The organism is Shewanella sp. SP1S1-7, from assembly GCF_031932105.1.
Classification (GTDB): domain Bacteria; phylum Pseudomonadota; class Gammaproteobacteria; order Enterobacterales; family Shewanellaceae; genus Shewanella; species Shewanella baltica.
The window spans coordinates 1-56,315 of sequence record NZ_JAUOEU010000032.1 but is presented as its reverse complement, the minus strand read 5'-3'; the positions used below and the strand labels follow the sequence as shown (position 1 = coordinate 56,315).

Annotated in this window: 45 protein-coding genes; 29 read left to right on the top strand and 16 right to left on the bottom strand. The window is 46.2% G+C overall.

Going from position 1 to position 56,315, the window contains the following annotated elements:
- Window positions 1–77 precede the first annotated feature (77 nt).
- From Q4Q49_RS19130 to rluE, 6 genes are all read right to left on the bottom strand, one after another.
- Complete coding sequence (locus Q4Q49_RS19130; RefSeq protein WP_312000169.1) at window positions 78–1,217, bottom strand: cupin domain-containing protein; 1,140 nt, start codon at window positions 1,215–1,217, stop codon at window positions 78–80.
- Window positions 1,218–1,351: 134 nt separating this feature from the next.
- Window positions 1,352–2,722 (bottom strand): adenylosuccinate lyase, encoded by a 1,371-nt coding sequence (gene purB / locus Q4Q49_RS19125; RefSeq protein WP_259573830.1) that lies wholly within the window; start codon window positions 2,720–2,722, stop codon window positions 1,352–1,354.
- Window positions 2,723–2,751: 29 nt separating this feature from the next.
- Window positions 2,752–3,369: a high frequency lysogenization protein HflD gene (gene hflD, locus Q4Q49_RS19120; protein WP_312000168.1), complete on the bottom strand. Its 618-nt coding sequence runs from the start codon at window positions 3,367–3,369 to the stop codon at window positions 2,752–2,754.
- Between the two features lie 3 nt (window positions 3,370–3,372).
- Window positions 3,373–4,491 carry a tRNA 2-thiouridine(34) synthase MnmA gene (mnmA, locus tag Q4Q49_RS19115; protein WP_312000167.1) on the bottom strand — a complete coding sequence of 373 codons (1,119 nt, stop codon included), beginning with the start codon at window positions 4,489–4,491 and terminating at the stop codon, window positions 3,373–3,375.
- Between the two features lie 282 nt (window positions 4,492–4,773).
- A complete protein-coding gene (locus tag Q4Q49_RS19110) occupies window positions 4,774–5,268 on the bottom strand; it encodes an NUDIX hydrolase (RefSeq protein ID WP_312000166.1) in 495 nt (164 codons plus the stop codon).
- 69 nt (window positions 5,269–5,337) lie between these two features.
- Window positions 5,338–6,123: a 23S rRNA pseudouridine(2457) synthase RluE gene (gene rluE, locus Q4Q49_RS19105; protein WP_312000165.1), complete on the bottom strand. Its 786-nt coding sequence runs from the start codon at window positions 6,121–6,123 to the stop codon at window positions 5,338–5,340.
- A 343-nt stretch (window positions 6,124–6,466) separates the two neighbouring features.
- Here rluE and Q4Q49_RS19100 point away from each other — a divergent pair, with 343 nt between their 5' ends.
- Window positions 6,467–8,692 carry an NADP-dependent isocitrate dehydrogenase gene (locus Q4Q49_RS19100; RefSeq protein WP_312000164.1) on the top strand — a complete coding sequence of 742 codons (2,226 nt, stop codon included), beginning with the start codon at window positions 6,467–6,469 and terminating at the stop codon, window positions 8,690–8,692.
- A 322-nt stretch (window positions 8,693–9,014) separates the two neighbouring features.
- Here Q4Q49_RS19100 and cspD read toward each other — a convergent pair whose 3' ends face one another.
- Entirely contained in the window at window positions 9,015–9,221 is a 207-nt protein-coding gene (gene cspD, locus Q4Q49_RS19095) for a cold shock domain-containing protein CspD (protein ID WP_006081937.1), read from the bottom strand.
- Between the two features lie 194 nt (window positions 9,222–9,415).
- On the opposite strand from cspD, the gene clpS reads away from it, so the two are divergent.
- Both clpS and clpA read left to right on the top strand, forming a co-directional pair.
- Window positions 9,416–9,724: an ATP-dependent Clp protease adapter ClpS gene (gene clpS, locus Q4Q49_RS19090; RefSeq protein WP_006081936.1), complete on the top strand. Its 309-nt coding sequence runs from the start codon at window positions 9,416–9,418 to the stop codon at window positions 9,722–9,724.
- A gap of 43 nt (window positions 9,725–9,767) precedes the next feature.
- Window positions 9,768–12,035: an ATP-dependent Clp protease ATP-binding subunit ClpA gene (gene clpA, locus Q4Q49_RS19085; protein WP_312000163.1), complete on the top strand. Its 2,268-nt coding sequence runs from the start codon at window positions 9,768–9,770 to the stop codon at window positions 12,033–12,035.
- 116 nt (window positions 12,036–12,151) lie between these two features.
- Here the strand turns inward: clpA and infA are convergent, their stop codons facing one another.
- The 3 genes from infA to aat form a co-directional block, all read right to left on the bottom strand.
- Window positions 12,152–12,370, bottom strand: a complete 219-nt coding sequence (gene infA / locus Q4Q49_RS19080) for a translation initiation factor IF-1 (protein WP_006081934.1) — start codon at window positions 12,368–12,370, stop codon at window positions 12,152–12,154.
- A gap of 82 nt (window positions 12,371–12,452) precedes the next feature.
- The gene (locus tag Q4Q49_RS19075; RefSeq protein ID WP_006081933.1) at window positions 12,453–13,163 is read right to left on the bottom strand and encodes an arginyltransferase; all 711 of its coding nucleotides are present in this window, start codon (window positions 13,161–13,163) and stop codon (window positions 12,453–12,455) included.
- The gene (gene aat / locus Q4Q49_RS19070; protein WP_312000162.1) at window positions 13,150–13,863 is read right to left on the bottom strand and encodes a leucyl/phenylalanyl-tRNA--protein transferase; all 714 of its coding nucleotides are present in this window, start codon (window positions 13,861–13,863) and stop codon (window positions 13,150–13,152) included. Before aat ends, Q4Q49_RS19075 begins: the two co-directional genes overlap by 14 nt.
- Window positions 13,864–13,917: 54 nt before the next feature.
- Here aat and Q4Q49_RS19065 point away from each other — a divergent pair, with 54 nt between their 5' ends.
- Together Q4Q49_RS19065 and Q4Q49_RS19060 are read left to right on the top strand one after the other, a co-directional pair.
- Window positions 13,918–14,388 (top strand): glycine zipper 2TM domain-containing protein, encoded by a 471-nt coding sequence (locus Q4Q49_RS19065; protein WP_006081931.1) that lies wholly within the window; start codon window positions 13,918–13,920, stop codon window positions 14,386–14,388.
- Window positions 14,389–14,458: 70 nt separating this feature from the next.
- On the top strand, window positions 14,459–15,211 hold the full coding sequence (locus tag Q4Q49_RS19060; protein WP_107404397.1) for a Nif3-like dinuclear metal center hexameric protein: 753 nt from the start codon (window positions 14,459–14,461) through the stop codon (window positions 15,209–15,211).
- 159 nt (window positions 15,212–15,370) lie between these two features.
- Here the strand turns inward: Q4Q49_RS19060 and Q4Q49_RS19055 are convergent, their stop codons facing one another.
- On the bottom strand, window positions 15,371–16,327 hold the full coding sequence (locus tag Q4Q49_RS19055) for an AEC family transporter (protein WP_312000161.1): 957 nt from the start codon (window positions 16,325–16,327) through the stop codon (window positions 15,371–15,373).
- Window positions 16,328–16,622: 295 nt separating this feature from the next.
- On the bottom strand, window positions 16,623–18,692 hold the full coding sequence (gene metG, locus Q4Q49_RS19050; RefSeq protein WP_312000160.1) for a methionine--tRNA ligase: 2,070 nt from the start codon (window positions 18,690–18,692) through the stop codon (window positions 16,623–16,625).
- A gap of 160 nt (window positions 18,693–18,852) precedes the next feature.
- Between metG and apbC the strand changes: the two genes are divergently transcribed.
- The 9 genes from apbC to Q4Q49_RS19005 all read left to right on the top strand — a co-directional run bounded on the left by apbC (window position 18,853) and on the right by Q4Q49_RS19005 (window position 25,997).
- A complete protein-coding gene (gene apbC / locus Q4Q49_RS19045) occupies window positions 18,853–19,968 on the top strand; it encodes an iron-sulfur cluster carrier protein ApbC (protein WP_012089389.1) in 1,116 nt (371 codons plus the stop codon).
- 11 nt (window positions 19,969–19,979) lie between these two features.
- Window positions 19,980–20,618: a uridine kinase gene (gene udk, locus Q4Q49_RS19040; protein WP_006081926.1), complete on the top strand. Its 639-nt coding sequence runs from the start codon at window positions 19,980–19,982 to the stop codon at window positions 20,616–20,618.
- Between the two features lie 31 nt (window positions 20,619–20,649).
- Entirely contained in the window at window positions 20,650–21,231 is a 582-nt protein-coding gene (gene dcd, locus Q4Q49_RS19035; protein WP_006081925.1) for a dCTP deaminase, read from the top strand.
- A 5-nt stretch (window positions 21,232–21,236) separates the two neighbouring features.
- A complete protein-coding gene (pabC, locus tag Q4Q49_RS19030) occupies window positions 21,237–22,046 on the top strand; it encodes an aminodeoxychorismate lyase (RefSeq protein ID WP_312000159.1) in 810 nt (269 codons plus the stop codon).
- Window positions 22,043–23,080, top strand: coding sequence for an endolytic transglycosylase MltG (gene mltG / locus Q4Q49_RS19025; RefSeq protein ID WP_312000158.1), 1,038 nt, complete (start codon window positions 22,043–22,045; stop codon window positions 23,078–23,080). Before pabC ends, mltG begins: the two co-directional genes overlap by 4 nt.
- Window positions 23,081–23,102: 22 nt before the next feature.
- Window positions 23,103–23,729, top strand: a complete 627-nt coding sequence (gene tmk, locus Q4Q49_RS19020; RefSeq protein WP_006081922.1) for a dTMP kinase — start codon at window positions 23,103–23,105, stop codon at window positions 23,727–23,729.
- Window positions 23,723–24,679 carry a DNA polymerase III subunit delta' gene (gene holB / locus Q4Q49_RS19015; protein ID WP_312000157.1) on the top strand — a complete coding sequence of 319 codons (957 nt, stop codon included), beginning with the start codon at window positions 23,723–23,725 and terminating at the stop codon, window positions 24,677–24,679. The genes tmk and holB overlap by 7 nt, the downstream gene beginning before the upstream one ends.
- Window positions 24,680–24,685: 6 nt before the next feature.
- Entirely contained in the window at window positions 24,686–25,012 is a 327-nt protein-coding gene (locus tag Q4Q49_RS19010) for a PilZ domain-containing protein (protein ID WP_006081920.1), read from the top strand.
- Window positions 25,013–25,208: 196 nt separating this feature from the next.
- The gene (locus Q4Q49_RS19005) at window positions 25,209–25,997 is read left to right on the top strand and encodes a YchF/TatD family DNA exonuclease (RefSeq protein WP_312000156.1); all 789 of its coding nucleotides are present in this window, start codon (window positions 25,209–25,211) and stop codon (window positions 25,995–25,997) included.
- A gap of 311 nt (window positions 25,998–26,308) precedes the next feature.
- Here Q4Q49_RS19005 and rsmF read toward each other — a convergent pair whose 3' ends face one another.
- On the bottom strand, window positions 26,309–27,769 hold the full coding sequence (rsmF, locus tag Q4Q49_RS19000; protein ID WP_312000155.1) for a 16S rRNA (cytosine(1407)-C(5))-methyltransferase RsmF: 1,461 nt from the start codon (window positions 27,767–27,769) through the stop codon (window positions 26,309–26,311).
- 223 nt (window positions 27,770–27,992) lie between these two features.
- Between rsmF and Q4Q49_RS18995 the strand changes: the two genes are divergently transcribed.
- On the top strand, window positions 27,993–29,219 hold the full coding sequence (locus Q4Q49_RS18995) for a nucleoside recognition domain-containing protein (protein WP_312000154.1): 1,227 nt from the start codon (window positions 27,993–27,995) through the stop codon (window positions 29,217–29,219).
- Window positions 29,220–29,362: 143 nt separating this feature from the next.
- Here the strand turns inward: Q4Q49_RS18995 and Q4Q49_RS18990 are convergent, their stop codons facing one another.
- The 3 genes from Q4Q49_RS18990 to Q4Q49_RS18980 are packed head-to-tail and all read right to left on the bottom strand — an operon-like array spanning window position 29,363 to window position 33,240.
- Window positions 29,363–32,002, bottom strand: coding sequence for an MlaD family protein (locus Q4Q49_RS18990; RefSeq protein ID WP_312000153.1), 2,640 nt, complete (start codon window positions 32,000–32,002; stop codon window positions 29,363–29,365).
- Complete coding sequence (locus Q4Q49_RS18985; RefSeq protein WP_011846987.1) at window positions 31,989–32,606, bottom strand: paraquat-inducible protein A; 618 nt, start codon at window positions 32,604–32,606, stop codon at window positions 31,989–31,991. Before Q4Q49_RS18985 ends, Q4Q49_RS18990 begins: the two co-directional genes overlap by 14 nt.
- A 1-nt stretch (window position 32,607) precedes the next feature.
- Window positions 32,608–33,240, bottom strand: a complete 633-nt coding sequence (locus Q4Q49_RS18980; protein ID WP_312000152.1) for a paraquat-inducible protein A — start codon at window positions 33,238–33,240, stop codon at window positions 32,608–32,610.
- 207 nt (window positions 33,241–33,447) lie between these two features.
- On the opposite strand from Q4Q49_RS18980, the gene Q4Q49_RS18975 reads away from it, so the two are divergent.
- The 14 genes from Q4Q49_RS18975 to Q4Q49_RS18910 all read left to right on the top strand — a co-directional run bounded on the left by Q4Q49_RS18975 (window position 33,448) and on the right by Q4Q49_RS18910 (window position 55,743).
- Window positions 33,448–33,747 (top strand): YebG family protein, encoded by a 300-nt coding sequence (locus Q4Q49_RS18975; RefSeq protein ID WP_006081913.1) that lies wholly within the window; start codon window positions 33,448–33,450, stop codon window positions 33,745–33,747.
- A 17-nt stretch (window positions 33,748–33,764) separates the two neighbouring features.
- Window positions 33,765–34,223, top strand: a complete 459-nt coding sequence (locus Q4Q49_RS18970; RefSeq protein ID WP_006081912.1) for a GAF domain-containing protein — start codon at window positions 33,765–33,767, stop codon at window positions 34,221–34,223.
- A gap of 282 nt (window positions 34,224–34,505) precedes the next feature.
- On the top strand, window positions 34,506–35,132 hold the full coding sequence (gene proQ, locus Q4Q49_RS18965; protein WP_312000151.1) for an RNA chaperone ProQ: 627 nt from the start codon (window positions 34,506–34,508) through the stop codon (window positions 35,130–35,132).
- 28 nt (window positions 35,133–35,160) lie between these two features.
- Complete coding sequence (gene prc, locus Q4Q49_RS18960; RefSeq protein ID WP_006081910.1) at window positions 35,161–37,206, top strand: carboxy terminal-processing peptidase; 2,046 nt, start codon at window positions 35,161–35,163, stop codon at window positions 37,204–37,206.
- 84 nt (window positions 37,207–37,290) lie between these two features.
- Window positions 37,291–39,840 carry an aminopeptidase N gene (pepN, locus tag Q4Q49_RS18955; protein WP_312000150.1) on the top strand — a complete coding sequence of 850 codons (2,550 nt, stop codon included), beginning with the start codon at window positions 37,291–37,293 and terminating at the stop codon, window positions 39,838–39,840.
- Between the two features lie 43 nt (window positions 39,841–39,883).
- Complete coding sequence (locus Q4Q49_RS18950) at window positions 39,884–40,099, top strand: DUF2835 domain-containing protein (RefSeq protein WP_312000149.1); 216 nt, start codon at window positions 39,884–39,886, stop codon at window positions 40,097–40,099.
- A gap of 338 nt (window positions 40,100–40,437) precedes the next feature.
- Window positions 40,438–42,480 carry a DUF1302 domain-containing protein gene (locus Q4Q49_RS18945; RefSeq protein ID WP_311990915.1) on the top strand — a complete coding sequence of 681 codons (2,043 nt, stop codon included), beginning with the start codon at window positions 40,438–40,440 and terminating at the stop codon, window positions 42,478–42,480.
- A gap of 13 nt (window positions 42,481–42,493) precedes the next feature.
- Entirely contained in the window at window positions 42,494–43,858 is a 1,365-nt protein-coding gene (locus tag Q4Q49_RS18940) for a DUF1329 domain-containing protein (RefSeq protein WP_312000147.1), read from the top strand.
- 54 nt (window positions 43,859–43,912) lie between these two features.
- The gene (locus tag Q4Q49_RS18935) at window positions 43,913–44,929 is read left to right on the top strand and encodes a YCF48-related protein (RefSeq protein WP_312000145.1); all 1,017 of its coding nucleotides are present in this window, start codon (window positions 43,913–43,915) and stop codon (window positions 44,927–44,929) included.
- Window positions 44,930–44,961: 32 nt separating this feature from the next.
- Window positions 44,962–47,277 carry an MMPL family transporter gene (locus Q4Q49_RS18930; RefSeq protein ID WP_312000143.1) on the top strand — a complete coding sequence of 772 codons (2,316 nt, stop codon included), beginning with the start codon at window positions 44,962–44,964 and terminating at the stop codon, window positions 47,275–47,277.
- Between the two features lie 264 nt (window positions 47,278–47,541).
- Window positions 47,542–52,386, top strand: coding sequence for an NAD-glutamate dehydrogenase (locus Q4Q49_RS18925; RefSeq protein ID WP_011846980.1), 4,845 nt, complete (start codon window positions 47,542–47,544; stop codon window positions 52,384–52,386).
- 63 nt (window positions 52,387–52,449) lie between these two features.
- Window positions 52,450–53,469 (top strand): quinone-dependent dihydroorotate dehydrogenase, encoded by a 1,020-nt coding sequence (pyrD, locus tag Q4Q49_RS18920; protein ID WP_012587496.1) that lies wholly within the window; start codon window positions 52,450–52,452, stop codon window positions 53,467–53,469.
- Between the two features lie 200 nt (window positions 53,470–53,669).
- Window positions 53,670–54,203: a cell division protein ZapC gene (locus tag Q4Q49_RS18915; RefSeq protein WP_312000141.1), complete on the top strand. Its 534-nt coding sequence runs from the start codon at window positions 53,670–53,672 to the stop codon at window positions 54,201–54,203.
- A 1,192-nt stretch (window positions 54,204–55,395) separates the two neighbouring features.
- The gene (locus tag Q4Q49_RS18910) at window positions 55,396–55,743 is read left to right on the top strand and encodes a hypothetical protein (RefSeq protein ID WP_312000139.1); all 348 of its coding nucleotides are present in this window, start codon (window positions 55,396–55,398) and stop codon (window positions 55,741–55,743) included.
- Window positions 55,744–56,315: the final 572 nt, after the last annotated feature.

Below are 56,315 nucleotides of genomic sequence, written 5' to 3'. Positions count from 1 at the left end.
TGAGTGCCTTATTTATACTGGTGTATATGCAGATTTCCTCTCTTGAGAACAAGAGCATCTAGCAAAGTAGATAGGGCTTATTCTTCGCTGTCGCTTAAGTAGTAGAAACCTTGATTGATGAGTTTCAACAGTAAGGCTTGAACTTCTTCATGCTGACATATTTCAGTTGCTTCATCGGCGCTTAAGCTCACGTTATCGCTCAACTGTGCGATAACGTCCACAGGTGTTTGGGGCAATTCGTGCACATCACCATTGATGAATAATCGCGGCGTGGCGTCATTTTCAAGGCGCAGTACTTTCAAACCGCCGATACGGCTGACGCCAGCACCTTGGGCGAAGGCATCTTGCAAATCTTCAATGCTGTAAGCTTCTTCACCTTCACACAAATCAAGCTCGAAACGGTTTTGACTAAGCAACTTGCCCAACACTATTTGGTAGCTATTGGGATCTTGGCTTAGCTGACTCAAGAGTGACATTATGCCCACTTGATGATCTTGGCTGACGATACCCGCTGAACTCGGTTCAGTTTGCGACGTGAAACGCTGCTGACCTAAGTTATTGTCGAGCAGGTAATCGGCGACTTCACTGATCAGTTCTTGCTGGCTTGGTGCACGAAAACCAATTGAGTAACTCATTGCCACTGTTAGGGTTTCGCCGCAATGCGGGAAACCAGGTGGAATATAAAGCATGTCGCCTTTTTCTAGCACCACATCGATAATTGGCGTGAAGTCTTCTACCAGCGGCGAGTTGGGATTGCCACCGCGGCGTTGTTGCGGGGTATTGTCACCCACAGTCCAGCGACGCTCACCTTCGCCTTGAATGATAAACACATCGTAGTTATCGACGTGCGGACCCACACCGCCACTTGGTGTCGCAAATGAGGCCATCAAGTCATCGAAACGCCAGTCAGGTAAAAAACGCAGCGCTTCAACTAATGGTTGCGAATCGGGGTACCAATGGTTGACCGCTTGCACTAGCAATTGCCAATGGGTTTCACCATAGCTGTCGTAATCTTCAAACGGGCCTTGAACCACTTCCCAGTTATCATCTTTAGTGACGACGATACGCGAAGAGATTTCTTCTTCACAGGCAAGGCCTGCTAGTTCATCGGCGCTGATCGGATCTTCAAACTGTGGAAACGCTTTTTTGATCAGTAGGGGTTTCTTTTGCCAGTATTCACTAAGAAACTGGGCGATATCGAGATTGAGTGTATACATAGTGTTAAAAAAGGCGACCACATCGCGGAGATGTGAGTCGCCTTAATCCTTATTTCTGTTTATGAAAGAGTATTGTCCATCGCCAATTTCAGCTAATAACTAAGTTTATTTAAAAACTAAGTTAAGTTAAAAACTTACTTCAGTTCGTCGACAAACGCTTCGGCGCGACCAATGTAATTGGCTGGCGTCATTTTCTTCAGTTCAGCTTTCACTGAGTCTGGTAATTCAAGTCCGTCAATAAACACTGACAGTTGCTGGGCGTCGATACGTTTACCGCGCGTCAGTTCTTTTAATTTTTCGTATGGCTTTTCAATACCATAACGACGCATCACAGTTTGTACGGGTTCTGCTAACACTTCCCAGTTGTGATCTAACTCATCACGCAGATGCGCTTCGTTAACTTCTAACTTGCTGATGCCTTTTAAGGTCGCTTGATACGCGATCAACGCATGGGCAATACCTACGCCTAAGTTACGCAGCACAGTTGAGTCAGTTAAGTCACGTTGCCATCTTGATAACGGCAGCTTAGACGCTAAATGTTGCATCAGCGCGTTAGCGATACCTAAGTTACCCTCAGAGTTTTCAAAATCGATTGGGTTAACTTTGTGCGGCATAGTCGATGAACCGATTTCACCGGCGATAGTGCGTTGTTTGAAGTGACCTAGGGCAATGTAACCCCAAATGTCACGATCAAAGTCAATCAGCACTGTGTTGAAACGGGCAACCGCATCAAACAGTTCGGCAATATAATCGTGTGGCTCGATTTGCGTCGTGTAAGCGTTCCAGTGCAGGCCAAGGCTAGTCACAAAACGCTCAGATAGTTCATGCCAGTTAACTTCAGGATAGGCTGACAGGTGAGCATTGTAGTTACCTACGGCACCGTTCAGTTTGCCCATGATTTCAACATTGGCGATTTGTTTGATTTGACGCTCAAGACGCATTGCCACGTTCGCCATCTCTTTACCTAGTGTTGATGGTGAAGCAGGTTGGCCATGGGTGCGTGACATTAATGGCACAGAGCGATATTCAATCGCCAGCTTTTTAATCGCAGTCAGCAACTCGTTGCAATATGGCAGTAATACTTGCTCACGGGCTTCAGTCAACATTAAACCGTGGCTTAAGTTGTTGATATCTTCGGAAGTACAGGCAAAGTGAACAAACTCACCCACAGCGGCTAATTCGCTATTGCCCGCGATTTTTTCTTTGATGAAGTATTCAACCGCTTTCACATCGTGGTTAGTGGTGCTTTCGATAGCCTTAACACGCAGCGCATCTTGTTCGTTGAAATTGTCTTTAATGCCATCGAGCACAGCGATAGCAGACTCGCTTAGTGGCGGCACTTCGCTAATGTCTGGGCAGTTTGCTAACAGTTTTAACCAATTGATTTCAACCTGAACACGGTACTTGGTAAGACCGAACTCGCTGAAAATCCCTCTCAATGACGCGGTTTTACTACCATAACGACCGTCTACCGGAGAGATAGCAGTTAGTGCGGAAAGATCCATGTGAAGCTCCTTGATGAACGCTAATTTTATTATAGGGTAAGACTTTTCTTGGCTGTATCGACTATGGCTTTGCGGGCGAAGACTAAGTGTCGACGTTTACCGCCTAGTTGGCGCCATAGTACAGCGCTGCGCATGGCCGCAAGCAGCAGAGCGCGAATTTTTTGTTGTATGATAGGGCGTTGCAAACACACTGGATTACCAGAGATTTGGATTTTTGGCCCTAAATTACTGATGATGTCACTGTAAATGCTGGCAAGATTGGCAATCACTTGTTCATCGGTGATCGCAAAATGATGTAGCTGGCGATTCACTTGATTAATGCGCTCGGCCAACATGCCTAAACCGCCGTTAGAGCGAACTAATTTTCGCTCTAACGCCAACACGCCAACTAAATAGCGGGTGATTTCAACATCTTTTTGACTGCTGTCACCGAGCTGATTCAGGATCAGCTTATAGCCTTTTTGCAATACGATTTTGTCTTGGTAGACATCGGCCGTATTGTCAGGATTGGTGACAAGAATGGTGTTTAAGCTCGCCGCGAGCTCGGCATTATCTAATTCGCCATGGCGGGCTAAATGTTGAACTTGGGCAATGGCTTGCAGTATGCCCGCAAACGCCATGGTCCGATTAACTAATTGCTCGTTCACGCTTTACCCTCGGATCAATTGATCTATGATGCCGCCACCTAGGCAGACTTCACCATCATAAAATACCGCAGATTGCCCAGGCGTTACCGCCGCAACGGGTTCATAAAATATAACCCTTAGGGTGTTTTCATCGCTATACGTTAGCGTGCAGGGTACATCTTGCTGGCGATAGCGGGTTTTGACGCTAATATGACAGCCGTCAACAGGACCAACTCTATCAACCCAATGCAGTTGATTAACCGTCATGCCGGTCGACATCAAACGAGGATGGTGTCCGCCTTGCCCTACGATCAATACGTTACGCTCAAGATCTTTATCGACGACATACCAAGGATCGTCATTGCTGTTTTTCATACCGCCAATGCCTAGGCCTTTACGCTGGCCTAAGGTGTGGTACATCAGCCCTTGGTGTGTGCCTATGATTTCACCTTCTGGGGTTTCGATATTGCCAGGCTGCGCAGGTAAATAAGTGCCCAGGAATTCAGTGAACTTGCGCTCACCGATAAAGCAGATGCCGGTGCTGTCTTTTTTATCATGGGTGATTAGGCCCATTTCTTTTGCGATTTCACGTACTTGATGTTTTTCCAATTCACCGACAGGGAACAGACTTCGGGCCACTTGCTCGTGGCTAAGGGTGTAGAGGAAATAACTTTGATCTTTATTGCCATCGACGCCACGGAGCATTTGTGTGCTGCCATCGCTATTATCGCGGCGGCGCACATAGTGTCCCATGGCGATGTAATCGGCGTCGAGGATTTCGTCGGCAAATTCTAAAAATGCCTTAAATTTGATTTCTTTGTTGCACATGATATCGGGATTTGGCGTGCGGCCCGCTTTGTATTCGGCGAGGAAATACTCAAATACATTGTCCCAATATTCGGCTGCAAAGTTAACTGTGTGTAGCTTGATCCCGAGCTTGTCGCATACGGCTTGGGCATCTTTTAAATCTTCTGCGGCAGCGCAGTACTCGTTGTTGTCATCTTCTTCCCAGTTCTTCATGAAAAGGCCTTCAACCTGATAGCCTTGCTGCATAAGCAAATAGGCTGAAACAGATGAATCTACACCGCCGGACATGCCGACAATGACTTTTTTTCCTGTATGAGTGGGTTCGATTGATGTCATAGATCCTAAAAACCATTGAGTATGTGTGTTGGCTAGGTTGTTGAAGTTAAGCCGCGACATTGAGCGCGTAACAAAAAGTGCCTAACCTAGCTTAAAAAACATGGGCTAGCGTTAAATCCAAGCTAACTTAAGAGCTAACTTAAAAATCAGGGTGTAGTGCGATCGGTCAGTAAAACTCGTATTTAGGGCCTACTGTACAGTCTGCTATTTAGCCACGTAGAGGCCGATAGGCACTAGCACATGCATAAGTTTAACAAGCAGTTTATGCGGGGCGGTATTCTATCACGCCTTACTCGCTTGGGCTATCGCGAGGCGGTCACTATTGAGTAAGGAGAGGGGATAAGTTTGACCCTGTTGTGCGTTATTAAGGTAGTCTTTTAGGCAATCGAGCACTAAGGGGCTGCGCAGTATAGATGACTTAGCTTCTATCTGTGCAAAACTCAGCCAGTGCGCACTGTGGATAGCCTTGTCCTGCGGCGCAAGTGAGGGCATATCATCTAACTGTACGAAGAAGGTAAAGCGCACAAAGGCTAAGTCTTCACTGGCGCTAAATTGATAGATGCCGACGAGTCCTTGGGGGTTAAGTGATAACCCCGTTTCCTCAAACACTTCACGCTCACAGGCTTGGATTAAGCTTTCATTGGCTTCTAAGTGACCCGCTGGCTGATTAAAGCGCAGCTCGCCATCAATCCACTCTTCCACCATCAGATACTTATCCTGTGAAGTCGCATGAATAATACAAGCGACGGTCACATTGGGTTTATATCGTTGACTCATAGTGCCTCCTTTGAGTGGACATGGTGCCACTTTTTAGTGGCGTAATGAGCGCAGAAACTTGGCTGAAATTTAGACTTCATCACCGAGACGGATACATTTATGCTCGCCCGATGGCAAATTATCTAGACTCCATTGGCCTATTTTATAACGGATTAATCTTAAGGTCGGAAAACCTATATGCGCTGTCATGCGTCTGACTTGGCGGTTACGACCTTCATGAATTTGGATTTCTAACCAAGTTGTTGGGATATTTTTGCGTTCTCTCACTGGCGGATTACGTGGCCAAATATCGGGTGAATCCATGATTTTGACTTTAGCAGGCAGCGTCATTCCATCATTTAATTCAACACCTTGGCGCAGTTTTGTCAGTGCATCTTCCGTCGGCACGCCTTCTACTTGCACCCAATAGGTTTTAAAGGTTTTCTTTTTCGGTTCTGTCAGTCTTGCCTGTAATTGACCGTCATTGGTCAGCAACAACAAGCCCTCACTGTCTCTATCTAAGCGGCCTGCGGCATACACGTCAGCAATGGGGATATAGTCTTTTAGGGTTTTACGACCTTGTTCATCGGTAAACTGGCAAAGTACATCAAAAGGCTTATTAAACAGCACGATAATCGGTGCGAGCGTTTGGCTCTGCACCGGTTTTGCCGCTGCAATTGCGCGTCGATTAGGATTTTTAAAGGGTTCTTTCTTTAAACTGCCATTGGCATTACGTGCTGGCGCCACTTTGTTGTCTACGGCGGTAGAGCGGTTGGCTGGGCCTCTGCTCGCGGGCTTAGCGGGTTTAATCGTGCTCTTGGCTGGGGAACTGGCGCTGGAATTGGCACGTTTAGGTGGAAACTTGTTTTTGTTCATACTTTTGCTAACAGGAGGTTGAGACACGCTTACCTGACTTGATTGAGTCGTTAATGTGGTCATAGTGTACTTGGCATTCGCCGTTAGTGGAATTTGAATATTATTGCGAATGCTCTATGATGTCGGCCAGAAAATGTGATCTGTGCCTAAATGTTTATTAGGTTTTAATGAGTCGTTGTAACAAATTTTAGCTTGCGCGCAAAGGCAGAAGGGCATTGAGAATGTGAAAGGTTAAGGCGGATTCGATTGCCTTGATTGATATTTTCACTGTGCTCAGATTTGTTCGCCATGCTATAAAATTATTATAAAAAATATTAAATTTTACAATAATGTAGGATGTAACATGAAAGATAACTCATCAACAATTATTTACACTGAAACAGACGAAGCGCCAGCACTGGCCACCCTCTCACTCTTACCTATTATCAGAACGTTTACCGACGCCGCGGGCGTTGCGGTTGAAACCCGTGATATCTCGTTATCGGGCCGTATTATTGCCAGTTTCCCTGAGCAACTGACCGAAGCACAAAAGATTGGCGATCATCTGACTGAGCTTGGCGAGTTAGCGAATCAGCCAGAAGCGAACATTATCAAGTTACCGAATATCAGTGCTTCGATTCCACAATTAAAAGCCTGTATCCTTGAACTCCAGCAAAAAGGTTATGACATCCCTCACTATCCGGATGAGCCAAAAACCGACGCTGAAAAGTCAATTAAAACCCGTTACGACAAGATTAAAGGCAGTGCGGTAAACCCAGTATTACGTGAAGGTAACTCAGATCGCCGTGCCCCATTATCGGTGAAAAACTTCGCCAAGAAAAACCCGCATTCAATGGGTAAATGGGCTAAGGATTCTAAGTCTCACGTTGCTCATATGACTGAAGGCGATTTCTACGGCAGCGAGCAGTCTGTCACTTTATCTGATGCGGGCTGCGTGAATATCGTGCTGACGCAAAAAGATGGCCAAGAAATGGTGCTCAAATCCGGTCTTAAGCTGCTGGCTGGCGAAATTATCGATGCTGCGGTATTGAGTAAAAAAGCCTTAGTAAGCTTCTATGAGCGTGAAATCGACAACGCCAAAGCTGAAGATGTGCTGTTATCGCTGCATCTGAAAGCCACTATGATGAAAGTGTCTGATCCTATTATGTTTGGTCACGCTGTGAAGGTATTCTTCAAGCCAGTATTTGACAAACATGCGGCGCTTTTCGCTGAATTAGGTGTAGATGTTAACAACGGTTTTGGTGATGTTTATGCCAAAATCGCGACATTACCTGCCGATAGCCGCGCCGAAGTCGAAGCCGATATCGCCGCCGTTTACGCTGCACGTCCCGCATTGGCTATGGTTGATTCTGACAAAGGTATCACCAACTTACACGTGCCAAGCGACATCATTATCGATGCGTCTATGCCTGCTGCGATTCGTTCATCTGGCCAAATGTGGGGACCAGATGGTCAACTGCATGACACTAAAGCTATGATCCCAGATCGTTGCTATGCCGGTATCTATCAAGAAACAATTGCCTTCTGTAAAGAGCACGGCGCTTTTGATCCTAAAACCATGGGCAGCGTGCCAAACGTGGGCTTGATGGCGCAAAAAGCGGAAGAGTACGGCAGCCACGACAAGACCTTTGAAATGCCTGCTGACGGTGTGGTGAACGTTGTCGATGCCAGCGGTAAGGTATTGATGAGCCACAATGTGGAAGCGGGCGATATCTGGAGAATGTGCCAAGTTAAAGACGCACCTATCCGCGATTGGGTCAAACTGGCCGTGCGCCGTGCCCGTTTAAGCAATACCCCTGCGGTATTCTGGTTAGATAGCAAACGTGCCCACGATGCGCAAATCATTGCAAAAGTGCAGCAATATCTGCCAGAGCATGATACTGATGGCTTAGAGATCAGCATTATGTCTCCAGAAGAAGCGACTCGCTTCTCGTTGGCTCGCATCAAAGAAGGCAAAGATACCATTTCAGTCACGGGTAACGTTTTACGCGATTACCTGACTGACTTGTTCCCTATCCTAGAGCTAGGCACCAGTGCCAAAATGCTATCAATCGTTCCGTTAATGAACGGTGGTGGTCTATTTGAAACTGGCGCGGGCGGTAGTGCGCCTAAGCACGTGCAACAGCTTGAGAAAGAAGGTCACTTACGTTGGGATTCACTCGGTGAATTCTTGGCTCTGGCGGCGTCTCTTGAGCATTTAAGCCAAACTGTCGGTAATCCAAAAGCCCAAGTGTTAGCTGATACCTTAGATCAAGCCATTGGCCAATTCTTAGATAGCAACAAATCGCCATCAAGAAGAGTCGGTGAGTTAGACAACCGTGGCAGCCATTTCTACTTAGCCATGTACTGGGCACAAGCCTTAGCCGCGCAAACGGGCGATGAGCAGTTACAAGCTCACTTCATTCCGTTAGCGCATGCGTTGGCCGCAAATGAGCAAGTGATTGTGGCTGAATTAGCGACGGCACAAGGTGCACCAGTTGATTTAGGCGGTTACTACCGTTTAGATGCGGTTAAGGCTGAAAAAGCCATGCGCCCAAGCGAGACGTTAAACAAGCTGTTGATTGCTTAATCTCGTGAGTGTTAGCTTTTGGATGGTGTGCGCGTCAGTGTGGGCCATCAAAGTTGATGTAAAGTTGTAAGTCATTAGACTGATTTTAAAAAGGGATCTGCATGGCAGATCCCTTTTTTATGCCCTAAATTTACTGTCGAGACCGATGATTAAATCTTTTTGTGGGGATGCAATGGGTGAGCTGCGGCGATGGATCTTGAATTAAATTCATGCGTAATGCTGACAAGTGATGGAGCATTAAGTGGTGGGGATTGATAAAACACGCAGCAATAAAAAGGCAGGGACAAGTCCCTGCCTTTTAGATCATTGGCCTCACCAAACGTTATTTTGTTGGTGAAATGGCTGAAGCGTGCATCCCTTTTGGACCGGCTTCTACTTCAAATTGAACGGGTTGGCCTGCTTTTAGAGTTCGATAGCCTTCCATTTCAATGGTAGAATAGTGTGCAAAAACGTCCTCACCACCTTGATCAGGGCAAATAAACCCGAATCCTTTGGCGTTGTTGAACCATTTAACAGTTCCGCTTGCCATACTTCCACTTCCTTCTGTTGTCTACTTACCAGTAAGATAGTAAAACCTGTATAGACGGGTATTCGTTCACCGTCTGCACAACAGAATGTAAGGAGTAAAAGCGGAAGTCAAGCTAAAATTAACAAAGGGGTAACAACTGATTAATTTGAACGGATCAATTGGAAGAGGCCAACACGAGAGGCTAGTATTAAAAAATGGCAAAGATAGGAAATATTGAACACGTTGAAGAACGTGTCGAATCAGAGTTAATGCCGCCTTCGATGTACAAGGTGGTACTCAATAATGATGATTACACCCCAATGGATTTTGTGATTGAAGTTTTGCAGGTTTTCTTTCGCAAGAACGAGCAGGAAGCGACCGATATCATGTTGACGATCCATCACCAAGGAAAAGGTATTTGCGGTATTTTCCCGTTTGGGATTGCAGAAACTAAGGTGATACAAGTAAATCAATTTGCAAGACAAAACCAACATCCGTTACTGTGTTCGTTAGAGAAAGCATAAAACCGCTTTACTCTGTAGTCTGTTGTTAATTTTGGGGGTGCTTATGCTGAACAAAGACCTGGAAGTCACCTTAAATCTGGCGTTTCAGCAAGCCAGAGACGCGCGTCACGAGTATATGACAGTGGAACATCTGTTATTAGCTCTGATCGACAATCCTGCGGCTCAAGAAGCGTTAATCGCCTGTGGAGCGAATCTAGATAAACTCAGAGATGAAGTGGCAAGCTTTATCCAACAAACAACCCCAATCATTGCCGATATTGATGATGACAAAGAAACTCAGCCGACGCTGGGGTTCCAACGAGTGCTGCAACGTGCAGTATTCCATGTGCAGTCATCGGGTCGCAATGAAGTGAACGGCGCTAACGTGTTAGTCGCCATTTTCAGTGAGCAAGAATCCCAAGCCGTGTATTTACTGCGCCGCTGCGATATTAGTCGCCTAGACGTTGTGAATTTTATTTCCCATGGTTTCGCCAAAAATGATGATGCTGAGTCACATCAAGATCAAGAACGGGTTGAAGATCAGGGCGAAAGCAGCGAAGAGCGCAGCATGTTGTCGCAATTTGCGTCCAACTTAAATCAACTTGCTAAGCAAGGGATCATCGACCCACTGATTGGTCGTGATCAAGAAATTGAGCGCGCGATTCAAACCCTATGCCGTCGCCGTAAAAATAATCCGCTGTTAGTGGGTGAGGCGGGCGTAGGTAAAACGGCGATTGCCGAAGGGCTGGCGTATCGCATCGTCAATAAACAAGTGCCAGATGTGATGCTTGAAGCCACAGTGTATTCCTTGGATTTAGGTTCACTGCTGGCGGGAACTAAGTATCGCGGCGACTTTGAAAAGCGCTTTAAGAACCTGTTAAAAGAACTGGCGGCTGATAAGCATGCCATCCTATTCATCGATGAGATCCACACCATTATCGGTGCGGGCGCGGCCTCTGGCGGCGTAATGGATGCCTCTAATCTGCTGAAACCTTTGCTATCTAGCGGTAACTTGCGCTGCATGGGCTCGACAACTTTTCAAGAATATCAAAGTATTTTTGAGAAAGACCGCGCACTTGCACGTCGTTTCCAAAAGGTGGATATCAATGAGCCTTCAGTGGAAGAAACTACTAAGATTTTGATGGGGCTTAAGTCTAAATACGAAGAATATCATGGGGTTCGTTATACACAGGCTGCGATCAGCAGCGCTGCGATATTATCGGCCAAGCACATCAATGACAGACATTTACCCGATAAAGCCATCGATGTGATCGATGAAGCGGGTGCACGTATGGTGATGTTGCCTATGAGCAAACGTAAAAAGACCATAGGCCAAGCCGAGATTGAGTCGATAGTGGCGAAAATGGCGCGTATCCCTGAGAAGTCGGTATCCGCCACTGATAAGGACTTACTGCGTAATCTTGAGCGTAACCTTAAGATGGTGGTCTTTGGCCAAGACAAGGCCATTGAGAGTCTGAGTTCGGCCATTCGCTTATCGCGCAGTGGCTTAGGCACAGACAGGAAACCTGTGGGTAGCTTCTTATTCGCGGGTCCCACCGGTGTGGGTAAAACCGAAGTCACTAACCAACTAGCCAACTGTTTAGGAATGAAACTGGTGCGCTTTGACATGTCTGAGTACATGGAAAGCCACACAGTGTCACGCTTGATTGGTGCGCCTCCTGGATATGTGGGTTATGACCAAGGTGGCTTGCTCACCGATGCTGTGATTAAAAATCCGCACTGTGTGGTGCTACTGGATGAAATCGAGAAGGCCCACCGCGATGTCTATAACTTGCTGTTGCAGGTGATGGATCACGGTACTTTGACCGACAATAATGGTCGTAAGGCTGACTTCAGACACGTGACTTTGGTGATGACAACGAACGCGGGTGTTCAGGAGACTATTCGTAAGTCGATTGGCTTTACCCAACAAGATCACACCCAAGATGCGTTATCTGAAATTAATCGGGTATTTTCGCCAGAATTTCGAAATCGTCTCGATTCCATCATTTGGTTCAACCATTTGGATATGACGATTATCGCCAAAGTGGTCGATAAATTCTTGGTGGAATTGCAGGCTCAATTGGATGCAAAACACGTTATTTTGGAAGTCAGCGACGAAGCCAGAACCTTGTTGGCCGAGAAAGGCTACGATAAGAACATGGGCGCGCGTCCAATGGCTCGGGTCGTGACCGAATTGATCAAACGTCCATTGGCAGACGAGATCTTATTTGGTGTCTTAGAGTCAGGCGGTGTGGCGCATGTGGATGTGAAGGAGGGCGAGCTTGTCATTCGTACCGAACGTCACGAAAAAGCGACAACAAAAGCTTAACGCTTGATTATCCATTAGTTTTAGACATAAAAATGGCTGCAATTGCAGCCATTTTTTTCATCTTTCGCAAACAAAAAAACCCGGCCTTGCCGGGTTTTTAAATCTAAGAGGCTATATCAGCGTGCGCGGAAGACAATGCGACCTTTGGTCAGATCATAAGGAGTCAGCTGGACGGTAACTTTATCGCCAGTAAGGATCCGGATGTAGTTTTTGCGCATTTTGCCTGAAATGTGGGCTATCACCACATGACCATTTTCAAGCTCTACACGAAACATTGTGTTTGGCAAGGTTTCAAGGATAGTGCCTTGCATTTCAATGTTGTCTTCTTTCGCCATTAATTAATTATCCCATTAGCCTTCGAATATAAAAAACGGGCGTATCATGCCCCAAATTCACCCTGCTGTAAAGGGGAAGTACTTAGCAAACTTGGGAATACTCCCAGCCCGTCGGTGTGAGAATTTGATATGGGCGATATAAACGCTTGTAGGACATCTTACGGTTTTCATCTATTTGATATCCGAGATAAACAAATTCTTTGTCCATGAGTTTTGCCAATCGGCACTGAATTAAAATTAACAGGGCGCCGAGGGAACGCTGTTCTTCGTCGGGGTCAAAATAGCTGTAAATCGCCGACAGACTATTGGGTAAGGTATCTGTGACCGCGACGGCTAATAATTTATCGCCGTTATAGACCTCGATAAACGTCGGCGGCAACCAATGGCAAAAAAGAAAGTGATTATATTGATCTTCACTCGGGGGAAACATAGGGCCGTCAAAATGCCGCTCACGAATGTAATGTTCATACAGGGCATATTGTTCGGCGGTTTGCTCCGATGTAATTCGCCAGGTCAGATCTTGGTTTTTGGCTAAGGTCCGTTTTTGGCGTTTCGATGGCACAAATTCATGCGCTGGCACTCGAATAGGCTGGCACGCGCTGCACCTTGGGCAACGGGGTTTATAGATGGAGCCGCCACTGCGGCGAAAACCCACCGCGAGTAAACGCTCAAATAAAATGGGATCAAGGGTATCTTCTTGGATGACAAGTAGCTGCTCCTGTTGGCCATCGAGGTAGCTGCAGGGAAATATTTGACTGATACCGATAGCGATCGATGCTTTACTCGAGTTCAAGGATGACCTCTTTAGTGGTCCAAGTCGCTGGGTCCACGGGATTGTTTCTCAGTTCGCTCAGTAACGTTATAAAATCAATGCGTTTAATGGCTTTGGCTCCCAAACTTTCTAGGTGAGGATTCATCACTTGTGCATCGATGAGTTTGAATCCCATTTTGAGTAAATGCTGTTGCAGCGCTGCAACTGCGGCCTTGGACGCATTAGTTTTACGGTGAAACATGGACTCGCCGCAAAACACTTGGCCGATTGCTAAGCCGTAAAGCCCACCGATTAAACGTTCACCTTCCCAGACTTCAATGGAATGGGCGTGACCTGTGTAATGCAGTTCGCGATAGGCCATTTGAATTTCTTGGGTAATCCAAGTGCCGCTCTGTTTTTCTCTTGGCTGCGCGCATCCCGCCATTACATCGGTGAAAGCGTGATTGATTGTGATCCGCCAAGGTTGTTTTTTTAAATATTTCCGCAAACTTGTGCTGATGTGTACTTCACCGGGAATAAATACGGCACGGGGATCGGGCGACCACCACAAAATAGGATCATCTGAGTTAAACCAAGGAAAAATACCGTTGTAATAAGCCGAGAGTAAGCGTTCAGGACGTAAGTCGCCGCCGATAGCCAATAACCCATTAGGATCGGTTAAGGCGAGTTCGGGTGAAGGAAAAGCTTCAAATTCGTGATTCAGAAAAGACAGTGACTTCACAATTGAGTATGATTTAGTTATAGACCTTATTATTAAGTTAGCGGAAATTCAGATATGTGGAAACCTACTCTAGCAAGCTTTATGTTTATTTTTGCGTTTATCCTCAGCCCCGCGAGTGCGGGTTATGACCGTAATCAAGCCGTGCCTGTCGAGAAAGTGCTCTATGGCGATATCACTTCGGTACGTAATATCACTGAAACCCAGCTGATTGAAGACCGTAATCGAGGTTGGAAAACCTTTGGTGGCGCCTTAGCGGGTGGGGTGATTGGCAATCAGTTTGGTGGCGGTTCTGGCCGTGATGTGGCGACCATTTTAGGTGCCTTGATTGGTGGCGGTATCGGCAATCGTTATGGCAGTGGCACGAGTGTGCAGTCATTGAAGCTGGTGGAATTGATGATCAATCAAGAAGATGGCACCCAAGTTATGGTGATCCAAGACTATGATGCTGGCATGGTATTCAATGCGGGTGACAGAGTACGTGTCGTCTACCTGCAAGGTGGTGTGCGTGTTGATGTCGCGATGTAAGCGACTGTCTTATCTTGATTAAGTCGTCATCTTCAGTAAATGGTCATCTCGAGTAAAGGACGGTAATGCAATGACACGGACAGAATTAACCCAATATTTAGCCGATTTTTTACATGTATCGGCGTTTAAAGATTACGCGCCCAATGGGCTGCAGGTAGAAGGCAAGGATGAGATCCGCACCATAGTGACGGGCGTGACTGCGTGTCAGGCTTTGATCGATGAAGCGATTCGATTAAACGCCGATGCGATTTTGGTCCATCACGGCTTTTTTTGGAAGAATGAGCCTGAAGTGATCACTGGTATGAAACAACGCCGGATTAAGGCGCTACTCAAGCATGATATTAATTTATTTGGCTATCATTTGCCCTTAGATGCCCACCCAATGCTGGGTAATAACGCGACCTTAGGCAGGCAACTTGGGATCGTCGACGCAGAAGCCATCGAAGAGGTGGCTCAGGGGCTGCTGTGGCGTGGAAAACTTGATCTTGCGGTTAGTGCTAGCGAATTTTCTCACACCCTTGAGGATGCGTTAGGCAGAGCCCCACTGCACATAGGTGATGGCGATGCCAAGATCCAACATTTAGCTTGGTGTACTGGCGGCGCGCAGGACTATATCGATGTTGCGGCGAGTTTAGGTGTGGATGCGTTTATCAGTGGTGAAGTGTCCGAGCGCACTTTCCACAGTGCGGTGGAGCAGGGCATACATTATTTTGCGGCGGGGCACCATGCGACCGAACGTTTCGGTATTCAAGCCTTAGGCCGTCATCTCGCCCGCGAGTTTGATCTCGTGCACCATTTTGTGGATATCACTAATCCGGTCTAATCCAGTCTTAAAGCGGCTTATGATGATCATATTGCCGTTTTATCCCTAATCGAAAGGCGAGCATAGCTCGCCTTTTTTACTGTGAGTTATGGTGACTTATCAGCACTCAAACTTGTTCCTCTAGCGTTTAAGCAACCAGCTCTTAGCTTTTAACTGAAACTAGATTAGCTCCAAAGTGGACAATACAAAGATGCCTAAGGTGCACGTGATCAGCGAGCAGACTGTGGTCAGCGCGATAATATTGGCCGCAAGGGGGGCGTTGCCACCCATGGCGCGTGCCATCACATAGCTTGCGGCTGCGGTGGGCGCAGAACTCATTAAAAAGACCAGCGCTAACTCAATCGCTCGATAGCCCAACAGCAAGGCCCCAACCGTGATAAAAAGCGGGGCAAAGATCAGTTTCAATGCGGTCGAGAACCAAGTTGAATGCTTTTCATGTTTGAGTGAACCAATATCGAGCGAACCGCCGGTGCACAGTAGCGCCAAGGGCAGGGTCATATTGGCAAAGTATTGGCCCGCATCGAGCACCATTTTCGGTACTGGTATAGCAAGTAAATAGAACAACATGCCGACCATAATGGCAATGATCAGCGGGTTTTTAGTAATGGTTTTAATAATCACGCCAAATGCGCGTTGGCTGGATTCTTCGCCTTTAGGGCTTAGGCAAATAACCGCTTGAATATTGTAGAGCAGCGTCATCGAGGCGACATAAACCGCAGCTAAAGCAACACCAGAACTGCCGTAGGCGTTGGAAACATAAGCTAAGCCGATAATCGCGGTATTGGCCCTGAATCCCCCTTGAATGATCACGCCTTGGTCTTTGTGCTTTGGAAATAGTCGTCCAGTTGCATAGATGGAGAGTATAAAAAACAGCAGATTGGCCGCTAACCCATAGCCAATTAAGGGCGCACTGGAGGCGAGATCGTGATTGGAGCTAATAATGCTAAGGAACAGTAAGGCTGGCAGCGTCACGTTAAAGACTAATTTTGATGCGACATCAATAAAGTTTTCATTGATGATTTGGGTGCGTTTTAGGATCACACCGAGCGCTAACATCAAACAGATTGGACCCGTAATCGAGGCAGAAAACAGCAACTGCTCAACGATATTTCCCATAACTACTCCTCGAATGATTCACTGAACATTGTGTCGATTTTAGACCTGTCACAGATATGGATATCACACTGCAGCGAATGCCTTGTCGATAGAAATACGAGCATTAACTCGATCTCTGAAACCTGTCACTTAAAGCAGTCGCTTAAACCTGTCTGCTAAACTTAGTGGCGTAAACTCAGTCTTTTAAAAGACAAAGTGATACTCGATGCCACGAATAGGCTCAAACAATCGATACCAACAAATAAGGCCACATAAATGCGGCCTTATTGATTTTTCGAGCGTTAGCTAGCGCAGATTACTTAACCCGCATGCCAGGCTGTGCGCCTTCATGGGGTTCTAAAATCCACAGGTCGCTACCACCAGGGCCTGCTGCTAACACCATGCCTTCAGACATGCCAAAACGCATCTTACGTGGCGCTAAGTTCGCCACCATTACAGTTAACTTGCCTTCGAGATCTTCTGGCGAATAAGCCGATTTGATCCCGGCAAACACTTGGCGTGTTTCACCACCGATGTCGAGTTGTAACTTGAGTAACTTGTCAGCGTCAGCAACATGCTCTGCTTTGACGATGCGAGCGATACGCAGGTCTATTTTCGCGAAATCATCAAAGTTGATGGTCTCACTGATCGGAGCGTCAACCAGCGGTTCACTGCTAACTGATGAAGCTTCAGCGGTTTTTTCAGGCGCTGCCGTCTTTGGTGCATCGGCTGTGACTTGCAGGTTATCCTTGGAGTCAGCAACCATGGCATTGACTTTATCCAGCTCAACACGTTGCATCATTGCCTTGAATGGGGCGATTTCATGACCCGCTAAATCTTGGCTCAATGCATCCCAAGTGAGTGGCAATTGGAAGAAGGCTTCTACATCTTCGGCTAAACGTGGCAATACAGGTTTTAGATACGTCACGAGAATACGGAACAGATTCAAGGCGTTTGAACACACTTGATGGGCTGCTTCCTGTTGATCGTCATGTTTCACCATTTGCCAAGGCGCAGCATCGGCCACAAACCCGTTGGCAATATCCGCCAGCGCCATGATTTCGCGCATCGCTTTACCGTATTCGCGCGACTCGTAAAAATCGGCAATCACGTCTTGCTTGGCTAAAAACGCTTCGGTCAGCGTAGTATCAGCAATTTTCGCGAGCTTGCCATCAAAGCGTTTAGTGATAAAACCTGCGGTGCGCGAGGCTAAGTTCACTAGTTTACCGACTAAATCTGAGTTCACGCGCTGGGCGAAATCTTCCAGATTTAAATCTAAATCGTCGATACGGCTGCTGAGTTTGGCGGCGTAGTAGTAACGTAAATATTCAGGATCTAAATGATCTAAATAGGTACGCGCCTTAATGAACGTGCCTTTCGATTTAGACATCTTCGCGCCGTTGACCGTCACATAACCGTGGGCATAAACGCTGTTTGGCTGACGATAACCTGAGCCGTGCAGCATGGCTGGCCAGAAGAGGCTATGGAAGTAGACTATGTCTTTACCGATGAAGTGATAAACCTCAGCAGTAGAATCTTTACCCCAGAACTCATCGAAGCTTAGCTCAGGACGTTTTGCACACAGGTTTTTGAATGAACCCATGTAGCCGATAGGCGCATCTAACCACACATAGAAATACTTGCCCGGTGCATCGGGAATTTCGAAACCAAAATACGGTGCATCACGGGTGATATCCCATTGCTGCAGACCTTGCTCGAACCATTCGTCAAGTTTATTGGCCATTTCGACTTGCAGAGCGCCAGAGCGAGTCCACTCTTTTAGCATGCCTTCGAAGGCGGGCAGGTCGAAGAAAAAGTGCTCAGTGTCTTTCATCACTGGCGTTGCACCCGATACCGCTGATTTTGGATTGATAAGTTCAGTTGGGCTGTAAGTCGCGCCGCAAGAATCACAGTTATCGCCGTATTGATCAGGCGACTTACACTTAGGGCAAGTACCTTTTACGAAGCGGTCGGGCAGGTACATGGATTTTTCAGGATCGAATAACTGAGAAATGCTCTTGCTCTTGATGTAGCCGTTGTCCCTTAGCTTGAGATAAATATCGCTCGCCATGAGACGGTTTTCTTCGCTGTGGGTGCTGTGATAGTTATCGAAGGCGACATTAAAATCGGCAAAATCCTGCTGATGTTCTTTGTTCACTTGGGCGATCATATCTTCAGGCGCTATACCTAATTGCTGCGCTTTAAGCATGATCGGCGTGCCATGGGCATCATCGGCACAAATATAGTGGCACTCATGTCCACGAAGTTTTTGATAACGCGACCAGATATCTGTCTGGATGTATTCCAACATGTGACCTAAATGTATCGGTCCGTTTGCGTAGGGAAGTGCGCTGGTCACGAGAATTTTACGTTGTGAAGTTGCCATCTTGTCTCAAATATCGTGGTGGGCCAAAAATATTGGTAGAGATACTAACCGATTACAGGATGATTTTCATCAAAAGCTGAGCCGATTGAGCTAAATCTGCGCTAATGTTTTCTGCATTATCTGGTACACTTGGGCAAATTTATTGGTGGGGGTAATTCTTTTGTCTTCAACTCAAACTGATTATCGTCTAAATGACGATCTTCTCGGGCCAGTTCTGGCTATTCTCGATTCATTTATTGACCCATATCTCGCGAAAGGGTTAGTGAGCGCAGGATGCGTAAATAAACTGGCGTTGGAAGGTAAGCGTTTGCAGCTTGGCTTAGTCTATCCATACCCTTGCATGACCCAGTATCGCGACACTGTGATGGCGTTGACCAACAAGTTGGCCGTGCTCGATGCTATCGATGAAGTCGAGTGTGAAATCGATTTTCAACCTAAAGCCTATTCAGCGTTATCTTCTATCGCACCTATTGCCAATGTGAAGCAAGTGATTGCCGTTGCCTCAGGTAAGGGCGGTGTGGGTAAATCAACCACAGCGGTGAACTTAGCCTTGGCCTTAGCGGCTGAAGGCGCGCAGGTGGGTATTCTCGATGCAGATATTTACGGCCCGTCAGTGCCTATGATGCTAGGTATTCCTAATTTCAGACCGCTTTCCCCCGATGGCAAACATATGACCGCCGCCAGTGCCCATGGCATTGCCGCGCAATCGATTGGATTTATGCTCAGCGGTGATGAAGCCGCCGTGTGGCGTGGCCCAATGGCAGCGGGCGCCTTAGCTCAACTGCTCAATGAAACCCAATGGCCAGAGCTGGATTATTTAGTCGTCGATATGCCGCCGGGTACGGGTGATATTCAATTAACTCTGTCGCAAAAAGTGCCAGTGAGTGGTGCTGTTATCGTGACGACGCCGCAGGATATCGCGCTGGCCGATGCCAAGAAGGGCATCAATATGTTCCAGAAAGTGAACATTCCTGTGCTGGGCATCGTCGAAAACATGAGTTTCCATTTATGTCCCGAGTGTGGCCATAAAGAACATCCATTTGGAACACACGGTGGCAGTAAAATCGCCGAGCGTTATCAAGTTCCACTGTTAGGCGCCTTGCCGCTGCACATCAATATCCGTGAAGCTATGGATAACGGTGCACCGACCGTCGTTGCCGATCCAGACAGTGAAGTAGCCGCACTTTATCGGGAAATTGCCCGTAAAGTGGGCGCAGAATTGGCTTTAAAGCAAAGCCAGAAAACAGTTTCTATTAGTGTTTCAGATGACGAGTAAGGTTTAAGGGTATGAATTCTCAGCAGTGTGTCATTATTGCAATTGCTGGCGCGTCAGCATCGGGCAAAAGTTTAATTGCCAAAACGATTTTTGACGAATTACGCCGCGATTTAGGCACAGATCAAATTGGGGTAATTAATGAAGACGCGTACTATCGCGATCAGAGTCATTTATCCATGGATGAACGGGTATTAACGAATTACGATCATCCAAAAGCGTTGGACCATCAACTGTTGTGCACCCATTTACAGTTGCTCAAGTCTGGCGAAGCTGTTGATATCCCTTGTTATAGCTACACAGAACACACTCGTATAGCAGAAACCCTGACGATGACACCGAAAAAGGTGATCATTTTAGAAGGTATCTTACTGCTGACCGATCCTAAATTACGTGCGCTGATGGACGCGAGTGTGTTTATGGACACGCCGCTGGACATTTGTTTCCTACGTCGCCTAACCCGTGATGTGGCAGAACGCGGCCGTACGATGGAATCTGTGATTTCTCAGTACAAAAAAACCGTGCGTCCTATGTTCTTACAGTTTATCGAACCGTCGAAACAATACGCCGATATTATCGTTCCCCGTGGCGGTAAGAATCGTATTGCAACCGATATTTTAAAAACTCGTATCCAACATTTACTGGCAAAATAACGACATAAAAACTCAAGGAGTAATAGGCAAGATGCGCTTAACCGATATCGAAATTGAACAGGCCCTTGATAACGGCACTATCGTAATAGAACCTCGCCCAGGCATAGAAGCTATTTCAGGCGTCAGTGTTGATGTGCGCTTAGGTGGACAGTTTCGCGTCTTTAAAGATCATACTGCGCCTTATATCGACTTGAGTGGCCCAAGCGTCGAGATGCAAGCTGCGCTTGATCGGGTGATGAGTGAGATTATCGAAATCCCTGATGGCGAAGCGTTTTTCCTGCATCCTGGCGAATTGGCTTTGGCTGTGACTTACGAGAGCGTGACGCTGCCCGCCGATATCGTCGGTTGGCTCGATGGTCGTTCATCATTGGCGCGTTTAGGCCTGATGGTGCACGTGACTGCGCACCGTATCGATCCGGGTTGGCAGGGTAAAATCGTGCTCGAGTTCTATAACAGCGGCAAGTTACCTTTGGCCCTGCGTCCACGTATGACCATAGGTGCGCTTAACTTTGAACGCCTCAATCATGCGGTTGCACGTCCTTATAACACCCGTAAAAGTGCCAAATACAAAGATCAGCAAGAAGCGGTTGCCAGCCGTATCAGTCAGGACTAACACAAGTGTTTTGGGTGAATGGCGCATCGCAGGCGAGTGTCGACCCTTCCGATCGAGGGCTTGCCTACGGTGATGGCCTGTTTGCGACTATGCGGACAGGCGCTGAGGGGATTTTGTTTTTCGACGCCCATCAAGCTCGTTTAACCGCAGGCGCCGCAAGGCTTGGGTTTCAATGGCAAATGAGTGAAGCACTGCAACAGCAGCTTCATGCCTTAGCCATTGAATATCCTCATCATTGTATTAAGTTAATCGTTACCCGTGGTGTCGGTGGCCGTGGTTACACACCACCAGAAACGGTTAATCCAACCGAAATCGTCTCAGTTCATGCTATCCCAAGCCATTATGCAAAGTGGCAGCACGCGGGCATTTGCCTTAAAACCTCGTCGGTACGCTTAGGTTTGCAGCCCTTGTTGGCTGGGATGAAGCATTTAAATCGACTCGAACAAGTGTTGATTAAATCCCACCCTTTATCTCAGGGGTTTGATGACTGGTTAGTTAACGATATCGAAGACAATGTGATTGAATCTTCGATGGCGAATGTGTTTTTTATCAAAGGCAATCGCGTGATAACCCCTTCACTAGCCCAGTGCGGCGTGGCGGGTGTGATGCGCGAACAGGTTATGTTAGCCTTGCTTGAACAGAACATGAATATCGAATGTTTGCCCGTTGGCGCAGAGCGTTTAATTGAATTTGACTCAGCGTTTATCACTAACAGCGTTTTAGGAATTGTGGATGTACTGGCGATAGACTCGCTCAAGTTCAGCCCTGCTCCGATTACCGCGCAACTTAGACAGACACTTTCACTTACCCTATGAAAAAACTCATTCTTATCGGCAGTTCAACCCTGTTGACCTTGCTGACATTAGTCTGTTTGGGCGCCTTTTGGGGCTATCAAACCGTCATTGAATACAGTCAAACGCCGCTGAGTCTCAGCGAGCCTAAAGAGCTGACCGTTGAACGCGGTACCAGTGTCAACCAACTTGCGCAGCAACTTGCCGACGATGGCGTGATTCAAGACACGTGGAAACTCAAGTGGTTACTTAAGTTCCGCCCTGAGCTTGCTAAGATCCGCTCGGGTCTTTACGAAATTTCACCTTCACAAACCATTACCGATTTGCTGAATGATTTGATTGCCGGGAAAGTGAAAACCTTCAGTTTGACCTTAGTTGAAGGTAAAACCATCGTTGAATGGGAACAACAACTTGCCAGTGCGCCGCATTTACAGATGTCATCAGAGGTGTTTGCCGCCGTGTTGATGGCGCAGGGCGATGATTCAGGTTTGCCAGAGGGTAAATTCTTCCCCGACACCTATCATTATACTGCTGAGGCGGATGTTAAAGTCCTGCTGACTCAAAGCTATAAGATGATGGAGCAAGAGCTTGCCAAAGCGTGGGCAGAACGGGCGCCGAATTTGCCGTTAAAATCCCCCTATGAAATGCTGATCTTGGCATCGATAGTGGAGAAGGAAACCGGCCAAGCCCATGAGCGTGACCAAATCGCTGGAGTATTTGTTAATCGTCTTAATCAAGGCATGCGTCTACAAACCGACCCGACGGTTATTTATGGCATGGGCGAACGCTATAAGGGCAATATCACCCGTAAAGATTTAGTCGAAGAGACACCTTTTAACACTTATCGTATTTTTGGATTACCGCCAACGCCGATTGCAGCACCGAGTAAAGCCTCACTGATGGCCGTGTCTAAACCTGCTAGTGTGAGTTATCTCTATTTCGTGTCACGCAACGATGGTACCCATGTGTTTTCAAGCACACTTGAAGCACACAACCAAGCTGTAGATGTGTATCAGCGTAAGAAAAAACCGGCGACGCCAGAAAAATCACCAAAGTAAAAATGCAGAGAAAGAAAATCTAATGTCAGTTTTTGCAAAATTTATCGTTATTGAAGGTTTAGAAGGCGCGGGTAAGTCGAGTGCGATTAACCTTATTCGCGACTTTATTGAGAAACACACGGGTAAAGCGCCGATCTGCACCCGCGAGCCGGGTGGCACGCCACTGGCTGAACGTATCCGTGATTTGGTCAAAATTGCCGATGCGACCGATCCCCTGTGCGACGAGGCCGAGTGTTTACTCATCTATGCCGCCAGAGCCCAGTTGGTTGCCAATGTCATTAAGCCTGCGCTTGCGCAGGGTCAATGGGTATTGGGTGACAGACACAATTTATCGTCACTGGCCTATCAAGGTGGTGGCAGGGGCTTAATGCCGTTAGTGGAAGCGGTGAGCACTGCCACGCTAAAAGGCTTTAAACCCGATCTCACCTTGTACTTAGATTTAGATCCCAAGCTTGGGCTAACCCGCGCGGCTAAACGCGGTGAGCTTGATAGAATCGAGCAACAAGCGATTGATTTCTTTGAACGGGCTCGCGCGACTTACCTTAAACTTGCTAGCGAAGATGACAGCATAGTGGTTATCGATGCGAGTCAAACCATGGCCGAAGTGCATAAAGATATCTTAGCCGTACTACAGGCGATGGCATGGTAGCCGAGTCAGGGTTTACGGCTGCGCAATTACCTTGGCTCGAAGGGCCAAGACAGGCATTTTTAGCGCAACTCACGCGGCAAAAAATGCCCCATGCACAGCTTGTCGGCATTGATTCTGCCTATGGTGGTGAGCTGCTGAGTGTGTTCATGGCGCGTGCGGCCATGTGTTTGCAGCCAACTTCAGCGGGGGCCTGCGGTTTTTGTAAGTCTTGTCAGCTTTTTAATGCGGGTAATCATCCCGATTTTTACCATATTGCCGCCGATGGCAATCAAATTAAAGTCGATCAAATTCGTGAGCTTTGCACACGTCTGACGGCGACTGCCCAGCAAAGCGGTATGCGGGTGGCGATTATTCACCATAGCGAGCGACTTAACTCCGCTGCCGCCAACGCACTCCTTAAAACCCTTGAGGAGCCAGGTAAAGATACTTTACTGATATTGCAGTCGGATACGCCTGCACGTCTGATGGCGACGGTCAGCAGCCGCTGCCAACGCATTCCCTTCGTTGTGCCAAGCCGAGAGACCATCAAAAACTGGTTAGCGCAGCAATGTGATATCCAAGAGGATGTTACTTGGTGCTTGAGTGTGGTGGGTGGACCGCTAAAGTTGGCAGAGAGCTTGCGGTCTGAAGGTAGTCAACAGAGCCGTTATCAATCCTTGCTACAGTTTCGCAAAGATTGGGCCCAAAGTTTGTCGTCTGGTCATCTGTGTGCTAGTTTGTTAACTATAAGTGAACAACAAATAATTGATGTTCTTAAGGTTTTATACCTGCTTATACGACAAGTGTTACTGAAAAATAGCCATCAAGATGCGTTTATCCATGCGCAGCTCGGGAACTTGGCGGCCAAGATCATGGGAATGTGTCATAGCTTAAGTACAATGCCGAGCGTCAATTATCTGGCTTTGTGTCAAAGTTATGTCTTAGAATATAGAGAGATAACAAATAAGTAATATGCCATGGTAGATCTCGTCGTTAATTTTGATACCTTACATCAGCTATATCGTGCCTATATGCCCTTTATTAAGCCGGCAGGATTATTCATTGCGACTAGTGAAGGGCATTACCTTGGCCAGCCACTGACGATTGCGTATCGCTTACCGGGCGCGACCATAACGAATGAATTTCGCGGTGTTGTGGTATGGATCAATCCCTTAGGTGCTTCGGGCGGTCGTCCTGTAGGCATTGGCATTAAAATTGTTTCTGAGCCCGATAGCCATAAACACCACATCGAAAAGTTACTGTCCCGCGAACTGGCCTCCGGTGATCTAACCTGCACTATGTAGCTTGGTCCGCATTCTTGCTCTAATTTGAACCTTGCACAGTCTTAAACGTTCTTATTTCAATATCTCGCTGGTTTAAATTTTCAAGTTTTTATATTTACTCACTCTCTAAACTGATACTTCACCTTCGCTGAATTTGACCTCGATCCCTTGGCTGGGTATCCTTGTCGTCCTTTTGTTATTCAGCTTGGAAATCCCTGTGCTTATTGATTCACACTGCCATCTCGATCGCCTGAAAGCGGCGCCTGATCAACAAACCTTAGAACATATTCTGGCCAGCGCGAAAGCCCGTGGCGTGGACTATATGCTATGCGTCAACGTGCGCCAGCAGGGATTTGAATCGATGCGAGATAAAGTTGCAGCCTTCGATCAGGTATTTTTGTCATCGGGCGTGCATCCATTAGACGTTAAAGAAGGGCTTGATGTTGAGCAAATCCGTCGCTTTGCCACCGATAATAAAGTGGTCGCGATTGGTGAAACTGGCCTAGATTATTTTTATGCAGACGAAACTAAATTGCTGCAACAACAATGTTTTGAGCAGCAGATCGCCCTTGCGGTCGAAGTGAATAAACCTTTAATTGTCCATACTCGCGATGCGCGTGAAGATACTATCACTATGCTTAAGCAGGGCAACGCGGATAAAGTCGGCGGCGTACTGCATTGCTTTACTGAGAATTGGGAAATGGCGAAAGCGGCGATTGATCTTGGTTTTTACATTTCAGTATCAGGCATAGTCACCTTTAAAAATGCCGGTGAACTGCGCACTGTTATCCGAAAAGTGCCACAGGATCGCCTGCTGGTTGAAACAGACTCGCCTTATTTGGCGCCTATTCCACATCGTGGACAAGAAAACCAGCCCGCCTATGTGCGTGATGTTGCTGAGTTTGTGGCCGAGCTTAGAGGTGAGCGCTACGAGGATCTTGCTGAGTACACCAGTAATAACTTCTTTAATTTATTCAAAGATGCGGCGCGTTTAGTCGGCCGTTAGCCTCAAGTTCTTTGACCCATGTTATGCGATTGCGTGCTTGCCAATACTGAGACATAAAGGCTCAGGCAAAAAGACTCAGGCATAAAGGCTCAGGCATAAAGGCTCAGGCACAAAGACACTGGCATAAAAAAAGGCCCAAAACGATGAAAGCTGTTTGGGCCTAGGGGAATGGCTCGTTGAAGAGCCGTGCGCTACAGGTGAAAGCGCCATGCAATGCGCTTTACAATAGACTCAGTGTAGTCGAGCTTTTGCCCTAGAGTCGCGTTCCCCTTCCCCTTTTTTAGGTTATTTATCGCTAAAAAACAGCAGAACTATAACGATTTTGTCTGTTCTGGTAGCAATAACACTTTATCTTTCACTAAGTCTCTGGGCAGGTTGTTTTTTAACTTATTGCCTAAATGTTTCGCCATGCCTAACGGCGCGCCGCCATAACAGACGATCACTTCACCTTGGGCTTTGCCTGCGGTCGCTAAGGGAATATCTCGCCCCATCAAATACTCTTTTGCTTCAACATCGCTCACATCGACCGTTTTTGCCGTTGGGCTAAGTTGTTTTCCCGCTAAAGCAATAATCGCTTCATGGCGGACTTTAAAACCGTGCTTACTGTTATCGGCGAGTTTAATACCAATACGCTGAAAGCGCATACGGCCGATAAAAGCGTTGAATTCATGAGGAAATAGCCAGAATTCATCATCGCGAACCATGATGAGTTCGTCCGGTAAGCTGATACCTAAATCCTGCTGAAAATAGTCTTTTATCCCTTGGGCTTGTTTCGCTGATGCGGTCGTGAAGGGGAAGTTTTTCTGCAGTTTAGGCTCAGGCTGTAACCGCGGCACAGAGGCAGTTTTTGTCAATTTAGCGACAAAGAAACCTTCACTGTCGTAAATCTGTGGCCAGACATGCAAGAAGCCTTCGGCAGTCGTGGCTCGCTCAGCGCCATCAAATAAATCACTTAAGGATTCAAATTGCACGGCATCGCCGTAGACTTGCTTTAAATACTCGCACACGCCTTGGTTTTCGAGACGGTTTAAGGTGCAGGTCGAGTAGACCAAACTGCCGCCGGGTTTCAGGGCGAGAAACGCCGATTCGATTAAGGCTTTTTGGGTTTCGCTAATCGCCAACACATCGTCAAGGCTCCAATGTTTTAACGCATCGACGTCTTTACGCACTGTGCCTTCGCCGCCACAGGGCGCATCAATGAGCACGGCATCGAAACTTTCATACAGGTATTCGCCAAACACGCGGCCATCGAAATGGGTGAGGGCGCAGTGGCTCGCGCCCATGCGCAGCACATTGGCGTGCAATACTTTCACGCGGCTCGCCGAATACTCATTCGCCACCAATAAACCTTGGTTTTGCATCAATGCGGCCATTTGCGTGGTTTTTGAACCCGGCGCAGAGGCGAGATCGAGAACGCACTGCCACTTTGTACTAGTCGTAAATGCATTAGGCGTAAAAAGTGCGGTCGGCGGCAACATAGAGCTGGCTTCTTGAATGTAGAATAGGCCCTGAATGTGCTCTAACGCATTGCCGAGTTGTTCTTCTTCATCGTAGCTGATCCAAAATCCGTCTTCACACCAAGGAATAGGATCAAACGTCCAGCCCTTAGGTTGCATTAGAGTCTTAAAGTCGTCGCTGCTGATTTTTAAGGTATTGACCCGAATTGAACGTCTAAGCGGCCTGTCGCAAGCGGCAATAAACTCGTCCATGGATAAATGGGCGGGGAGTTCTTGGGTGATTATATCGATAAAATTTTGATTTAATTGAACCATTGATTTCATTGAACCATAGGAAAATAGACTGTGTATCAACTGGCGCAAGTATATCATAATCCCTTATTGGGTCTGAGATTTTATCCCAAGTGCCTCAGCCGTTAGGGTGATTTGAGGTTTATGCACAGACGATTGCCGCAATATTGCAATGAGTCGCCATAACGCTAGCACTCAGTAGCCATGAGCTAATAGAATAAAAACAAATAAAAATAAGGGGATTAGCGTGCTGAATCGCGTGTGGTTAGCTTTCTTTGTTACGGCATTGCTGGCAATAGCGGTGCAACTGTTCAATGGGCACATAGAAGTCCTATCGGCTTCGGTCGCCGCATTATTTGCGAGCGCTAAGCTTGCCGCCGAAATTTCCCTTGGCCTGATTGGTGTACTTTCCCTGTGGATGGGGTTAATGCAGGTGGGCGAGAAGGCCGGAGTGGTCAGCGCTATCGCCTTTGTGTTTGAGCCCTTACTGCGCCGCTTGATGCCAGAAGTGCCCAAGGGCCATCCCGCCTTTGGCAGTATCACGATGAATTTAACGGCGAATATTTTTGGTTTAGATAATGCCGCCACGCCGCTTGGTTTAAGGGCGATGCATGATTTGCAGAGTTTGAATCCGCTAAAAACTGTGGCGACCAATGCGCAAATCTTATTCTTAGTGCTCAATACTTCCTCTGTGACCTTAGTGCCTGTGACGGTATTCCTGTACCGTGCCCAACAAGGTGCAGCCGCGCCTGCGGATATTTTCCTACCGATTTTACTGGCAACCTCGGCCTCGACATTGGCGGGCTTACTGGTTGTGGCGTTAGTGCAGCGAATTTCGTTATTGAACTCTGTGGTGCTCGGTTATGGCGCCTTGATGCTCTCTGGCCTAGTGGCGAGTGGTTTTTATCTGATGACTTTAAGTGCTGAAACCATTGGCACAGTATCGACGGCAATGGGTAATGGCATTTTATTGTTATTAGTGTTTACCTTCGTCATTGTTGCAGGCATCCGTAAGGTGGCGGTTTATGATGAGTTTATTGAAGGGGCGAAGGCGGGTTTTGCTCAATCTATCCAGCTGATCCCTTATTTGCTCGCCATGCTATTAGCGATTGGTTTACTGCGCGCATCCGGCGCCTTGGATTATCTGTTGCACTTGATTGCCAGTGGCGTGCGGATATTGGGTTTTGATACGCGTTTTGTCGATGCTATGCCGACCGCGCTGATGAAACCTTTTAGCGGTTCAGGTGCTAGAGCCATGATGCTCGAGACCATGGATCATCACGGCGTCGATTCCTTTGCAGGCCGACTAGCGGCGATTTTTCAGGGCAGCACTGAAACTACTTTTTATGTTCTCGCCGTGTATTTTGGTTCTGTGGGTATTCGCCATGGCCGCCACGCCTTAGCCTGTGGTTTAACCGCGGATTTTGCGGGGATCAGCGCCGCGATTGCCGTTTGCTATTGGTTCTATGGTTAACAGGATGGCAAGGGTCTTGAGCGCCCTAGAATGTGTCAATGACATTTCGAGAAGCTAAAAATCAATCAGGCGCATTATGCGCCTGATTGATTTGTAAGAGCTTTAATATTAGTGCGTTGGTGTAAGTCTTTTGATGAAAAGAATTACTGGGCAGGGGCCCATTCCTGCCATTCGTTTTCGGCTTTGTGTTGCAATCTTAGTACTGTTCCTGCTGCTAAACGATTACCCTCTTGAGTCGTGTCCTTAGTCGCGACATTAATACCGCCAGCGAGTAAGGTTTCCAGTGAGCCCGCTTCGATTTGAGCACCTGAAAAGAGGCCAACATCGACTTTAATCCCAGAAGCATCCCAGAACTGACTGCTTTGATTCACTAAGTGACTGTACTGCGGCTCAATATGGGCTTGCATCAGCACGCTATTGCCCTGTGTCGACAGGTGATAACCATCGATTTGACCGACTTTGATACCACGGAAGAAGATAGGTGTGCCGACTTTCATCGAGCCTAAGTTGCTATCTTCTAGGGTAAATTTAAGCGCATCTTCGGCAACATTGGCATAGCTGCTGGCAGCGAGGTTGGCGACAAACTGGGTCGCTTTTTGACTGCTTGTACCCGGTAGCACACCGATATAAGGGCCAGTGATCAAGGTTTCTGGCGCTTTAATTCCTGCTAGAGAAATTTGCGCATCCACTAGATGATATTCACAGTCGCTGCGGCTGAAATGTTCGGCGTATTCGCCGTAGAGATAGGCCGTTGCAGTGAGTGTATTGAGATCGGCATTGAGCTTCACCTGCGACACTTCACCCACTTGATGACCTTGATAACGAATCGCTGCCTTGGCCGCCAGTTTGCTTGAGGCGGGTAGGGTTAGGCGAATCGCCTGCGCCTGAGTTAATGCCAGCTGCTTGCTCTCATAGAGTTTTAAGTTAGCTGCATTGCTGGCTTTGCCATTGCTATCAAGCAATCCCAGACTGATGCTGCCCTTTAATGCTCCTTGAAGCGGCGCGACCGTAACATCAATACCGGCAAGACTGGCGCTGATATCGACAGCGCTGTTACGCCAGAACACATGAGGCTTTTTCAGCAAGGGTTGAAACTGTTTGTCGATAGCGAGCTTGATAGCAAAGTCTTCGGTTTTGCTTTGCCAGTTCACTGAGTCAACTGTGCCAATTTGCATTTTTTTATAGTAAATCGGTGAGCCTTGGCTGACATCGGCGCCATCTTGACTGATTAAGGTCAGATGCACTTGTTGCTGACGATCATAGAAGGCTGTCGCGGCATCCACTGAGCTAAACAAGGTGAGGGCGCTGTTGGCGGCGACTGGCGTATCGCTGTGGCCTTGGATCAAGCTAACTGCACCTTGAGTGAGCGTTGTAAAATCCCTTGCTTTGACTGAGACACCATCTAACGATGCGTTTACCGTTAATGCTGACTCAGGCACAAAATAGCTGTCACTACGAATAAGGCCTGCAAACTCAGGTTGTAGCTCGAGTTGATATTCTACCGCCGATAAATCTTTGGATAACTTCACCGCAAGCACTGAGCCAATGGGGATTTGCTTAAAGCGAACTTCGGCGCCCGCTGAAATGCCCATGTTTTCGGCTGAGGTTAAGGTCAAGAAACGCTTCTTTGATTGCAGTAAGTCAGGCGCCTTTGATTGCAAGGCAAAACTGCTTGGCATCGCCGTTTTAGTATTAATGCCCGGCAGGAAGTTGATCACGCTACCCGTCAGTAAACGCTCTGGATTTTTAATGCCTGAGAGGGAAATATCGGCACCTTCAAGCCAAAACACGCCGTCGTTAGTTAACAGTGAACCGTATTGAGGTTCAAACTTAGCCACAGCTATTACGCCATTGGCGGTGAGTTGCTTGCTTAAAATGCTGCCGATATTGATGCCGCGATAAACAATGCGAGTGCCTTTGTCGACACCGTTAGCATCAGCCATGGTGAGACTTATTTCTATGCCGCCAAGGGCTGTGGTTTCTGAATCATAAAGCGAAAAAACGTCGCCGTTTTTGGCAATATCCGCGTTATCGTCAGAGCTGAAACTCACGCCGCCAGCCAGAATGGATGCCAAACTCTCAGAGCTGACTTTAACCCCAGTCAGTGATGCATCAATTTTAACGCCGGAAACATTCCAAAAGTGAGAGTTTTTCTTCACTAATCGCGCGTATTGCTCTTGAATAAAAGCGCTGATGATGACTCTTTGATTGCCATCTAAACGGTAGCTGACCACACTGCCCACGGGGATTTGGCGGAAAAATATTGGCGAGCCAACATCCAACGAACCGAGTTTGTCTGAGGTCAGTTCGACCATCACACCTTCTGAGCCGATTTGCATCGGCGGCGGTTGGCGTTCTGCTTCAAAAAATGTTGACGCATTACCTTTACCCGGTTGAATCGCAATGTAGTTACCCGAAAACAGTGCATCTAAGCCTTCAACACCTGTGATGCTGGCCTTAGGGGTGACAAGCCAGAAGAGGGTCTCTTTATTTAAGAAAGGCTTAGCGCGGTAGTCCATCATGACTTTAACGTTTACGCCCTTGAGATCTTCATCTATGCCAATGTCTTTGACTTTACCGACAGTCAAGCCTTGGTATTTGACTAAGGTTTTACCTACGTCAATCCCAGTTGCACTCGGAAAGTGAATTTGAATTTCAACGCCCGATTCTTTAATACTCTTAATGCCCAGCCACGCACCCAATGCCAACGCGACAATAGGCAGCAGCCAAATGGGCGAAAAGAGTTTTTTCTTTACAACTTTCGGCGATTCAATTTGTGTCATCTTGAGGTTCCAATCGATCCCAGAGTAAACGAGTGTCTAACACTTTTGCGGCTAACTGAGTTAACAGAATAACCAAGGCAAATGCGGTCGCTGCAGGCGCGGGTTTAGCGTCGAGTAGTTGCCCCATATTCACTAATGCTACTGTGATTGAGATGACAAATAAATCGAGCATTGACCAACGACCAATCCATTCGATGATGTGAAAACCCACCATCAATTTCTTTTTTGAAATCGGAATATCAAAGCTGATCGCACACAGATAAATGGATAAGCCGATGATTTTAATCCATGGCACTAAAATACTGGCAGTAAAAACTATCACGGCAATGGGCAACATATCTGAATGCACTAGATGCAAAATGCCCGAAAAAATCGTGTCGTGCCGCACTTGCCCTTGGTTGGTCAGCATAGTGATAGGGTAAATATTCGCTGGCACCAGCAAGATGGCTGCGGTAATCAACAAAGCCCAACTTTTTTGCAGGCTAGAATAGTCCCTGACCTGCAACTCAGCTTCACAGCGTTGGCAGTGGGTGAGGTCACTACTATTGAGCTGGCGGCAGACCTTACACAGACACAGGCCGATATCTTTACCTTGTTGCTTCATATCAGCGATGACCTTCCAATAACGTCCACATGTGCTCTAAGTCGTACTCTCGTTGCAGAAACAAAGTCACGAGAAACAACATAGTGAAGCAAAATGTGCCCATACCAAAATAAATATCCGAAAAATCAGAAAGCTGGAACGATGAAACCAAAAAGCTGATCACATAAATTTCTAGCATAGTGAGCTGCGACAATACGCCATGAAACTTCAATAATTGCTTTAATGAGTTACGCCAAAAAAGATGACTCAGTCCCCATTTCACAATCAAAATCTGCGTCAGTATCGATAACAGTAATAAGCCTGGGCCAATCACAGCGGCGGCAAGCACGGCTAAACCAACGACCCAATAACCTTGGTCAAATACCGCAAATGCGCCCTGAAAAACCGTGGTGGTGCGAATGCTGCCGAAAAAGTGAATTTCGAGTACGGGTAAAAAATTGGCAGGAAAATAAAATACTAGTGCCGAGATACATAGGGCGAGCATGCCATTTACAGAGCAGTAAGGAGTGTCATAAAGTGCAGTGCTGCAACGGGGACAAAGGGCTCTGACACCGCTTGGCAAGGCACGTTTGCGGACTGCTAAATCGCAGGAACGGCAAAGGATTACTGAATTTTCTGCTGCGTTTTCATGCATATAAAAATATATATTAGCCTAAATAGGAGTAATAACAGCGAGATCGGTGCAAAGTGTAGTGCTAATCAGCCGTTCTGCACAGTCTAGCGCTTTATAATCTTGGCAACGAAAGTACGCTAATAATATCAGATTAATCAGAACACTTGCATCACAAGTTCAATCTATGTCACTCTAGTTACTGTATATAAAAACAGTGCGAGGGCAGTCATGGCAGTAATAACACAGTTTGTCGTGGTCAGAGAAGGGGTTGAAAAGATGACATTCACATCTAAGAAGGAGGCTGATGCCTACGATAAGATGCTCGATATCGCCGATAACCTTATCCCCTTCATTCAAAAAGCTGATTTAGGTATAGATGAAAGCGTGGGCGAAAAGCTCGCATTCTATTTTGCTAACAATAAAGATGAGCTGACGAACTTGCTTAAAGGTGTCGTTCAGGTTAATAGTACGCCAACGAATCCACCTGCTGCGAAAAAAGCGGCTAAAAAGACCGAAGCAGCAGAATAAAATTGTTAGGAAATGTAATGAAATCGAAATTTTATGAGTCACTTAACCGTCAAGCCTTGGCCTTGTTGGAAGGGGAAGACGACCTTGTTGCGGCAATGGCGAATTTTTCAGCCTTACTCAATGATAATTTAACTGAGCTGAACTGGGTGGGATTCTACGTTATGCGTGGCGAACAACTCGTATTAGGCCCATTTCAAGGTAAAGTGGCTTGTACACGTATTCCGTTAGGAAAAGGCGTGTGTGGTACGGCGGCATTCACCAATCAAACCCAGCGAGTGGCCGATGTTCATCAATTTGATGGCCATATTGCCTGTGATTCTGCCAGTAATTCTGAAATCGTTGTGCCAGTTTGTGCTCAAGGTAACGTGGTTGCCGTGCTCGATATTGACAGCCCAATCTTCGATCGTTTCGACGAAGAAGACCAAAAGGGGCTGGAATTACTGGTTAAAAGTTTTGAAAACTGCCTATTTGATTAATTTGCGTACAATAACGCATAATTCATAGTCGCAATCGGTGGCGTGCGCCTTATAATATGCGCCTGCACGCATTAAGCTGGTTTGATTGGCATGCAATGAATAAGCTTAGTGTTTTGAGCTGTAAAAATTTGTTAAGGTATATTTTTTTTAACTTTAGTAAACGCGGCTAGGATGCTAATTTGTACGTTGACTCAATATTGAGTTTAACGAAGATAAACGACACGTAAGAAGTTGATATATATCACCTCGAATCGATGTCCCTTTTTGACTGTGGAAGTAATGATGGAATCAACAGAAAAGTTGACCGACACCAATGCAATTTTGGCGTATTTGTATGAAACATTTCCTTTGTGCTTTATTGCTGAAGGTGAAACTAAGCCATTAAAAATCGGATTGTTTCAAGATTTGGCTGAAAGGTTGGCTGATGATTCTAAAGTCAGTAAAACTCAGCTCAGAGTTGCCTTAAGACGTTACACCAGCAGCTGGCGCTATTTGAAGTGCGTTAAAGCGGGCGCACAACGCGTTAATCTGGATGGCGAACCTTGCGGCGAGTTAGAGCAAGAGCACATTGACCATGCTCAAGCCATGTTGAAAGAGAGTCAGGATAAAGCGAAAGCGAAACGTGCAGCACTCGCACCTAAGCCTGCGGCGAAGAAAGCACCTAAAAAGGTGGCTGTTCCTCAACGTGCTAAAACTGAGCGTCCTGCTAAGCCTGCGACTAAAGCAGCGCCAGTCGTAAATTATGTCCAAGCACAATTGACTGATTTAACGAAAAAACAACGCGTCAATGTTAAGTTAGGTATGACACCCGTAGCCGGTGTGATTACTGATATTAACAAGGAAGATATTCATGTTCAGCTTGATAGTGGCCTAACGATTAAAGTTAGAGCAGAACATATCCTGCTGTAATCATTTTTTAAAACGGAGTAACTTGTTGATGCGAAAACTCACTTTGGCTACCTCGATCGCCACTGTTTTTGTCGGATTCTCGGCTTGGGCCGTACCACCCACGATTCAAATCAGCGAGTTACCCACTCTCAAGCAGGAAGCGCAACATAAGGTCGCGAGCAAAAGGGTAACGGACTTATACACTCGTTCGCACTATCATAGATTTAATCTTGATGATGCCTTTTCTACGCAAATTTTTGACCGTTACCTGCAGCAGTTAGACTATCGCCGCAATGTGTTAACCCAAGCGGATGTCGATAGCTTTAAACCTTATGCTACCCAATTCGATGACATGCTCAGTTCTGGTGAACTTGAGCCTGCCTATAAAATGTTTGATATCGTCCAAAAGCGTCGTTATGAAGGCTTTGTCTATGCTTTATCCCTTCTGGACAAAGAGATGGATTTCTCCGCCCCTGGCGATGCCTATGAGTATGACCGTGACGATGCGGCATGGCCAAAAGATCAAGCCGAGATCAATGAGTTATGGCGTCAACGTGTTAAATACGATGCGCTAAATCTGAAACTCACAGGTAAAAAATGGCCTGAGATTGTTGAGATCCTGCAAAAGCGTTACAACAACGCCATCAAACGTTTGACTCAAACCAACAGTGAAGACGTGTTCCAAGGCGTGATGAATGCCTTCTCACGCAGCATTGAGCCGCATACGAGTTACCTGTCACCACGCAATGCTGAACGTTTCCAAATGGAAATGAATTTAAGCCTTGAAGGGATTGGTGCTCAACTGCAACTTGAAGACGATTACACTGTTATTAAAAGCTTAATTGCTGGTGGCCCTGCGGCTGGCAGCGAAAAACTGTCGCCGGAAGACAAGATTGTCGGCGTCGGTCAAGAAGGCGGTGAAATTGTTGATGTGATCGGCTGGCGTTTAGATGACGTGGTTGATCTGATCAAAGGGCCTAAGGGCAGTAAAGTCGTACTGCAAATTTTACCGAAGAAAGGCGGTTCGAATGCTAAGCCATTCGACGTTACCTTAGTACGCGATAAAATTCGTCTTGAGGACAGAGCGGCAACCTCTAAGGTGATTGAACCTAAAGACGGCGAGTACGCTAATCGCAAAGTCGGTGTGATCCATATTCCTGGTTTCTACATGAATCTGTCACAGGACGTTGAAAAAGAGCTAGTGAAGTTAAACGAAGCCAAAGTTGAAGGCATAGTCATCGACCTTAGGGGTAACGGTGGTGGTGCATTAACAGAAGCCGTGTTGCTGACGGGACTCTTTATCGATATGGGCCCTGTGGTCCAAATTCGTGATGCCGATGGCCGTGTGTCTGCGCACCGTGATAACGATGGCAAAACCAGTTATGCGGGCCCGTTGACTGTGATGGTTGACCGTTACAGTGCTTCAGCCTCTGAGATTTTTGCTGCTGCGCTACAAGATTATGACCGCGCGCTAATTGTCGGTGAATCTAGCTTTGGTAAAGGTACAGTGCAGCAGCATAAGAGCTTAGGCCGTATCTACGATATGTATGAAAAGCCAATTGGCCATGTGCAATACACGATTCAAAAGTTCTATCGGATCAATGGCGGCAGCACACAGCTTAAAGGTGTGACACCAAACATTGCTTACCCAAGTGCGTTAGAGCCAGGTGAGTACGGCGAAGCTGAAGAGAAAAATGCCTTGCCTTGGGATAAAGTGCCAATGGCGCAATATGGCACGCTCAATGATGTGACGCCTGAGTTAGTGACTAGCCTTGAGGCCAAGCACCTTAACCGCATCAAAAGCAGTGTAGAGTTTGCTTATATCAATCAAGATATTGCCGACTTTAAAAAGCACCACAAAGAGAAGACAGTTTCTCTGGTTGAAAGTGAGCGCATTGCCTCCCGCGAAGCCGATGAGAAGAAAGTCCTCGATAGAACGAACGAGCGCCGAGTCGCCAATGGTTTAGCACCAGTTAAATCCATGGAAGACATTAAAGACGACGCCGAATTGCCAGACGCATTTTTAGATGAAACGGCTTATATCACTTTAGATATGGCTGATGCGCAAAAACTGGCTAAAACTAGTGCTAAGTAGGCGCTAGTCGAGTCGATTTATCCAATATCAAAACGCGCTTATGGCGCGTTTTTTCTTATTTAGATCAGCGTTAAAGGGATCGAAATGACACAAGCTCAAGCAAAATATTTAAAAGATTATCAAGCGCCACTGTTCACGATAGACACGATCGACTTAGCCTTTAATCTGGCGGGCAATGAGACTCAAGTGCAGGCGATAAGTCGGGTAAAACGCGCTTCTAAGCATACCCAAGCCCTAGTGTTGGATGGTGAAGACTTAACTGTGATCTCGTTGACGGTTGACGGCGAGGCAGTGCCTTACCATGTTAGCGCGGGTCAATTAGTCTTAGAAACGGCGCTTGATGAGTTTGAGCTGAACATCGTCACTAAGCTCGATCCCGAGGCCAATTCGAGCCTTGAAGGCCTGTATATGTCAGATGGTGCCTACTGCACGCAATGTGAGGCTGAGGGCTTTAGACGGATCACTTATTTCCTCGACCGTCCCGATGTATTAGCCAAATATACTGTGCGCATCGAAGCCGATAGAGCTGCATTTCCGTTTTTACTGAGTAACGGGAATTTGATTGATCAAGGCGAATTAGAGGGCGGTCGCCATTATGTTTGCTGGCAAGATCCGTTTCCAAAACCGGCTTATTTGTTTGCCTTAGTCGCCGGCGATTTTGATCTGTTGCAAGATGAGTTCATTACTCGCAGTCGCCGTAAAGTGATCCTGCAAGTGTTCGTCGATAAAGGGAATTTACATAAAGCACACCATGCGATGGCATCGCTGAAAAAATCCATGGCATGGGATGAGAGTCGTTTTGACCTCGAGTACGATTTAGATATTTACATGATAGTTGCCGTCGACTTTTTCAATATGGGAGCGATGGAAAACAAAGGCTTAAATATCTTTAACACTAAATATGTGCTTGCAGATACGTTAACGGCTACCGACGAGGATTATCACGGTATTGAATCGGTTGTAGGCCATGAGTATTTCCATAATTGGACCGGAAACCGCGTGACGTGCCGTGATTGGTTCCAGTTAAGTTTAAAAGAAGGCTTAACGGTTTTTCGCGATCAAGAATTTAGCTCCGATTTAGGCTCACGCGCTGTGAATCGAATTCACGCAATCAAAGTGATCAAGAATCAGCAATTTGCCGAAGATTCAGGCCCTATGTCCCATCCTATTCGTCCAGAATCTGTGATTGAGATGAACAATTTCTACACAGTCACTGTGTATAACAAGGGCGCTGAAGTGATCCGCATGATGCACACTTTGCTCGGCGAAGAAAAGTTTCAAGCGGGGATGAAACTGTATTTTAATCGCCACGATGGCCAAGCGGTCACCTGCGATGATTTTGTGGCGGCAATGGAAGATGCCAGTGGCGTGGATTTAACCCAATTCCGTTTATGGTATAGCCAAGCGGGCACGCCGATAGTGACTGCGATGGACAGTTTCGATGCGCTAACGGGCATTTACCAATTAACCCTTAAGCAAAGTTTAGCGAACTGTGCATCACCTTTGCATATTCCTTTTAGCATCGAACTGTTAGATGCCAAGGGGCATTCTTTAGTGAATGAAGTTCTCGACTTTACTCAAGTGGAACAAGTGTTTAGTTTTGAGGGATTAAGTCATAAACCTGTGGCTTCACTGCTGCAAAACTTCTCCGCGCCAGTCAAATTGCAATACAGATTCAATGTCGATCAACTGGTTCACTTGATGCGTTTTGCCAGCAGCGAAGTGGCGCGCTGGGAAGCCTCAGTGACCTTAGTGAGCCAAGCGATTTGGCAGAATGTGGCGAGTTTACAGCAGCAACAAGCCATGACACTCGATCCCCGGGTGCGCGATAGTTTTAAAGGCGTGTTGTTAGACACTGAACTTGACCCAGCATTGATTGCCGAAATCTTAGCCATACCTACGGCATCTGCTTTGATTGAGCAAACAGAGAGCGTTGATCTCGATGCGTTAGCCTTAGCCCGTGAATTTGTGTTAACAGAGCTGGCTTCACACTCTGAGGATGAATTGATCGCGCTCTATCGCTCTTTGGTACCAGTCGATAGCACGCAGGCAAGAGCGCTTAAAAATCAGTGTTTAACTTGGTTAGCACGGGTGTCGGATGAGGCTGAAGCGTTAGTGATTGCTCAGTTTGATAAAGCCAGCAATATGACAGATTCTCTCGGCGCACTGACTGCGGCGAACGTTGGCGATTTGCCTTGTCGCGATGAGCTGATGACCGCATTTGAGCTGCGTTGGCAGGACACGCCATTGGTAATGGATAAATGGTTTATGTTGCAAGCGACTCGTAATGCAGAAGATGTGATTGAACGTCTGCGTCAATTACAGCAGCACAAGTGTTTTAGTATGAGTAATCCAAACCGAGTGCGCGCGTTAGTGGGCAGTTTTGCGGCGGGTAATATTTACCAATTCCACCGTCAAGACGGTAAGGGTTATGCTTTCTTAACCGAATGCTTAATTACCCTTAATAAGCTCAATCCGCAGGTTGCGGCACGCATGGTGACGCCATTGATCCAGTTCCATAAATTCGACTTAGGCCGTCAAACCTTAATAAAAGCCTGTTTAGGGCAACTTTTGGCTTTACCTGACTTATCTAAGGATATGTACGAAAAAGTCTCTAAGGCATTGGCAAAATAGCGGTTTGTAGGAGGAGGGTGGCAATCGATGCCGCCCTGATATTATGGAATTGTATTTCAAACTAACGATCAGCTATCGAGATTTCTTACCTTACTATCAAGGGCTTGCTGATAAAATTGAGGTCCGCGAAACGCAAGGACGTATTTTGTGGATTAATGGCCGTCATTTCAGACGTTTTTTAACCGAAATTGGCATTCAAGGCTATTTTAAATTGGTTTTAGATGACAAGGGACAATTTGTTTCATTAAATCGAGTCTAGTCTGAATTTGTTTATTTGCGCTTAGAGTAATTACTTTAAACGGTCGGCTGATTATCAGGCTCGGTTTGTGATATTTAGTTTTTAAATATGTTAATGAATTATATGATTTTTTGATATCTTTTCCCGCTTCATTTCTCTCCCGCTTTTCTCTAATTTAAATCCCACCTTTTCAACTGTTGGCACAAATGTGTCTACATGCTTAATTCTTTAGAAAATTTTCTCTAACTGCGCCTTGCCCAAGGGGATTAATTGCTGTAACAATGATGTTACCTGTGAGCTAACAAGATGTTGGTTGTAATTCCTAAAACAAAGAATCCTGCAGGGTACGGAGAGCTAAAATGAAAATTGTTAAAAATAGTTTTAACAAATCGGCGCTTGCTTTGGGGGTGGCGTCGGCATTGAGTTTGTTAATGATCCCAAGCGTTAATGCAATATCTTTTGATTGGGGAGAGGTTGAGGGGACATTTGACTCAACTTGGACTGCTGGTGCGAGCTGGCGTGTTGGCGCGCGCGATTGGGAAGATCAAATTGGTAAGGTGAATCAACCCCAATTCGATTGGTCTAATTACAGCGCATTTGGCAATACAAAATATACTTCAGCTGAGATTTGGGCCCAGCCCGGGTCGTATTCCAGTAACAATGACTTAAGTAACTTACTTTATTCTCAAGGCGATACTACGTCTGAGATCGTCAAAGGTTTGCATGAATTATCGTTGAAATACAAAAACTACGGTTTGTTCGCCCGCGGTATGTATTTTTATGATCGTAAACTGAACGATGGCAATTATGACTACAACGATCCGATCACGGGTAAAGAATTTGACCCTTGCGAAGATAGCCGCGCTTCAGAAGTACAATGTAAAGATATCCGTTTATTAGATGCGTTTGTCTATGCCAACTTCGATTTGAATGAGGGTGCGAATCCATTATCTATTCGTGTTGGTAATCAAGTGGTGTCATGGGGTGAAAGTACACTGATTGCCCATGGGATCAGTGAAATTAACGCCGTGGATTTGAACATTCTTAACGCACCTGGTGCTGAGTTAAAAGAAGCGTTTAGACCGCAAGGTATGGTGTGGGCATCCCTTGGCCTGACAGATTCGTTAACGGTTGAAGCATTTTATCAATATGATTGGCAACCTATTTGGGTTCCAACTCCGGGCTCCATTTTTGCGACTAACGATTTTGCCGGTTTTGGGGGTTATGCTCAAAACGCTCAGCTTGGGTTTAACGCTAACCCTGACATCAACTTAGATTTTGTGATGCAAGAATATGAGCGTTTAGCGGGCATGATCGCCAGCGGCCAATCTATTCCGACGCAGCAATTGGTTTCTATGGCTTTAGCCTACCCAACGAAAGTGACCTTAGTGCAGGATGAAGAAGAACCAAGCAATGATGGCCAATACGGTATCAAGCTGGGTTATTACGCGCCTGAGCTAGGTGAAACCGAATTTGGTTTCTATTTCATGAATTACCATAGTCGTCGTCCACTTATCAGTGGTACTGCTGCCGACTTTAGCACGGGTGCATTGTTATCTGACTTGGCGACGGTAGGCCAAAACTCGGGCAACATTAATCGTGAATTGTTGCTCAGCCTGAAGAGCTTCTCTAAGGCGCAAATCGTCTATCCAGAGGATATTAAACTCTACGGTTTCAGCTTCAATACTTTGATTGGTGATACGTCTGTCGCGGGTGAGATTGCCCATCGTCAAGATGAGCCACTGCAGATTGATGACGTTGAGTTGCTGTTCGCCGGTATGCCACAACAGTTAGCCAATGCGGGGCTTCGTCCCGATCTTGATGGTATTTCACAGATTAAAGACGTTCAACCGGGTGAAACCGTGGATGGCTTTATTCGCGTTGATACCACACAGGCGCAGATGACTTTCACCCATCTATTTGGTCCAACCTTAGGTTTAGATAACTTAACTATGTTGGCCGAGGTTGGCGGTGTGTGGATCCACGATATGCCAGGTTTCGATGAGCTACGTCTCAATGGTCCCGGTACGTCACGTTCTGGCGGCAATCCAGATATGCCTGGCATCATTCAAGCCTTGCACAATGGTCCTGAAACTAACCCGTTCCCAACTGACTTTGCTTGGGGCTACCGTTTAGTGGCAAAAGCAGATTTCAATAACGTCTTTGCTGGGGTCAATATGTCGCCACGGGTCATTTTCTCCCATGACGTTGACGGTATTACTCCGGATCCTATGTTCCTGTTCACGGAAGGACGCAAGTCTGTCGCGCTAGGCGTTAACTTCGACTATCAAAACCGTTGGGGTGCAGATATCTCCTATAACAATTTCTTTGGCGGTGTCGGTACGACGAATGCGATGGCAGATCGTGATTATGTTTCATTCAATATCAAGTATTCGATCTAAAAGGACTCAAACAATGAAGAAACTGACGATATTGGCGAGTGCAGTGATGTTCGTACTCGTAGCGCCAGTCGCTATGGCTAAGGTATCAGAGGCTGACGCGGCTAAACTTGGCAATGAGCTCACCCCTTTAGGTGCTGAAAAAGCAGGTAATGCTGACGGTTCTATTCCTGCTTGGGATGGTGGTATCACTAAGCCTGTGGCGGGTTATACCAAAGGGATGCATCACCCAGATCCATTCCCTGAGGATAAGATTGAATTCACCATTACCAATGCCAACAAAGCGCAATATAAAGACTTTTTAACGCCGGGTCAGATGAAGTTGTTCGAACTTTATCCTGATACCTACAAGATGAATGTGTATAAGACTCGCCGTAGCGCATCAGTGCCGCAGTTTGTCTATGATGCGACCAAAGCTAACGCGACACGTGCAGAATTGATTGCACAGGGCAATGGTATTTCTGGCGCTGCTATTGGTATTCCATTCCCGATCCCAGCAAATGGGTTAGAAGCGATTTGGAACCACATTTTGCGTTTTCGCGGGGTCGATATCGAGACTTCCCGTAGCCAAGCTGCACCAACGGCCGATGGTAGCTATAGCTTAGTGGAAACCTCAGAGGAAATTCGCTTCGAATATTCTCGTCCAGAAATGACCTTAGATCTGCTTAAAGCCAGCAATACGTTGTTCTACTTTAAGCAAGTGGTGACTCAGCCAGCCCGTTTAGCGGGTACTGCGTTATTGGTAAAAGAGACCATGGATCAAGAGGCGTTGCCACGCCAAGCTTGGACCTATAACACAGGACAACGTCGTGTCCGTAAAGCGCCAAACGTCGCTTTCGATACACCGGGTACAGTGTCTGATGGTCTGCGTACGACGGATGATTTCGACATGTTTAACGGTTCTCCAGTGCGTTATAACTGGGAACTGGTTGGCAAGAAAGAAATTTACATTCCGTACAACGATTACAAACTGCACTCAGACAAGCTGAAATATGACCAAATCTTAAAACCTGGGCATGTTAATCCTGAGTATGTTCGTTGGGAAAAACACCGCGTATGGCAAGTGAAGGCGACGTTGAAAGACGGTATGCGCCACATTTACAAAGTGCGCGATATGTACCTTGACGAAGATTCATGGCAAGTGTCGATAGCCGATCTCTACGATAACCGTGATCAGCTGTATCGTGTGGCTGTTGCACATGGCTTGAACTACTACGAAGTGCCAACTCAATGGGACACGCTGGAAGTCTTCCATGATTTGCAATCCCGTCGTTATCTCGCCATGGGTTTAGACAACCAAAGTGGTATGTATAACTTCGATGCCAAACTGACTGAAGCTAACTTTACCCCCGATGCATTGCGTCGCGAAGGTATCCGTTAATACGCCACAAATAAAGGGGCGCTCTGCGCCCCTCATTAGTTTAAGGAAGTTTGTATGTCGTTTCGCATCCTTCAGTGTGTTGCTGCATTAAGTTTCGGTGGCGCTTTTTTCCCTTCTACGTTATCTGCAACACCCTCTGAACCGATTTTTTCTCAAATTCAACCGCTTGCGGCTTCATCCCTGATTTTAGATATTGCCAATGTGGGCACAGGCTTAGTGGCTGTGGGTGAACGCGGTCATGTTCTGGTTTATGACGGCAGTTGGCATCAAGTGGCGACGCCCGTGAGCTCGCAGTTGACCAAAGTGTTTTTCCTTAATGACAAACTCGGCTGGGCCGTGGGCCATGATGCGACCATTTTACATACTCAGGATGGTGGCCAAACTTGGCAGCAGCAGATGCATTCGCCCGAGATTGAAAAGCCATTCCTCGATGTGGTTTTTTTAGATGAAAACAAGGGGTTAGCCATTGGGGCTTATGGCTTGTTTTATCGCACTAATGATGGTGGCGCACATTGGAGCGACGAGTTCCATGAGGAGCTGTTAGCCGAAGAAGATGTGTCCTATTTAGCGGAGTTGAAAGGCAGCGATCAATCAGCCTATGTGAGCGCACGCGCTTCATTATTGCCGCACTTTAATCGTATTTTAACCTTGACTGACGGACGTTTATTACTGGTCGGCGAGTTAGGTCTAGTGGCCGTTTCAAGCGATCAAGGCCAAACCTTTGCGCGTACCAGTTTTGATTACGATGGCTCTATGTTTAATGCCATTGAAACGAAAGATGCCGTGTATGTGATGGGCCTTCGCGGTCATATATTCAAAGCTGATGTGAGTTTAAGCCAGTGGAATGAAATCGAACTGCCAGTGCAATCTTCAATCAATGGGGCGATGTCAATGTCGGACGATGCGGTTTATCTCGTGGGAAATGCAGGGATAGTGATTAAGCTGAATGGGGATGATACCAGCAGTATTGTCACTCGTCGCCAAGGGGAAAACTTAGTCTCTATTGCGAAGGATAATCAAGGCAATATGTGGTTATCCGGCAGCCAAGGGCTGTTTATTCTTAAGCCATAAAATTTTAAAACTACAATAACAGGGCCGAGAAGATGTTAGAAAAACTGGTCAACGGATTTGAGTCATTTTTATTCCGCAATCGTGCGTGGGTCGTCGGCATTTTTGTGTTTTTGACGTTGTTTTTAGGCTTTCAAGCCAGTCAACTCAAAATGGATGCGGCCTTCATCAAAAACATTCCACTGCATCACAGTTATATGCAGACCTACCTGAAACACCAAAAAGATTTTGGTGGCGCCAACAGCATCATGGTGGCGGTGGAAGACACCAGCGGCAATATTTTTAATGCGAACTATTTTGATACCTTAAAAAATGTGCACGATCAGCTGTTTTTTATTCCTGGGGTTGATCGCGCGCAGGTGAAATCGATTTTTTCGCCTTCCACTCGTTTTACAGAAGTCGTTGAAGATGGTTTTGCTGGCGGGCCCGTTATTCCTGCGGATTTTTCGACCTCAGTATCTGGGCTCGAAACCGTGCGCGATAATATTGAAAAAGCGGGCATTGTTGGCCGATTAATTGCCAACGATTACAGTGCGGCCATGGTGTCGGCGCAGTTAATGGACTTTGATCCACAAACAGGTAAACCCTTAGATACCATTGCCTTTGCGGCGCAGCTCGAAAAAGAACTCAGGGGCAAGTTCGAAACCGACAAGGTTAAAATTCACATCATAGGTTTCGCCAAAATGGCCGGGGATGTGGCCGATGGTGCTAAGGGCGTATTGCTGTTCTTTGTGATCGCCATTTTGATCACCGCCGTCATGGTTTACCTCTTCTCTAAATCGATCATTCTGACCGTTTTACCCCTCGTCTGCAGTTTAACCGCTGTGGTCTGGCAGCTCGGTTTATTGACTGTGATAGGTTTTGGTCTTGATCCCATGTCAATTTTGGTGCCGTTTTTGGTATTTGCCATCGGGGTCAGCCACGGGGTGCAGATGATCAACGCGGTAAGGCGCCGCGTGATGGACGGACAAACCATCAAAGCGGCGGCGGCTTCGGCATTTCGTAGTTTATTAGTACCAGGCGGTGTCGCGTTATTGTCTGATACTGTTGGTTTTATTACCCTGTTGTCGATTGATATCGGGATTATTCGCGAGCTCGCGATTTCGGCATCACTCGGTGTGGGCGTGATCATTTTCACTAACCTTATCCTGTTGCCTTTGGTGATTTCTTTTACTGAAATCAAAGTCAATAAAACCGCTGAGCCGACGGCTGAAGAAGTTCGTACTGAAGCGATTTGGCGTTTCTTAGCACGTTTTGCGACGCCTAAATACGCTGTAGTGGTGATTATTGCCACTGTGGTGTTGTATTTTGCCGGTCTGCAACAAGCCAATCAGATGAAGATTGGTGACTTACAGGGCGGGGCGCCAGCGTTACACCAAGATTCGCGCTATAACCTCGATACCTTCTTCATCACAGATCATTTCTCCATCACTACCGACGTGATGACTGTGATTGTTGAGGCGGCGCCCGAGGCTTGTACTTACCACGATGTGCTGACTCAAATTGATGAGTTTGAATGGTTAGTGCGTAATACGCCTGGGGTGGAGTCGACTGTGAGTCTGGCGTCGGTTGCTAAAAAAGTGAACGCAGGCTTTAACGAAGGTAATCCAAGGTGGGAAGTGCTGCCGCGCACGACCGCGAGTTTAGTGCAGGCCATTGGCCAAATTCCGACGACCTCTGGTTTGTTAAATGGCGATTGTTCTGTCATGCCTGTGTATTTGTTTATGAAAGATCACAAGGCAGAAACCATAGAAACTGTGGTCGCTAAGGTGAAAGCCGTCGCCGCGAAGATGGATAACGACAAGCTGCAGTTTAAACTGGCATCGGGTCCTGTAGGCGTGATGGCCGCGACCAACGAAGCAGTAGCCGAAGCGCAATTACCTATGATGTTATACGTCTATGGTGCCGTGTTTGTACTGTGCCTAATCAGCTTTAAATCCTTAAAAGCGACTGTGGCGGTGATTATCCCGCTGTATGTGGTGTCGACATTGGCGCAAGCCTTGATGACGCAACTGGATATTGGCTTAGCAGTTAGTACCTTACCTGTTATTGCACTGGGTGTCGGTATCGGTGTGGATTACGGTATTTATATCCTATCGACCATGTCGTCTAAGCTCTCGAACGGTATGCCGGTGCAACAGGCATACTATGAGGCGTTGGTCGAACGGGGCAGTGCGGTGATCTTTACTGGCCTCACATTGGCGATTGGTGTCAGCACTTGGTTCTTCTCGGCACTTAAATTCCAAATGGACATGGGAATATTGTTAACATTCATGTTTGTGGTAAATATGCTCGGCGCCATAATTATCCTTCCTGCATTGGCCGCCGTTTTCTGGCGCCAACCTAAGTAGGGTCTACAAATGGGGAGCTTAGCTCCCCATTTGTTTTTGAATACTTAGTCTGCTTTATCGATTGTTTGGTCATTTGTCATTCATTGTTTACGCGAATACTGGATTTCAAGAGGATGTACCACTAAAATTTTCCTCGAAATACAGCGGTTTTAGTAATAAACTTCGCGCGATGATCCAGATCACATTAATTTATCTGAGATCGTTAAGCCGAAGCATCCAAATAATGAAAAAAGCGCTGCCATAGACGCTTAAGGAAACAGCAACATGGCCTTGAAAGATGCAATGCCTTCAGTACTACTTGAAAATGTAGTCAGTTTAATTCACGCTAAAGTCCCTAATTCACAAGCCAAGCAAGTTGAACAGTTCGCCACCTGCCTTTATGCCCACATGTCGAAAGACGATCTCAATGCGCGTAATGACAGTGATTTATACGGTGCGGTTCTCAGTTTATGGAACGCCCTGAACAAAACGCCAAAAGGTAACACTCACCTACGAGTGTTCAACCCTAGCCAGGCCAAACACGGCTGGCAATCTACCCACTCGATCATTGAAGTTATCCAACCTGACATGCCATTCTTGGTAGATTCAGTTGGTATGGCATTGAATCGTATGGGTATTACTGCTCACATGATGTTACACACTCCGCTGGCTATCGAGCGTTCAGATAGCGGTGTGACCAATGTCACTTATCTTAATCAGAGTCCAGAAAGCACTGAACATGTCGCCGTATTCTTGATTGAAATTGACCGCCAAAGCAGCACTGTCGATATCAAAGCATTAGAGCGCGAAATTCAGTCTGTGCTTGCCGATGTTGCTTCATCTGTCAATGACTGGGAAGCCATGTCTGCCAAGTTGGGTGAGATGATCAAGGAATTGCCAAAACGTCCGTTCCCGGGCGATAAGCAAGAGTTAGAAGAAGCGATTAACTTTCTGACTTACTTGAATAATCATCACTTTACGCTGTTAGGTTACCGCCAATACGATTTGAATCGTGTCGAAGGTGACGTTGAGTTAGTGCCTAATATCGCCTCTAGTTTAGGTTTGATGAACAAGCACACTAAAGCGCAACCTGAGCAAGGTTTGTTGCTATCTAGCTTCTCCGATAGCGCCCGCAAAGAAGCCTTAGATCACAGCTTGTTGATCCTCACTAAGAGCAGTGCCAAGAGCCGCGTACATCGCCCAGCTTATGTCGATTATATCGGCATCAAGCGTTTCGATAAGAAAGGCAATGTGGTTGGTGAAGATAGATTTATCGGTTTATATGCGTCAAATCTGTATAACCGCAGCCCACGTGAAATCCCACTGCTGAACGAAAAAGTCCAGCGTGTGTTAGATCGTTCAGGCTTAACCCCACGTTCACACGACTATAAAGCCCTGCTAAACATTCTAGAGAATTTACCTCGTGACGAGCTAATTCAAGCTAATGTTGATGATTTATCGCACATGGCCCATGGCGTGTTAGAAATGCAAGACAGAGACAAGCTGAAACTCTTTGTACGCAAAGATGGCTTTGGCCGTTTCTTATCCTGTTTAGTGTACGTTTCTAAGGATCGTTACAACACTAAACTCCGCCAAGATACTCAACGTATTTTGGCCCAGCATTTTAACAGCAAAGAAGATGTAGAGTTTACGACTTATTTCTCCGAGTCGACGCTAGCCCGCACTCACTACATAGTCAAAGTTGATAACAATAATATGGATGTAGATGTGGCTGCCATAGAGAACAACTTAATAGAAGCGGCACGTTCGTGGGAAGATAAGTTAAGCACTGCGCTTAACAGTGCACTCGGTGAAGAAGCTGGCACTCATCTGACAAAGCGTTATTTCAATGCGTTTGAGCAAAGCTATAAAGAAGATGTATTGCCAAGCTCTGCCGTCGTTGACATGCAACAGCTCGAAGCACTGGATGACGAACACAAGCTCGGCATGTTGTTCTATCAACCGCAGGAAGCTGCGCTGAACGACAACAAAGTGCGTTTAAAGCTATTCCATAAAGATGAGCCAATTCATCTTTCTGACGTGCTGCCAATGCTGGAAAACTTTGGTCTGCGCGTGATCAACGAGCGTCCATATGAAGTCACGACCTCAGACGGTTCTACCTTCTGGATCTTAGACTTCTTGATGACAGTTAAAGTCGTCAACACAGACAATATCGCTGATAGCCAAGACAGATTCCAAACTGCACTGTCACAAGTGTGGCAAAAGAAGTTAGAAGATGACGGTTTCAACCGCATTATTCTGGCGTCAGGCTTAACGGGCCGTGAAGTCTCGGTACTGCGCGCGTATGCCAAATACATGCGTCAAATCGATGCGACGTTCAGTCAGTCTTATATCGAAGAAACCTTCGGTCGTTACCCACAAATCGCTGATTTGTTGGTGAAGATGTTCATCCGTAAATTTAACCCTAAACTGAAAACCCGTACTCTGGGCAAGTTTATGGAACAGATCAATTTACGTTTAGACGAAGTGTCTAGCTTAGATGATGACCGTATTATTCGTCGTTATTTAGACTTGATTAACGCCACTCTGCGTACCAACTTCTACCAACAGGATGCTAAAGGCGAATCTAAGAGTTATATCTCGTTTAAATTCATGCCTTCACTGATCCCTGAAATGCCACGCCCACTGCCGAAATTCGAGATCTTCGTTTATTCACCACGGGTTGAAGGTGTGCATTTACGTTACGGTAAAGTGGCCCGTGGTGGTCTGCGTTGGTCAGATCGTCGTGAAGACTTCCGTACTGAAGTACTAGGTCTGGTAAAAGCACAGCAAGTGAAAAACACTGTGATCGTGCCTGTGGGTGCTAAAGGTGGCTTTGTTTGTAAACAATTGCCAACCGAAGGCGGCCGTGAAGCTTTCTTCACCGAAGGTCAAGAATGCTACCGCATCTTTATCCGTGCTTTGCTCGATATTACCGATAACATTTTGAACGGTGAAATCGTCCATCCATTGGATGTGGTTCGTCACGATGAAGATGACCCATATTTAGTAGTAGCAGCCGATAAAGGCACAGCGACATTCTCTGATATCGCGAACTCGATTTCTCTTGAATACAACTTCTGGCTCGGTGATGCATTCGCATCAGGTGGCAGTAACGGTTATGACCATAAGAAAATGGGTATCACGGCTAAAGGCGGCTGGGAATCTGTTAAGCGTCATTTCCGCGAAGTCGGTATTGATTGCCAAACCACAGACTTTACCTGTTTAGGTATAGGTGACATGGCGGGCGACGTATTCGGTAACGGTATGTTGTTGTCTAAGCACACTAAACTGGTTGCAGCCTTTAACCACATGCATATCTTTATCGATCCAAATCCGGATACGGCATTAAGTTATGATGAACGGGCGCGTTTATTCGCTCTGCCACGTTCAAGCTGGGAAGATTACAACAGCAAGTTGATTTCTAAAGGTGGCGGTATTTTCCTACGTTCATCTAAATCCATTCCATTATCGGCAGAAATTAAGCAAATGTTGGCCACAGAGAAAACCTCTATGACCCCAACTGAGCTGATGAAAGAACTGCTGAAAATGCCAGTTGATTTGATCTGGAACGGCGGTATCGGTACCTATGTGAAATCTGCACGCGAAACCCATGCTGAAGTCGGCGATCGTGCCAACGATGCATTGCGTGTCAACGGTGGCGAACTGCGCGCTAAGATAGTCGGCGAGGGCGGTAACTTAGGTTGTACTCAGTTAGGTCGTATCGAATATGCGTCTAACGGCGGCCGTATCAACACTGACTTCGTGGATAACGTTGGTGGTGTGGACTGTTCAGATAACGAAGTGAACATCAAGATTTTGCTGAACGCTATGGTAACTGAAGGTGAACTGACGTTGAAACAACGTAACCGTTTACTGGAAGAAATGACTGAAGAAGTCGGCCACATCGTACTGCAAGACTGTAAAGATCAAACGCGTACTATCTCTGTGACTCAAGTGCGTGGTGCTGAGCAGTTAAAAGAGCAGATCCGCTTTATCCAGTATCTGGAAAAAGAAGGCAAGTTAGACAGAGCCTTAGAGTTCTTACCGTCTGACGACGAATTGGCTGAGCGTTTAGCCAGTGGTCGTGCGTTAACACGTCCTGAGCTATCAGTACTGGTTGCCTATGCGAAGATGGTGCTGAAAGAGCAATTAGTGACCCCAGAAATCACTGAAGATACGCTGTTAAGCCAATTGCTTATCGCCTATTTCCCGAAAAAACTTCAGGAAAAATACAGCGACAAAATGGCAACCCATCCACTGCGTGGCGAAATCATTGCGACCTCACTCGCCAATGAACTCGTTAACGACATGGGCTTGAATTTTGTTCAACGTATGCAAGATGAGACAGGTGCCTCAGTTGCTGATGCGGCAATTTGCTACACTATGGCCCGCGAAGTATTTGGTTTAGCTGAATTAACTAAATCGATCACTGACTTAAACGGCATAGTTCCTGCTGTGGTTCAAGGTGAAATGCTGCATCAGTTACGCCGCAATATGCGTCGTGCTAGCCGCTGGTTCCTCCGTCACCGTAACCGCACTGGTAGCATCGAACAAACCGTTGCCTTCTTCAAACCCGTATTTGAACAAATTAAAGACAATGTTCATTTATATCTGGTCGAAGAAGAAGCTAAGGGTATCCAATCTGAGATCAATGCTTTGGTCAAAGAAAACGTACCACAAGCTGTGGCAACCATTGTGGCTAACATGAGCACCTTGTTCTCTGCCTTAGACATTGCCCAAATTGCCCAAACAGAAGATAAGACAGTTGCGCTAGTGGCTGAAACTTACTTCAAACTCGGCGCCCGCGTTGAGCTGCACTGGTTCTTAGAACAGATCAGCGCTCAACCTGTGGCTAACCATTGGCAAGCACTGGCTCGTGCCGCCTTTAGGGAAGAGTTGGATTGGCAACAACGTGCATTAAGTTCAGTGGTACTAAGAACCTGCAGTGCAACCTGTGATGCCGAAAGCGTGATTTCTCAATGGATTGAGATCAATCAAGGCTTATTGGAAAGATGGTTCCACATGCTAGCTGACTTCAAAACGTCGCAAAGCCATGAGTTTGCTAAGTTCTCTGTCGCCCTACGTGAACTTAACCTTCTGATCCTTCACTGCGAAGGCCAAAAGTAAACTTATTATAACAATCAGAAGCCCTGGCGATCGCCGGGGCTTTTTTTAGGTCGAGGAAAGTACATGTTTTATAAAATCGCACAGAAAGTCATGTTTCAGATGGATCCTGAGCGAGCTCACCATCTTGCTATAGGCAGTCTAAAAATGACCGCCAATAGCCCGTTAACGTGCCTGTATGGACAAACGATTACACCGGCTCCCGTGAGCGTTATGGGACTGACTTTTCCTAACCCAGTGGGACTCGCTGCGGGTATGGACAAGGACGGCGAATCGATTGATGCCTTTCATGCGATGGGATTTGGTCATGTTGAAGTGGGCACTGTGACCCCAAGACCACAACCCGGTAATGATTTACCCCGTCTATTTAGATTAAAGCCTGCCAAAGGCATTATTAATCGCATGGGGTTTAATAATAAAGGTGTCGATAATCTGGTCAAAAATTTGATCGCTAAAAAGACCGACATTATGGTTGGCGTCAATATTGGTAAAAATAAAGACACCCCAGTAGAACAAGGTAAAGACGATTATTTGATCTGCATGGACAAAGTTTATCTCCATGCGGCTTATATTGCGGTGAATATTTCATCACCCAATACCCCAGGATTGCGATCGCTACAATATGGCGATCTATTAGATGAATTATTAAGCGCAATTAAAACTAAGCAACTTGAACTGGCCGAAAAGCATAAAAAATACGTGCCCATCGCGCTTAAAATTGCTCCAGATTTAACCATCGAAGAAATTGAAAATATCGCGCAAGCTTTGATTAAAAACAAATTTGATGGCGCAATTGCGACTAATACTACTTTAACGCGTGATGGTGTTAGCGGTCTTGCCAACGCCAATGAAAGCGGCGGCTTAAGCGGTAAACCGTTGACAGAGCTGTCTACCAAAGTGATCAAACAGTTAGCGATATGTTTGAAAGGGCAGATCCCGATCATCGGTGTGGGCGGCATCAATAGTGCCGAAGATGCCTTGGCTAAATTTGATGCGGGCGCCACTATGGTGCAGATTTATTCGGGTTTTATTTATCAAGGTCCGAAGTTAATTAAAGAAATTGTGAATGCATACCGCTTAAAATAATGATCTTAAGATCAATATAACGATCTAAAATAAGATCTTATTCTTTAACAGCGATCTAAAAGGATCCCTAGATCGCTGTTAAGATCCTATATTAGATCGACTAAGTAACTGTTAAATAATTTGTATTTTATTATTTTTATTTTGATATTGGATAAAATATCTACTACTATGTCCCAGTGTTCAAATATTGGGTCACCGTTATGTTATTAATGCCACAAAAAGATTGGCAATGGAAATATAACGATTCGTATGGTGTTTTAGGCGTATCGTTAGGTTCCGAGATAGAATTTCTGACGTCTTATAAAGCAAAATTACTCATTCCAGATGCCTTATCAAGCATGGAATTTAATATTACGCACGCCAAATTCTATATGAGCTTACTCGATAGATTACCTAAAACCCTGTCTTTGTCCGATGCTGCAATTGTTCAAATTGCCCTCAATGCCACCGCAGCCCATTTTATGCTGACACCGCAAATGCCAAAATCATGGTTTTTTGATACCAGTGATGTCTGTGTTTATAGCGATGTGGGTAAAGTCTTTGAGCTTAAATGCCAAAAGCAAAGAGTGCTCGCCCTCGTGGTTGAAAATACCCTACAGTCCGCGCTAGTGATGTTATTGTCACCTGAATGTGTTTTGTCGGGTGCGAAAACTATGGTGCAGTTTGAAACCATCAAAGTGATGCATAATCGCTTACACCCACTGCGCGCGCAGCGCCATGTGGTTGCGGCATAACGTGGTTGTAGATCAATAGTCATTATTGGTTTTTGATATCTACCATTAGGCATACATCACGATTGCTTTTGATATTAACCACTTGCTGATAATTTGCTCAAATCCCCATGGCGTTAGTGCGCTATACGTACTCTTTTCTGCTAAGAAAGCCTTTTCCTAAAATTAGTCACGTGAATCTTCGACACCTTTCTATTTAATGCTATCCAATGATAATTCGTAAGTCTTATTACTCTTTATTGGCTCTGCTTTTAGTATCAAACTCACTACGCAGTCTGGTTTGCCATGGTATTGACTCATCGACTCGCAGCGAGTCCATCCTTGGATGCTCGACCGCCCCGTCCATGGGGCGGACGGTCGTCTCGCTAATCACCATGGCGCACCTTTCGGCATTTGCGTAGTCTGTTGATTTAAAGACAGGAGTTCTCATTTTACGCGGACTTGAACTGGTTATCTCGGTGTTGTTCGTGTAGCGCTAAGCAAGAAAGTTGTGGGTGTCCGGGATTTTCAATTCAAAAGATTAGAGCTTACATTTGAAGATATTTTGCCCTGATTTTTTGATGTTGTTTGTGTATTTCTAAAAGAAAAAAAGAATTTTGGATGGTCGGTCTTTTTGGTCTGGTTTGCCATGGTGTTCACTTGACGACTCGCAGCCAGTCCGTCCTTGGATGCTCGACCGCCCCGTCTGATGTGAAAGGATTTACAAATGCCGCGATGGCATGGATGCCAAAAAGCGGCCCTGGGCGGACGGTCGTCTCGCCAATCACCATGGCGCACCTTTGAGCATTTGCGTAGTCTAGAGGTTCAAGAGGGAGGAGTTTTTATTGAACTATGGTTGGCAGTGTTTTCTATATTGTTTGCGCAGCGCTAAAAGAGTTGTGGTGTCCGGTTTTTTACCGCCCTTAATACTGATTTTTTATACAGTATTATCTGGTTTGTGTAGTTTTCAAGGACTAGATTGAAAATATTTGTGCGCGTTTACATAAGAGCTTCATATATATAGCATTTATAATCGATAACTTATTTTTTGACAGCTTGAGATAATAGGTTTGGAAAACGCGCATGCGCGTTTTTCCTGGTGGTATATCTAAACAAAAGCTGGTAAGTTCCTTTTATTACAGGTAGTTAACCATGCGCGTTTTTACTGGTCTAATGAGGTAAACGCGCATGCGAACTATACAAAGGTTAGATAACTATGGAAAGTACCGCTTTGGAGTTCAGGGAATCGTGCTTAGAAATTTTAAATTTCTTGTCTTCCCCTTCAGAACAGAAAATATTTGCGTCAAAGGTTGATTACATCGACTATAAAAGCGAATTTGTTTGTTGGTGGTTTGATGATTTAGTTATGGAATCCTTACCTCAAGGTCCCGGTTTAATATCTGAAAGTTTCACTCCGGATGAAAAGTTAATCCTCTGGGAGTTTACAAAACTTTTTGAGCAAAATATTGATAGCGAAAATCAATCTATTGATGAGTTATTAAAAGACTCTCAGTGGAAAATGATAATGGTAGCTGCTCAAGAAACACTGGCTAAAATTGGGTAACGTCACCTAATAAGGCCATTAAAACGCGGACACAAAACAGCTGGCTTGTGCTCCTTCGTCGCCAATTATAGCCAGCCATTTTGTGCCGTTTATGGCGGCGTTATGAGTGAGTGCATTTAGACCAATGGGGGCTTTAGGTGGGGGAGTGACGCTCCCTGTGTTGCTTGTTGGCTCTGTAGCCTTTCTGTTAGTTTTGTTGCGTTACGTAAGTATTAGATTGATTCCTATGGGTCAAGACAACATTAAGGAGGTGTCTATGGGTAAAACATTAAAAGCTCGTTCTCGTGTGTTTCTAAGCTCGGTTTTTGAGAGTCTGTGGGCTACTGGGGTCGGGGGCATTGTTGGACACCTATTGCTCTAAATGCATTTATAACTTTAAAAATACTAGGCGGATTATATGAAAGAAATATTAGGTATGAAATTCATCCGCATGGCGAAGAATATTTGACCGGGAAAATTTAATGAGACACCCATTGTTAAATTTGGTTACCCAGTTTACGCCGGGGTCGATGAGATTAAGCACAGTCATGGAAGTGACCGTCCGTGACAGGGATGTCACGGTCGAGCATACA

Coding starts and splice junctions, on each gene's coding strand:
- Q4Q49_RS18915 (WP_312000141.1), top strand. CDS start 53,670: ATGTTATTAATGCCACAAAAAGATTGGCAATGGAAATATAACGATTCG.
- Q4Q49_RS19010 (WP_006081920.1), top strand. CDS start 24,686: ATGGTAGATCTCGTCGTTAATTTTGATACCTTACATCAGCTATATCGT.
- mnmA (WP_312000167.1), bottom strand. CDS start 4,491: ATGACATCAATCGAACCCACTCATACAGGAAAAAAAGTCATTGTCGGC.
- Q4Q49_RS18935 (WP_312000145.1), top strand. CDS start 43,913: ATGTCGTTTCGCATCCTTCAGTGTGTTGCTGCATTAAGTTTCGGTGGC.
- Q4Q49_RS18930 (WP_312000143.1), top strand. CDS start 44,962: ATGTTAGAAAAACTGGTCAACGGATTTGAGTCATTTTTATTCCGCAAT.
- Q4Q49_RS18985 (WP_011846987.1), bottom strand. CDS start 32,606: ATGAAGCAACAAGGTAAAGATATCGGCCTGTGTCTGTGTAAGGTCTGC.
- proQ (WP_312000151.1), top strand. CDS start 34,506: ATGGAATCAACAGAAAAGTTGACCGACACCAATGCAATTTTGGCGTAT.
- prc (WP_006081910.1), top strand. CDS start 35,161: ATGCGAAAACTCACTTTGGCTACCTCGATCGCCACTGTTTTTGTCGGA.
- tmk (WP_006081922.1), top strand. CDS start 23,103: ATGTCAGTTTTTGCAAAATTTATCGTTATTGAAGGTTTAGAAGGCGCG.
- Q4Q49_RS18980 (WP_312000152.1), bottom strand. CDS start 33,240: ATGCATGAAAACGCAGCAGAAAATTCAGTAATCCTTTGCCGTTCCTGC.
- Q4Q49_RS18940 (WP_312000147.1), top strand. CDS start 42,494: ATGAAGAAACTGACGATATTGGCGAGTGCAGTGATGTTCGTACTCGTA.
- Q4Q49_RS18975 (WP_006081913.1), top strand. CDS start 33,448: ATGGCAGTAATAACACAGTTTGTCGTGGTCAGAGAAGGGGTTGAAAAG.
- holB (WP_312000157.1), top strand. CDS start 23,723: ATGGTAGCCGAGTCAGGGTTTACGGCTGCGCAATTACCTTGGCTCGAA.
- clpA (WP_312000163.1), top strand. CDS start 9,768: ATGCTGAACAAAGACCTGGAAGTCACCTTAAATCTGGCGTTTCAGCAA.
- Q4Q49_RS19055 (WP_312000161.1), bottom strand. CDS start 16,327: ATGGGAAATATCGTTGAGCAGTTGCTGTTTTCTGCCTCGATTACGGGT.
- Q4Q49_RS19130 (WP_312000169.1), bottom strand. CDS start 1,217: ATGTATACACTCAATCTCGATATCGCCCAGTTTCTTAGTGAATACTGG.
- Q4Q49_RS18910 (WP_312000139.1), top strand. CDS start 55,396: ATGGAAAGTACCGCTTTGGAGTTCAGGGAATCGTGCTTAGAAATTTTA.
- Q4Q49_RS18970 (WP_006081912.1), top strand. CDS start 33,765: ATGAAATCGAAATTTTATGAGTCACTTAACCGTCAAGCCTTGGCCTTG.
- dcd (WP_006081925.1), top strand. CDS start 20,650: ATGCGCTTAACCGATATCGAAATTGAACAGGCCCTTGATAACGGCACT.
- Q4Q49_RS19060 (WP_107404397.1), top strand. CDS start 14,459: ATGACACGGACAGAATTAACCCAATATTTAGCCGATTTTTTACATGTA.
- mltG (WP_312000158.1), top strand. CDS start 22,043: ATGAAAAAACTCATTCTTATCGGCAGTTCAACCCTGTTGACCTTGCTG.
- Q4Q49_RS18950 (WP_312000149.1), top strand. CDS start 39,884: ATGGAATTGTATTTCAAACTAACGATCAGCTATCGAGATTTCTTACCT.
- Q4Q49_RS18990 (WP_312000153.1), bottom strand. CDS start 32,002: ATGACACAAATTGAATCGCCGAAAGTTGTAAAGAAAAAACTCTTTTCG.
- pepN (WP_312000150.1), top strand. CDS start 37,291: ATGACACAAGCTCAAGCAAAATATTTAAAAGATTATCAAGCGCCACTG.
- Q4Q49_RS19065 (WP_006081931.1), top strand. CDS start 13,918: ATGTGGAAACCTACTCTAGCAAGCTTTATGTTTATTTTTGCGTTTATC.
- Q4Q49_RS19110 (WP_312000166.1), bottom strand. CDS start 5,268: ATGAGTCAACGATATAAACCCAATGTGACCGTCGCTTGTATTATTCAT.
- Q4Q49_RS18925 (WP_011846980.1), top strand. CDS start 47,542: ATGGCCTTGAAAGATGCAATGCCTTCAGTACTACTTGAAAATGTAGTC.
- pyrD (WP_012587496.1), top strand. CDS start 52,450: ATGTTTTATAAAATCGCACAGAAAGTCATGTTTCAGATGGATCCTGAG.
- rluE (WP_312000165.1), bottom strand. CDS start 6,123: ATGAACAAAAACAAGTTTCCACCTAAACGTGCCAATTCCAGCGCCAGT.
- clpS (WP_006081936.1), top strand. CDS start 9,416: ATGGCAAAGATAGGAAATATTGAACACGTTGAAGAACGTGTCGAATCA.
- Q4Q49_RS18945 (WP_311990915.1), top strand. CDS start 40,438: ATGAAAATTGTTAAAAATAGTTTTAACAAATCGGCGCTTGCTTTGGGG.
- infA (WP_006081934.1), bottom strand. CDS start 12,370: ATGGCGAAAGAAGACAACATTGAAATGCAAGGCACTATCCTTGAAACC.
- rsmF (WP_312000155.1), bottom strand. CDS start 27,769: ATGGTTCAATTAAATCAAAATTTTATCGATATAATCACCCAAGAACTC.
- Q4Q49_RS19100 (WP_312000164.1), top strand. CDS start 6,467: ATGAAAGATAACTCATCAACAATTATTTACACTGAAACAGACGAAGCG.
- udk (WP_006081926.1), top strand. CDS start 19,980: ATGAATTCTCAGCAGTGTGTCATTATTGCAATTGCTGGCGCGTCAGCA.
- metG (WP_312000160.1), bottom strand. CDS start 18,692: ATGGCAACTTCACAACGTAAAATTCTCGTGACCAGCGCACTTCCCTAC.
- purB (WP_259573830.1), bottom strand. CDS start 2,722: ATGGATCTTTCCGCACTAACTGCTATCTCTCCGGTAGACGGTCGTTAT.
- cspD (WP_006081937.1), bottom strand. CDS start 9,221: ATGGCAAGCGGAACTGTTAAATGGTTCAACAACGCCAAAGGATTCGGG.